The organism is Actinokineospora diospyrosa, from assembly GCF_024171925.1.
GTDB classification, from domain to species: domain Bacteria; phylum Actinomycetota; class Actinomycetes; order Mycobacteriales; family Pseudonocardiaceae; genus Actinokineospora; species Actinokineospora diospyrosa.
Genome location: NZ_JAMTCO010000021.1, coordinates 1 through 57,671 on the forward strand (window position 1 = coordinate 1; position 57,671 = coordinate 57,671).

Sequence of the window (57,671 nt, forward strand, 5' to 3'; positions counted from 1 at the left end):
TGGGTTTCGACGCGGGCGATCATCAGGTCGACCATGGTGATGATCTGTTGTTCGTTGAGTTGGTGGAAGACGATGATGTCGTCGATGCGGTTGAGGAACTCGGGGCGGAAGTGTTTCTTCAGCTCGTCGTTGACCTTGTTCTTCATCCGCTCATAGTTCGACCCGGTGTCGGTGCCGGAGGTGAAGCCGAGGCCGACGGCTTTGGAGATGTCCTGGGTGCCGAGGTTGGAGGTGAAGATGATGACGGTGTTCTTGAAGTCCACCGTCCGCCCCTGCCCATCGGTCAGCCGGCCGTCTTCGAGGACTTGCAGGAGGGTGTTGTAGACCTCCTGGTGGGCCTTCTCGATCTCGTCGAACAACACCACACTGAACGGCTTGCGGCGGACCTTCTCCGTCAGCTGCCCGCCCTCTTCGTAGCCGACGTAGCCGGGGGGTGCGCCGAAGAGGCGGGAGGCGGTGTAGCGGTCGTGGAACTCGCCCATGTCGATCTGGATCAGGGCGTCGTCCTCGCCGAACAGGAAGTTCGCCAGCGCCTTCGACAACTCCGTCTTACCCACACCCGAGGGCCCCGCGAAAATGAACGACCCCGACGGGCGCTTCGGGTCCTTCAACCCCGCCCGGGTGCGGCGGATGGCCTGGGAGACGGCCTTGACGGCGTCCTCCTGGCCGATGATCCGCTTGTGGAGCTCGTCCTCCATGCGCAGCAGCCGGGAGGTCTCCTCTTCGGTCAGCTTGAAGACGGGGATCCCGGTCCAGTTGGCGAGGACCTCGGCGATCTGCTCGTCGTCGACCTCGGCGACCACATCGAGGTCGCCGTCCTTCCACTGCTTCTCCCGCTCCGCCTTCTGGCTGAGGAGTTGCTTTTCGTTGTCGCGCAGCTTCGCGGCGCGTTCGAAGTCCTGGGCGTCGATCGCCGATTCCTTCTCCCGACGCACATCGGCGATCTTCTCGTCGAACTCCCGCAGATCCGGCGGCGCCGTCATCCGGCGGATCCGCATCCGCGCGCCGGCCTCGTCGATCAGGTCGATCGCCTTGTCCGGCAGGAACCGGTCGTTGATGTAACGATCCGCCAGGGTGGCGGCCGCGACCAGGGCGGCGTCGGTGATCGTCACCCGGTGATGCGCCTCGTAGCGGTCGCGCAGACCCTTGAGGATCTCGATCGTGTGCTCCAGCGACGGCTCACCCACCTGGATCGGCTGGAACCGGCGCTCCAGGGCGGGGTCCTTCTCCACGTACTTGCGGTACTCGTCCAACGTGGTCGCGCCGATGGTCTGCAACTCACCCCGCGCCAACATCGGCTTCAGAATGGAGGCGGCGTCGATCGCGCCCTCCGCCGCACCCGCACCCACCAACGTGTGGATCTCGTCGATGAACAGGATGATGTCACCGCGGGTCTTGATCTCCTTGAGGACCTTCTTCAACCGCTCCTCAAAGTCACCGCGGTAGCGGGACCCGGCGACCAGGGACCCGAGGTCGAGGGTGTAGAGCTGCTTGTCCTTCAGCGTCTCCGGCACCTCCCCCTTGACCACCATCTGCGCCAGACCCTCGACCACCGCGGTCTTGCCCACACCGGGCTCGCCGATCAACACGGGATTGTTCTTGGTGCGCCGCGACAGCACCTGCATCACCCGCTCGATCTCCTTCGTCCGCCCGATCACCGGATCCAGCTTGCCCTCACGCGCCGACGCGGTCAGGTTCCGACCGAACTGGTCCAACACCAACGACGACGACGGCGTCCCCTCACCCCGCCCACCCGTCTCCGTGGACTCCTTACCACCCTGCGAATACCCCGACAGCAGCTGCAGGACCTGCTGACGCACACGATTCAAATCAGCCCCGAGCTTCACCAGGACCTGGGCGGCGACCCCCTCGCCCTCACGAATCAACCCCAACAGGATGTGCTCGGTCCCGATGTAGTTGTGCCCCAACTGCAACGCCTCACGCAGCGACAACTCCAAAACCTTCTTCGCCCGCGGCGTGAACGGAATATGCCCCGACGGCGCGTGCTGACCCTGACCGATGATCTCCTCGACCTGCTGACGCACACCCTCCAACGCGATGCCCAGCGACTCGAGAGCCTTCGCCGCGACACCCTCACCCTCGTGGATCAACCCAAGCAAAATGTGCTCAGTGCCGATGTAATTGTGGTTAAGCATCCTGGCCTCTTCCTGAGCCAGAACGACCACCCGCCTCGCGCGGTCGGTGAACCTCTCGAACATTCGCCACTCCCTGCGGGCAGCGGGGCCTGGGGCAGGCACCTCCACCCATGACTATATAAACATGAAGTGACCTTGGGAAGGCTCAGTCCAGGCCGAGCATCCGGATGCACCGCCCGGCGGCCGCCAGGTCCCCCGAGACGCGCACCGCGCCGGTGGCGATCATCTCCGCCGGGCTGGTCAACCGGGCCCCCACCCGGATGAAGGTGTCCGCGTCGCAGGCCACCGTCATGTCCGGCTCGGCCGAGGCGCCGCGGGCGAAGCGCACCTCGCCGTCGCGGACCTCGATGACGAAGTCCTGCCCGCCCACCCGGAACTGGTAGGTGTCGTCGACCTGCGGCACCGCCTCGCGCACCACCATCGACTGCACCGCCAGGAAACCCCACTCGGCCCTGGTCGTGCCGCCCCGGTCGTCGTCGCGCAGGAACCCCAGGCCCCAGCGGGCCAGCGCCAGCAGCGGCTGGCGCAACTGCTCACCCGACTCGGTGAGCTGGTAGCGCAGCGCCCGGCCCTCGCCGGGGATGGCGATCTGCTCGACCACCCGGTGCTCGGTCAGCGTGCGCAGCCGCTCGGAGAGCAGGTTCGGGCCGATGCCGGGCATGTTCTCCAGCAGCGCGGTGAACCGGGCTGGCCCGATCAGCAGTTCGCGCACGATCAGCATCGTCCAGCGCTCGCCGAGGACGCCCAGCCCCACCGCAAGCCCACAGCCCCGCCCGTAGTCCTGCTTGATGGCCATGTAGCCCCTCGTTCTGGATCCGTTGTGGTACAAGGGTGCGGTTCCGGTGCAGCCTATAAGCCACGGGGCGCCCCGTCGAGCAGACGCGCGCCGTTTCGCCCGGTACAGCACCGGATCTCCCCCGATGACACCCTGATGGAGGACGCGGATGAGCGTGACAACGCTGCGAGCGGACAAACACGAGGAATGGCGGCTCTCCGCGGTGGGTTGGGTGCGCCACCGGGCGAACTTCGCCGACGCCGCGGTCCCCAGTGCCCGCCGCATGGTCGAGTTGGCGCAGGCCGGGCCCGGTCAGCGCGCGCTCGACCTGGCGTGCGGGGTCGGTGTTCCCGCGCACCAACTGGCCGAGGCGGTCGGTCCCACCGGGTACGTGCTCGGCCTCGACATCGTCGCGGAGATGGTCGACGGCGCCCGCGCCTGGGCCGCGGCGCGCGGACTGACCACAGTGGACTTCAAGACCATCCCGGACGAGTGCGATCTGGGCGTTGAGCCGGGCAGTTTCGATCTTGGCACGTGCCGGGCGGGATTGCAGTACATGGTCGAACCCGGCGCGGCGCTGCGGTCCATGCACACCGCGCTGCGGCCGGGCGCGCGCATGGTGTCGATGACCGTCGGCTCGCCGCAGCGCTGCACCTCGCTGCGGATCCTGGAGGAGGTGGTGGCCAGGCACATCCAGATGCCCGCCCTGATCCCGGAACCGGACAAGGGCGTCCCCGGCACCGTCGCGCTGTCGGACCCGGCCGACCTGGAAGCCCTCTACCGCGAGGCCGGGTTCACCGACGTGCGCACCGAGGTCGCCGACCACCCGATCGTCGGCGCGGCCTCCGCCGAGGAGTACTGGGACGTCTGCGAGCGCAGCGCGGGCCCGTTCATCCTGCTGCTGCGCTCCGTCGACGACCGGCTGCGCGCGGCGATCCGCGCCGACGCCATTGCCACCCTGCAAACCCAGTTCCCGGCCGGACCGGTCGTGATGACCGGGGAAACGCTGATCACCACCGGTACCCGCTGACCGTCCCAGGTGGACCCACCGCCGCGGTGGGTCCACCTGGGAGCGCGGCGCTCAGTCCAGGTCCCCGACCATGAGGTTGCCGACCGCGTTCGGGTCGTCGCTGAGGTAGAACTCGCGGATCGCCGCGGCGTACTCGTCGCGCTGCACCGAACCGTCGTGGTCGGCGTCGAGCGCGTCGAACATCCGCCTGGTCTCCTCCTCGCTGATCCCCGAGCGGGTCTGCGCGGCGATCATCTCCTCCACGCTGAGCTGGCCGCTGTTGTCCTTGTCCGCCAGGTCGAACACGGCCAGCGCGAACGGCAGCGCCACCTTGTCGACGAACTCGGGCTGCTCCATCGCCGCGTTCCACTCGGTCTTGCTGACCGTGCCGTCGGCGTCGGCGTCGGTCGCCGCGGTGATGTCGGACCACAGCTGCTCGGCGAGGCCGTTGATCCGGTTGGCCTCCTCGGTCTGCGGGCTCACGTCGAAGGTCTGCCGCCAGATCTCGGCCATCGCGGTGATGTCGTTGCGCTGCAGCACGCCGTCGCGGTCCACGTCGAAGCGCTCGAACGCCTTCTCGTACTTGCGCAGCTGAAGTTGGGTCGCCATCGCACACCTCTCCTGTCTCTCCCGCCCGACGCCTCGGTTCGGGCTGGGATGTCCTCTCGTGTCACACGGTCTGTCCCACGGGCCCGGCCTGCTCGCCGTCCGGGCCCACGCCTATCCCTGGTCTGTGCTGTCTCTCCGGTCCCGCATCACCGCTCCGGACTGGCTGGATCGGTGGTCCGGCTGGGCTGTGTCGTTGGTCCGGACGCGCAGTGTCTTGAATCCGGGCGGGCTGTCATTGGTTCGGGCGGGCTGTGTCATTGGTCCGGGCGGACGCCGAAGAACCACGCCCCCGGCGAGTCCGGGTCGTTGGAGGTGAAGGCGTCGCGCACGACCGCGACGAACTCGCCGCGGTCGATCCGGCCGTCGCCGTTGGTGTCGATCTTGGCGAACGCGTCCACGGCGATGTCCCTGCTCAGCCCGGACGCCAGGTACACCGCCACGTACTCCTCGGTGCTGATGGAGTCGTCTCCGTCGGCGTCGAGGACCCGGAACACGGTGTCGGCGATCGGGCCGACCGTCGCGGCGAAGAACACCTCGTCGTCGACCAGCTTGTTCTCCATCACCGTCACGCAGTCCACGGTCGGGATGGCCGGGCCGGTGGCCACCGCGGTGGTGCCGTCGCTGTGCCGCAGCAGGTGTTCCCACCAGGCGTCGAGCGCGGCGTGGATCGTCGTCCAGTGCGGCGACCCCGCGGGCAGCCGCAGCGCGCCGCAGGTGCTCTCGGCGTGCGCGGCGAAGTCGGCGGCGGAGAGGTACCCGTCCCCGCCGACGTCGAAGATCTCGAACATCGCCTCGAGGTTGCGCTGCTTCTGGCTGGTCACGTGGGGACCTCCGCGTCCTGGATGTGCGGCCTGGCCGTGGACAGGTGGGTGGGGGTGGTGCCGCAGCAGCCGCCGAGGACCTCGACCCGGTGCTCGGCGCGCCAGCGGCCGAGCAGGGTGGCGAAGTCCGTGGCGGTCAGCGCGGCGGGCAGGTGCCGGTCGACCGGGCCGTCGGTCCCGGCGCGGTCCTCGATGTTGGGGTAGGCGCCGACCGGTCCCGCGCAGGCCGCGCGCAGCACCGGCAGGCAGGCCTCGGTGTCGGCCGGGGTGGTGCAGTTGACCAGGACGGCGCCCGCGCCCGCCCGCTCGACCGCGCGGGCGGCGGTGGCCAGGTCCTCGCCGGAGAGCAGCCGGGCGCCGCCGCGGCAGACGAACGACACCCAGGCGCGGGCGCCCGCGGCCAGCGCCGCCTCGAGCGCGATCACGGCTTCGCGCAGGGTGTTCATGGTCTCCACGAGCACCAGGTCGACCCGGGCGCGCACCAGGGCGGTGGCCAGCCTGCGGTGCTCGGCGCGCAGCACCTCGTCGGGCGGGACCAGGTCGGGCCGGTAGCAGTCGGCGACCGGGGCCAGCGACCCGGCGACCAAGGCGGCGCGGCCGGTGTCGGCGCGGGCCGCCCTGGCGAGGCCGACGGCGGTGTCGACGACGGTGGCCTGGTCGGTGCCCAGCCCGCGCAGGGTGCGGTCGTGGCAGCGGAAGGTGTTGGCGGTGATGACGTCGGCGCCCGCGCGCAGGTGTGCGGCGTGGATGCCGCGCAGCACCCGTTGGTGGCCGGGGTCCAGCAGCGCGCGGGTGGTCCACCACGGCGCGCGCACCGCGATGCCCGCCCGCTGCAACTCGGTGGCGACCGCCCCGTCCAGCAGGACCGGGGGCGCGGGCGCGGCGTGGGCGCTCATGTCAGCTCGGCGTCGCCGCGCGGATGACCAGGGTGCGGCTGGGCAGCCGGATCACGCCGTCGGGGTCGCGGAACCCGGCGACCGAGGCGGCGATCGCGGCCCAGGTGTCCGGGTCGTCGGCGCTGCCGTAGCGCTTCTCGATCATGGTGAGCAGGCCCGGTGGTGAGCAGGTGCGGTAGAACTCGACGTACTCGGCGGTGTCGGTGAGCCAGAACGGGGCGATCTCGTCGGTGATCTCGATGTCGGTGAACCCGGCCGCGCGCAGTTCCAGCTCGGTCTGCTCGGCGTCGGACATGCTGTACGGGTTGGGTTCGCCCGGGGGTGGGGTGGGCAGCTCCAGCCGTTCGGCGAGCACCCGGAAGCCGCGGGAGATCATCGGCGCCTCGGCCGGTTCGCCCCACACCGAGGCGGCGAGGGTGCCGCCCGGTCGCAGGACGGCGGCGATCGCGCGGAACGCGGCGATGTGGTCGACGGCGAACATCAGCCCCCAGCGGCTGAGCACGGCGTCGTGGCCCGCGGCGGGCAGGTCCAGCGATTCCACGTCGCCCTGGCGGACCTCGACCGGCGCGTCGTCGGGCCCGAGCTCGTCGGCGGCGCGCGCGGTGGCGATGGCGACCATCTCCTCGGCGAGGTCGATCGCGGTGACCCGGCCGGTGGGGCCGACGACGCGGGCGGCGCGCAGCGCGGGTTCGCCGATGCCGGTGCCGATGTCGAGCACCCGGTGCCCCGGCCGCAGGGCCGCCTGCTCGATGAGCCGTTCACTGATCGTGGCGCCGCCGCGTTCGAACTTGTCCTGCCAGGTGAGCCAGCCACCGCTCATCGCGTTCCAGTTGGCGCGCTGGGTGGCCTTGAACCGGCCGGGTTCGAACTCGGTGGTGGTCACCAGGATGCTCCCGCTCCTCGTTCTTCGATCACGGACCCGGCCGTCGACCCGGTGGTCGATCCGGTGCCGTTAGTGGGCCACCGCGACCGAAATCCGCCGTCCGGCCACGAATTCGAGTGCGGTGGTTTCGCCCGGGTTACGCCCGCGCGCTGAGAAAGCCGGTCCCCGACCTGCCGGAAATGATGTTACTCCGACCGCAACCGCCCGCAAGTCACCAGATCCAGCGCGTTATCCACCCGATCAGCCGAATGTGGGCTACCCACCGTGGGTACGGCGTTCGGGTGCTCTGGACCATCGTCAGTGCGATTCCGCCAGCCACAGGTTGGCCAGGTCGAACCAGCGGTCCACGGTGGGCATGGCGATGGCGTTGCGCACCCGGGTGCCGCGCAGGTGCGGGATGGTCGGGGCGTGCACCAGCACCGGGACGATCGCGGCGTCGCGCATGATCGCGGCGTCGACCTCGTGCCAGGCCGCGCTGGCGGCGTCGGGGTCGGTGATGGACAGCGCGTGGTCGATCATCCGGTCGACCTCGGGGTTGCTGTAGCAGCCGTAGTTGCCCGTGCCGTGCACGGCGTTGGTCTGGAACATCGGTTGCAGGAAGGCGCGGCCGTTGTCGCCGAACCAGTCCGGGGTCCACGCGGCGACGGCGATGTCCCAGGTCCCGGCGCGGGCGTTGGCCGGGTTCTGCAGGTGCGGGTAGTGCTCGGCGTGGCCGAGGCCGACCAGCCGCAGGTTGATGCCGATCTTGCCGAGGTCGGTGGCCAGTTGCTGGGCGACCTCGGGGTTGGCGTCCATGTCGCGGTGCACCACGGTGAGCTCGAGGCCCTCGCCGTAGCCCGCCTCGACGAGCAGGGCGCGGGCGCGCTCGGGGTCGCCGGAGTCGCCGGGGGTGGGGTAGGGGTCGTAGTCGCGGTAGCCGTAGTTGCCCGGTGGGATGGCGGTGTGCGCGGTCCACATGACGGTGCCCGCGGCGAGGTCGTCGAAGATCTTGATCATCGCGGTCTTGTTGACCGCGTAGGCGATGGCCTGGCGCACCCCGAGCTTGGTGACCGCGCCGCCTGCGTTGGGGCTGACCATGTTGAACGCCAGGTACGGGTTGACCGCGTAGCCGAGGTTGTCCGCCGGGTCGTCGGGGTTGATGTCGTAGGGCTCGGTGACCGGGGACGCCCACGACAGGTCGGCCTCCCCGGAGCGGATCTTGCGGCCCACGTCGGCGGGGGTGGCGGCGCGGTCCATGGTGACGTGCACGCCGTCGAGGTGCTGGTGGCGGACCGGGTCGGCGTCCTGGCGCCACGCCGGGTTGGGTTCCATGTGCAGCATCTCGCCGTGCACGTACTCGGTGAGCCGGTAGGGGCCGCAGGAGCGGACGCCGCGGCGGAAATCGTCGCTGTCGGGCAGGAAGGTGTCGTACTCGACTGGCGCCGGCGAGGTGAACGCGGTCGCGAGGATGTGGATGAAGTCGGTCGCCGGGCGCAGTAGTCGAAATCGCAAGGTGGTGTCGTCGAGCGCGGTGATCCCGGTGATCTCGTGCGTGTTCTGGAATTGGGCGAGATCCGCGGGCGTCGGGTTGTTCGGTATCGCGGCGGTGTACGCGTCGCAGAATTCCTGCATTCCAACCAGGGTGCTGGTGAAATAGTGGATCGCGCCGCTGCGCAGCACCGGGTTGGCCATCCGCTTGAAGCCGCGGACGAAGTCGGTCGCGGTCACCTCGCGTTCCGGGGTGGTGTCCCAGCGGACCCCGGGGCGCAGCCGCACGGTGTAGGTGAGCCGGTCGGCGCTGACGCCGCCGTTGTCAGTTGTGGGGATCTCGGTGGCGACGTCGGCGACGGGGTTGAGGTCGCGCCAGTCGCGCAGGCCCTTGATCGGCGGGTAGGCGAACAGCTGCCGGGTGAACAGCCGGATGATCTGCCCGGAGAGCATGAAGAACGAGCTCGCCGGGTCGACGTGGTCCATGCTGCCCGGGCCGTAGAGCCGCAGCACACCGCCGCGGCGGGGGTGGTCGGTCATCGGTGCACCTCGTTGACTGTCCCTGTGACTGGGGCCGGGCTCGTGGGGCTGACTGCGCTCTCGAGGCGAGGAGACGGGAGCGGTGCGGCGGCCGGGGCGAGATCGGGCAGCCCGCCGAGCGCGGCCAGCACCGGGACACCGGGTGGCGCCGGGGGGCGGCAGTACCGCAGGGGGATCACCGTCGCGGCCGTGAGGGCGTGCTGCTGGACCGCGATCAGCGCGGGCACCGAGCGCGCCGGGTCGTCCTGGACGGCGAGCGCGGCGTGCGCCAACGCGGTGCCCTCGGGGTCGCCGAGCAGCAGCGGGAGCAGGAAGACGCGGGCGTTGTCGTGCGCCCAGTCGGGGAACCAGGTGGTGAGCAGCAGGTCCCAGCCCGCGCGATCACCGGTCATGGCCCGCTGGTGCTGCTCGTGGGTCATCGGTCGCGAGTGGATGGTCATCCCCACCGCGGCCAGGCCCGCGGTGACCCGCGCCGCGCAGGGCGCGTCGGTGTCGCGGTGCGCCAGGGTCAGCGACAGCGGCGCGGGCAGGGCGCCGCGGGCGGTGGCGGTGACGCGGTGGTGTCCGTCGTTGCCGGGCGGGATGACCGTGTCCGCGATGCGGTCGAGGGTGTCGGCGATGGCGAGCCGGGCGGTGTGCTCGCCGAGCGGGCCACCGGTGTTGAGGGTCAGGTACTGCACCCCGTGCAGGGGGGCGCGTGCTTCGCCCTCGGCCGTGAGGTCGACGTCGGCTGCGGTTTCGTCGGGGGTCGCGGTGATCACCTCGGCGTGCCTGCCGCGGACCGGGTCGGCGGCGGGGCTCCACGCCGGGTTCGGCTCGAACCGCAGGACGCCGTCGGCGATCCCGACCGGCCGGTACGGGCCCGTGGACCGCAGGGCCGCGCGGACCTCGGGGCTGTCGGGCAGGAACGCCTCGTACTCGACCGGCACCGGCGCGGCGCACGGCAGGGCGAGGATGTCGATGATGTCGGGCGCCGGGTGCTCGAGCTCCACCACGAGCGTGTGCTCGTCGAGGGCCAGGACCCCGGCGATGTCGTGGGTGTTGGCGTGCTCGGCGAGGTCCGCCGCGGTGCGCAGCGACGCCGGGTGCCCGTCGCGGTAGTCGGCCATGCCGCGGATCGTGCTCAGGAAGTACGGCAGCGCGGTCGAGGTGTGGAACGGGCCGCACAGCCGCTTGAGGCCGCGCACCACGTCGTGCGCGGTGACCGGCCTGCCGGTGTCCCAGCGGGCGTCGCGGCGCAGGTGGATCACGTAGGAGGTGCCGCGCGCGCCGAGCCCGGCGTTGTAGATCGACGGGATGGCGGTGGCCAGGTCCGGCACCGGCGCGACCGACTGCCAGCTGCCCGGTGCCGCGTCGGAGCGGTAGGTGAACAGCTGGCGGGTGTGCAGCCGGGTCAGCGCGGCCAGCGGGTGGCGGTGCGCGGCGACCGGCTCGGGCAGGTCCGTGCCCGCTTTCACGCGCAGGCGCATCGGGGGCCTCACGACATCCGCTCGGCGAGCCGACCCATGACCTCGACGGCCCGGTCGATCTCGGTGTGGTCGTTGAACAGGTGCGTGCACAGCCGTGCCGCGTAGTGCTGGTGCGGGGAGCCCTCGACGTCGAACTCGGTCCACCGGGTCCAGATCCGGTGCTCGGACTCCAACCGGGACACGAACTCGGCGATCTTCTTGACGTTCCACGCGTCGGCGGGGTCGCGCAGCGGGTGGAAGGCGATCAGCGGGGAGCGCAGCCGCTCGTCGGCGCCGGGGGAGTACATCGCGGCGGTGCCGAACCGCTCGGTCAGCAGGGCCCTGGCGTGCTCGGCGAGTTCGAACACCCGCCGCTCGATGCGGTCGCGGCCGATCTCGTCCCACAGCTCGCACGCCCGGGCCAGTGCCGCGCCCCTGGCGATGCTGGCGCTGCCCGCGCTCTGCAGGAAGTCGCCGATGTTGCAGCTCTCCACGGAGGTGGTGGTGCGCGGCGGCGGGGTGCCCTGCATCGGGTACCAGGTGGAGATGATCGGCCAGAACGTGGGCAGCGGCAGCGGGTTGTGCTCGGGGTGGACCTTGTTGCGCACGTAGAGCAGCCCGGTCCCCAGCGGTCCGCACTGGAACTTCGAGCCGGAGCAGGAGATGAAGTCCGCGCCCAGCGCCCGGAAGTCGCAGTCGAGCATCCCGGCCATCAGCGCGCCGTCGATCACCGTGGTCAGCCCGTGCCGGTGCGCCAGTTCGCACAGCGCCCTGATCGGCAGCATCGTGCCGGTGAACAGGGTGATCCCGGCGAAGGCGAGCACCTTGGTGCGCGGGGTGATCGCGGCCTCGAAGCGGGCGAGGATGTCCTCGGCGCGCACGTCGTGGCCGACCGGCAGGGTGATGGTGGTGACGACGACGCCGTGCCGGTGGCGGAGCAGGTTGAGGTTCGACAGCACCGAGTAGCACTCGTGGCTGGTGGTGACGACCTCGTCGCCCGCGCGCAGGTCGAGCCCGTGGATCACCCGGGCCATGCCCTCGGTGGCGTTGTGCGAGATGACCATCTCGTCCTGGTCGACCCCGTAGGCCTTGGCGATCGTGGCCCGGTGCTCGGGGTAGAGGCCGGGCGGGTAGACGTCGAGCAGACCGCCGGTCCACTCCCGGGTCACCCGGTCCACCACGTCCAGGACCTCGTGCGGCATCGCCCCCACGGTGCCGGTGTTGAGGTGCACCGAGTCGGGGTCGAGCGCGAACAGGGAGCGGATCTCGTCCCACGAGCGGGCGCGCAGGCCCGCCTCCATCACGTCCACTGGGTTGTGTCCCCTTCTTGGCCGATCAACCGACGATGTCGCGCAAGTCGAGCGCGTTGGCCCGCTTGCCGGGGAAGTCGCAGTACCACAGCAGGTCCCCGTCCCAGGTCATCCCGGTCGGGTTCCCTTCCACCACAACGGAACCGAGCTCGGCGCCGGTGTTCGGATCGGTCGCGCGGATGCGGCGCTCGACGTAGTCGCCGTGCACGACGACCCCGTCGGCGTAGGTCAGGCCGGACGGTTCGCCGCCGCCGGTGGGGTGTTCGACGAGCACGGCCATGGTGGTGTAGTCGCGCAGTTGCAGCACTGTCGGGCCGCGCAGCGCCATCCAGATGCCCTCGGGGGCGTGTTCGATCCCGGTGAGCCTGCCGCTGGCCGGTGGGACCTCCCGCCGCTCGACCTGCTCGCCGGTGTCGCGGTCGAGCAGGATGAGCCGCTTGGGCCGGAAACCCACCTGGCACAACAGGTTCCCGTCGAAGGCGAGGTCGGCGCGCACCGACCGGCAGCGCAGGGTCCGCGCGACGGAACCATCAGCGGGGTCGAGCGCGTAGACCTCACCGGCGGGTTGGTCGGAGTGCCACAGGTGGGTGCCGTCCCAGGTGAGCCCGCACGGGTAGTCGCCCGGCAACGGGAGCCAACGGCGGACCACCGCTGTCGCCACTGCCGACCTCCCGCGCCACCAGACACGATTGCTTCAGGAACATAGCACGGTATGCGGTTCCTTGGTCATGTCTGGCGGAACTGCTATACAAGCCAGTAGTAATGGGCGATCCGAGGGGTGAGTGGCATGTCGGAACAGGTCATCGATCAGGTCGGCGAGTACTACGACGACATCGGCGAACTGGTCGAGCTCGTCGGCGGCAACCTGCACGTCGGCTACTGGGAGTCCGATGAGGACCGCGCGCCGTTCCTGGAAGCCATGCAGCGCCTCACCTTCGAGGTCGGCGCCCGCCTGGGGCTCGAGCGCGGCCAGCACCTGCTCGACGTCGGCTGCGGCGTCGGCGAACCGGCCGTGCGCCTGGCGCAGCGCTACGCGGTCGCCATCACCGGGATCACCGTCAGCCACTGGCAGGTCGCCGAGTCCGCCCGCCGGGTCATCGCCGCCGGGCTGCGCGGGCGCGTCATCACCCGCTACGCCGACGCCGCCGACCAGCCGTTCCCGGACGCCTCCTTCGACGCCGCGCTGGCCTTCGACTCACTGCCCAGCGCCCAGGACAAGTCCCGGTGGCTGCGCGAGGTCCACCGGGTGCTGCGTCCCGGCGGCCGGTTCGTCTTCACCGAGTACCCGCGCACCGCCGAGCTGACCGACGGGGAGCGCGCGATCCTCGCCGCCAACACCATCCACACCCCGCCCGCCACCCTCGCCGAGTCCACGGCGCTGGCCGAGACCGCCGGGTTCGACGTGGTGGCCGCCGAGGACTGGAGCGAGCGCGTCCGGCGCACCTACGACGAGTTCTTCGCCGCCCTCACCGCGCAGGGCCCCGCCCTCGCCGAGGAGTACGGGGCCGAGCGCATCGCGATGTTCACCACCGGCATCACCACGATGTTCTCCCTGTGCCGGGCGAAGATCGGCTACCACGTCCTCACCTGCGTCAAGCCCGCCTAGGCGCTGCCGGGGTCAGGCGCGGGTCAGGCGCGGGTCAGGCGGGGAAGCGGCGGCGCGGCACCATCGGCAGGGCGTCGACCGGCATGGTCAACGCCACCTTGGGCTTCGGGGTGTGCCCCGGCACCGGCTCCAGCCGCCACCGGGCCGCGATCGAGGCCAGCGTCAGCGCCATCTCGGTGAGCGCGAACGGCTCCCCGATGCAGGTGTGCGTGCCGGTCCCGAACGGGATGTAGGCCCCGCGCGGCAGCGCCTTGGCGTTGTCCGGCGACCAGCGGTCCGGGTCGAACGCGCCGGGGTCGCGGTGCAGCGCCGGGTTGTGGTTGAGCGCGTGCGGGCTGTACATGATCGCCGCGCCCGCCGGGATGAGGTACCCGCCGATGGTGGTCTCCCGGGTGGTGGTGCGGCTCAGCGCCCAGCCCTGGGTGCGCAGCCGCAGGGTCTCGCTGATCACCTGCTTGGTGTAGGCCAGGCTCGCCAGGTCGACGTACTGCGCGGTGCGCCCCGCCAGCACCCGGTCGGCCTCGGCGAACAGCCTGGCCTCCACCTCCGGGTGCGCCGCGACCTCGTGGCACGCCCAGGCCAGCGTGTTGGCGATGCTCTCCGCGCCCGCGATGAAGATCGTCATGACCTCGTCGTGCAGTTGCCGGTCGGACATGGCGGCCTCGCCGTCGTGCGCGAGCATCAGGATCGACAGCAGGTCGCCGCGGTCGAGCGGGGCCGCCCGGTAGGCCGCGATCACGCTGTCGATGACCTCGCGCAGGTACCGCTCGGCCGCCCGGTAGCGGCGGTTGGCCGGGACCGGCAGCCGCGCGAGCAGCCCGGTGGGGTCCATGATCCGCAGGTACAGGCCGTTGAGCACGGTCGCGGTGGCCTCGCGGAACCGCTCGGCGTCCACACCGGTGTCGGCGGAGAACATCGCCCTGGTCAGGTTCGTCAGCGCCAGGTCGGCCATCTCCCGGTGCACCTCGACCCGCTCGCCGTCGCGCCAACCGCCGAAGCGCCGCCCGGCCTCCTCGGTGATCAGCGCCGCGTAGCCCACGATGCGGGTGTGGCTGAACGCGGGCTGCATCAGCGCGCGCTGCCTGCGGTGCAGCTCCCCGTCGGAGATGCCCAGGCCGTTGCCGAACATCGCCCGGAACCGCTCGGTGATCGGGCCGCCCTTGCCGAAGGTGTCCGGGTCGCGCAGCGCGGTCCTGATCAGCGCCGGGTCGTTGATCACGTACACCGTCTGCCCGCCGAGCCGGATCCCGATCACCGGGTCGGTGCCCTGCAGCGAGAGCAGGAACTCGCGCGGGGCGCGCCGCATCAGCAGCGCGTGGCCGAGCACCGGGACCGCGCCGGGGGCGGTGGCCGGGGTCAGCACGTCCGTCACGGTCACGCGGCACCTCCGGGGAAGGGGATTAACTCCTATAATGTATAGCGCCAAGGTCAATCCCGGTCGGGTCCGGGTGCGGTCGTTCTCCGCGGTGTCCCGTCCTTCCAATGGGGCAGCTGTTACTACCATCGGGTGGTTTTCGGTGTTACTATCTGGATCAAGTTGCCGGTCGCGACCGGCTCGGTGAGCCAGGGGAACGAGATGGCGGGCAAGCGTGACTACGGGCAGTTCTGCGGCTTGGCCGCCGGGCTGAACATCATCGGCGAGCGGTGGACCCTGTTGCTGGTCCGCGAGCTGCTGGTGAGCGCGCTGCGCTTCAACGAGCTGCTGGACAACCTGCCCGGCATCGGCCCCAACCTGCTCGCCGAGCGGCTGCGCACGCTGGCCGAGCACGGCCTGGTCGAGCAGCTCGCGGTGGTGGGCGACGGCCGCGCCAAGCGCTACCGGCTCACCGAGCGCGGCCAGCAGCTGCGCGGCCCGGTGCTCGGCCTGGCCCGCTGGGGCATGCAGTTCCTCTCCCTGGACGACCGCGACGGCGGCGAGGTGCGCGCCGAGTGGGGGATCATCGCGGTGCAGGCCATGGTGGACACCGGTCGGGTGCCCGAGGTGGACGAGGCCTACGAGTTCCGCGTCGGCGAGGAGACCTTCGGCGTGTTCGTCGACGCGGGCGCGGTGCGGTTCGTGCCGGGCCCGCCGGTGCGCGCCGAGGTCGTGGTCTCCAGCGACCCCGACACGTTCATCCAGATCGGCGCGGGCATGGTGAGCCCGTTCGACGCGCTGGCCGCCGGGCAGATCAAGCTGGAGGGGCCCGCCGAGGCCATCCGCCGGTGCACCAGGATGCTCGGGCTCACCTAGGCGTGATCATCTAGGTGCGGATCTCCTCGGTATCTCCTCGATGTGATCACCGGGGCCCGATCGCCGGGGTCTGATCACTTCGGAAAGTGATAGCCTGGCCGTGTGGTCGATCTGCGGGCAGTGGCCGAGGACTACCTGAGCCACCGGTTCCCGCGCGCCGACCCGACCTACCGCCGCCCGACCCCGCGCCTGGACGCGCGGTTCTGCCGCCGGGTCGCCCGCCTGCACGACCGGGCGCCGCTGCTCGGCGCGGGCACCGAGGACGCGTACCTGGCGCTGCGGCAGGAGGATCTCCGCCAGTACCGGGCGATCCGCGACGCGGGCGTGCGCGTGCGGCCGTGGCGCGGCGCGGGCCAGCCGTACCCGGACTCGCCGACGTTGATCGACGAGGTCACCCGCACCGGTGTGCTGTGGCTGTACCTCACCCGCTCCGGGCACGGCCCCGGCAGCACCGACGGGCACCCGATGCGCCACCCCTCCGGGGTGGTCGAGGACGGGGAGCCGCTGTGCCACAACGACATCCTCCGGGTGGTGCACGACCTGTTCGGCCACGTCGCGCTGCGCGCCGGGTTCGGTCCGCGCGGTGAGTTCGCCGCGACCGGCGGGCACCTGCTGCTCTACCCGGCCCGCGCCTGGCCCGCGCTGTTCACCGAGCAGATCGGGCAGATCTGTTGGTACTTCTACGGCGACCACCTCGCGACCGGGCCGCGGCGGTACCCGGAGCAGAAGGTCTTCCTTTACCCACCAGCGTTTCTCGACGAGTTCCGCGGACTCCTCCAGCCCGCGCGGTGACGGCCGTGCCGCTACACTGCCCGGCGAGTCCGCCAGCACAGGGGAGAACAAGGTGAGCGACACCGAGAACTCGGTCTCCATGTGGCCCAAGGGGGCGAGCGAGGACTACATCGCCGCCCGCGTCGAGTTGGACCGCGCCGAGCACGCCCTGCACGCCGAGGTCCACCGGCTGGCCGCGCTGCGCCGCGACCTGCCGCCGGGCCCGGTCCTCGACGACTACGCGTTCGAGGAGGGACCGCTCGACCTCGGCCTCACCGGCCCGGTCACCGAGACCGGGCTGCGCGAGGTGTTCGGCGACCGCGACACCCTCGTGGTGTACCACCTGATGTTCCACCCGGGCGAGGACGAGGTCTGCCCGATGTGCTCGCTGTGGGTGGACGGCCTGCACGGGGTGTCGCGCCACATCCTGCAGCACGCCGCGTTCGCGGTGATCGCCAAGGCGCCGCTCGCCGAGGTCCGCCGCTGGGCGCAGCGCCGCGGCTGGGACGGCCTGCGGTTCCTGTCGAGCTTCCACAACTCCTTCAACCTCGACGTCGGCTCGGAGACCGAGACCGGCGACCAGTTGCCCATGGTCAGCGTGTTCCGCCGCGAAGGCGACCAGGTCCGCCACTTCTACACCCAGCGCGCCAACTTCATGGACAACGCCGAGGGCGGCTTCGACCTGCTCAACCCGATCTGGCACCTGCTGGACCTGACCCCCACCGGCCGCGGCGACTGGTACGCGGGCAACTCCTACGCGGGCAGGCTGCGCGGCAACCTCGCCCCCTGAGCCGTCCTGGGGCGGTACCGGCACCGGGGTCAGGCGTAGTCGGCGAGGGCGGCGCGCAGGTCTTCTGGCGGGTGCACCGGTTCCATCCCGCCGTCGCGGCGGCGCATGCAGGCGATGGTCTGGGTGCCGGTGGCGATGACGGAGTTGTCGCGGGTGAAGTCGAAGTCCATGGTGATCCGGTTGCCGCCGCGGGCGGCCAGGCGCATGGCCACCTCGATGGTGTCGAAGGCGAAGCACTCGGTGTAGAAGTTCATCGCGCAGGACACGGTGACCAGGGCGAGCTCACCCGAGCGCAGGGCGTCGAGGACGCCGGGGGCGTGGTCGGCCAGGAAGTGCTCGCGGCAGTGGCCTTGCCAGTGCAGGTAGTTGGTGAAGTAGACGTTGCCGACGAGGTTGGTCTCGTCGAAGGTGACCCGGTGCCGATAGAGGTACGCCCGGGTCACCCCGCCCCTCCCGGCACCGCGACGGCGATGGCGTGGCCGTCCACCAGGAAGCTGCCGACCCGGGCAGCGCTGCCCGCTCGTGCGGGGTCGCCGCCGAGGGACACGCAGGTGCCGTCGACGGCGAGGATGGTGGGGTTGCCAGCGATACCGACCCGGCGGATGGCTTTAGCGCGGGCGCTGGACTCTTGCGGGCTCTCGCCTGTCTTGTCCCGCAACGCGTCGGCCAGCGGGTCGGGTTCCGCCGCTGGGCCTGCCACGGCGAGCCACGCCGTGTCGGTGGTGTCGAGGCGCAGCTGACCGGCGACGAGCTCGGAGCGGATCTCGATGTGTTCGGCGATCCCGCACTCGATGAGTCTGCGACTCAGGAACGGGCCGATCAGTGGCGCCGGTATCGGGGTCGTCCACGGGCGTGGACCGACGGCGCGTAGGCGAAGGTTGTCCCACCGGGCGATGTAGTCGCCACCGGGGGAGATGACGTCCACGGTGTAGGCGAACTCGTCGGCGGTGTGTCGCAGTTCCCGTGCGCGGACATAGGCCGGGCCGCGGTGGTCTTGCCACACGGTGACAGTCCCCGCGCCGATCGGCAGGACCGCCCGGTGCGGCAGACAGGCGAGCAACACGTGGATGCTGGCATCCAGCAAACCGGGATCCCCCAGGAGAAGCCGCTGCGCGTGCACCCCGGCGAACCAGTCAGAGCCGGAGGTGTCTATCCACGCGCCGACCTCGAACGCCGACAGGTAGTCGTACCTGAGCAGCCGGGCGAAGCGTCCTGAGTGGAAGAACAGCGGTCCGTAGTAGGAGTGCGGTCCGTCGACCGCCGGTGGCAGACCGGGCGACTCGGGTGCGGGTGCCTCAGTGGCGGGGGCGATCGTCACGGTGAGCCGGGCGAGGTCGAACCGGTCGCTGTCGTCGGTGAGCCGGGCGCGAACCCGATCGCCGTCGACCAGGGTCGCGATGCGGATCTTGCGGACGTCGTCGCCGGTGATGGGCGCGGAGAGGTCGAGGTCGTGGAAGGCCCATCCGGTGCGCGAGCCGGTGGTGGCCAGCGCGGTCTGCGCGACGGCCTCCAGCCCAACTACGGCCGGGAGGACCGCGACGCCGTCGATGCGGTGTTCGGTCAGGTAGGGGTCGTCGCGCGGGGTCAGCGTCGTGTCGGCGACGACCTCCACGCCGGGGGTGACGGTCCTGGTCTCCTCCAGGAACCGCAGCAACGGCACCTCCGGTCGGGTCAATGCCAAGGTGCCCGGGTCGGGGAACCGGCCGCTGATCATCACCGTGGTGGGTGTGTCCGGGCGGGCCAGGGCGTCGAGCAGGGCGGCGGAGCCCGCGGTGGGGGAGAGGGGGACGACCCCGCGCGCGGCGAGCCCGTCCACGACGCCCATGCGCGCGCCCATCCCGACCGCTGACCACAGTGACCACTCGACGCAGTGCGCGCGGCGGTCGGGGTGGGTGGCGGCCCAGTCGGTGAGGGTGTGCCGCAGCCAATCGTTGGCCACGCAGTACTCGGACTGCCCGGCCAACCCGACCCGCCCGATGATCGACCCGTACGCGACCACCAGCCGCAGGTCGTCCTCGCCCGCGGCGAGCAGGTTGCGCAGCCCGTCGACCTTCGGGGACAGCACCCGCCGCAGGGTGGTGCCGTCGACCGCCGACATCAGCCGGGGTTCGTTGACCGCGGCGCCGTGCAGGACCCCGCAGACCGGGCCGAGTTCGCGGGCGGCGGCCAGGATGCCCCGGGCGGCGCGCGGGTCGGTGATGTCGGCGCGGTGGTAGTGGGCTTGGACCTGGCGGCGGGCCGCGGCGAGCCCGTCGACCACGCCCGGGTCGGTCGCGTGGCGGCGTCCGGTGAACAGCAGGACGCAGCCGCTGCGATGGGCGAGTGCGATCGCCGTATGCGCGGTGATCCCCGTGACGCCGCCGGTCACCACACACACCTCGCCCGCGCCTATAGGCAACGGACCAGAGGCACTGTGAGGGTGCAGCGTGGTCTCGAGATGCTCGACCGACCCGCCAGCGCGTACCCACAACTCCTGATGGCCACTACCGGCGATCAACGCCGGATCGACGTCGGTAGCGTCAACGGGTACCTGGACGACCGTCGTCGCCACCTCTGTCAGCTCTGACTGCGCGCTACGACCTACCGCCGCCGCGGCGGGGTGACCGTGGTGGACCACGACCACCACAGCTGGTTGCCGTTTCCCGATCTCGTTGAGCAGCGCCGCAACCTCATCGGGTCCGGCATCCGGCGGCAGGTACGCCGCCAAGCCGGTACGGCCGGGCGAGCTCACCAGGGCTGCCCGCAGCCAGTGGTCCTCGGGAGCCCACCACGTCCAGTCGACCGCCCCGGCCGCGCGCCGCGGCACCCCGGGGACCCAGTGGTGGGTGAATGCCCGCACCCAGTCTTCGACCCCGCGCAGCCCGGTCTCGGAGTGCGCGTCGGCGTACTCCAACTCCGCGAGCACCTCCGCGGCCTCCCCGACGGTCGCGTCGGCGAAGGCGGGGAACGTCTGCGGTGTCTTGCGGCCCAGGTCGGCGGCGACCCGGGTGACCAGGGTGACGATCCGCAGCGAGCTCAGGTGCAGGTCGCGCGAGAGCGAGGTGCCGTCGGTGATCCCGGCCAGGTCCAGTTCGCACTCGTCGGCCAGCCGGGTCCGCAGGGCCAGCAGCGGGTCCGCACCGGTGGCGGGCGCGGCGACGGGGGCCGGTTCCCGCCGTGCGGCGGTCGGGGTGATGTCGTCGTCGGCCTCGCACGGGTTGCGCAGGAAGGACATCGGCGTGCCGGGCGGCAGGAACCGGTTCGAGCGGCGGGCGAACCACGGCCCCGCGGACACCGCGCCGGAGGCGATGAGCGTGGCGGTGGCGATGGCGTGCGTGCGGGCCGAGCCGCCGCAGTCGAGCGTCACCACCGCGACACCGGGGGCGCAGTCGGCGGCCAGACCGCTCAGCGTGCGACCGGGGCCGACCTCGACGAGCAGGCCCACCCGGGCCGCGAGGTCGGTGACGGCCGCGCGGAAGCGGACCGGCTCGGTGAGTTGCGTGAGCAGCACCTCGGCCAAGTTGGCGTCCGCCAGCGGGCCGCCGGTGACCGTAGACGTCACGGCCCCACGCGGGCGCGCGAACTCGACCCCGGCCAGGACGGCCCGCATGGGCTCGCGCGCGGGCACCATCGCGGGACTGTGGAAGGCGTGTGACACCGCCAAAGCAGTGGCGCCGACCCCGGCGGCGGTGGCCCGGTCGATGACCGCGGCGACCTCGTCGGCCGGTCCGCCCACCGAGGTCCGGCGAGGGCTGTTGTCGCAGGCCAGCACCACCGAGGTGCCCGCGGTGAGGGCGGCGACATCCTCAGCGGGGACGTCGAGCGCGGCCATGGTCGTCGCCGGGAGGCCGTGCTCGGCCATTACCCGGCCGCGGGCGGCGGCCAGTCCCAGCGCGGCGGCGGGGTCGAGCGCGCCCGCCCAGACCAGCGCGCTGATCTCCCCGAGGCTGTGCCCGACCGCGCCGACCGCCTCGCACCCCAGGTGCGCTAGCCAGGCCAGGCCCGCCAGCGACTGCCGCACGATGGCAGGCTGCGCCGCCGCGGTGTCGGTGTCACCGGCCCGGATCGCCGCGGTCGCCGCCGGGACGTCGAGCCCCGCGGCCCACGCGGACAGGTCGGGGCGCACCGGGGCCGCCTGGCCGGGGAAGATCAGGCCGACGGCGGGAGCGGGACCTTGGGCCAGGGTGAACCCGGCCTTGGCGGCCACCGTCAACGACCCGTCCCAGGTGTCCAACCGGGTCGCGGCCGCCACCGCCGCCGAGGCGAGCTCGGCGGGCCTGGACGCGACCAACGCGCACCGCACCGGTGCGTCGGTGCCGCTGCTGGCGGCCACATCGTGCAGTTCCGCCGCGCTCAGGCCCGCGAACCAGTCCGATAGAGACCGCAGCCGCTCCGCCAGCCCGGTAGCGCTATCGGCCCCGAGCACCACGATGTCGTACCGAGGTGCTGGCCACGCGACCGGTTCCACCGCTGCCATCGCCGGTGAGTCGCTACCGACCACGATGTGGGAGTTGATGCCGCCGAACCCGAGCGCCGACACCGACGCCATGCGGATCTTGGCCTCCCACGGCTCCGGCGCGGTCAGCGTCCGCAGCGGGGTGCCGGGGGAGCGCAACAGGGGGTGCGGGTCGACGCACCCCGTCGTGGGCGGCAGCACTCCCGAGTGGACGGCCAGGATCGCCTTGATCAACCCGGCCACGCCCGCGGCCGCCTTGGTGTGACCGATGTTCGCCTTCACCGAACCCAGCGCCGCCCGGGGGCTCCCCATCCCGCGCAGCCCGGACAGCGCCGTCAACTCCGCCTCGTCGCCGACCGAGGTCCCGGTGCCGTGCCCCTCTATAAAGTCCACAGTGGAGGGATCAACGCCCGCCATCCGGTACGCCAGGTCCATCGCCCGCCGCTGCCCGGCCGCCGACGGCCGGGTCAACCCACCCGCGCCGTCGGCGGAGATGCCCCAGCCCACCAGTTCGGCGCGCACCGGCATGCCCCGGCGACGCGCCTCGTCCACAGTGGTCAGCAGCAGCACACCGCAGCCCTCGCCGGGCAGGAACCCGGTCGGGTCGGCGTCGTAGACCCGCATCTCGTCCACGCCGAGCACCCCGACCCGGGCGAACCCGACCAGCTCCAGCGGATCGATGCTCAGGTCGACCCCGCCCGCCAACGCGAACCGCAACTCACCCGCAGCGACCGCGCGGGCCGCGTGGATCACCGCGAGCAGGCTCGATGAGCACGCCCCGTCCACGGTGTACCCGCCGCCGCGCAGGTCGAAGTGGTTGCCGACCCGGCCTGCGATGGTGTTGGCCAACGCGCCCGCCAGGGTCTCGTCGGTCGGCTCGGGGAAGCGGCCCTTGACCTCGGACTCCAACTCGGCGAGCACCACGGCGGCGAGGTCGTCGGGCACCGCGCCCTTGCGCAGCGCGGCCGCCGCGGCCCGCGCCACGAACGGCCACCGGGTGCGCAACTGCGCGGCGCGGCTGAACTCCCCGCCCAGCGAGTTGCCCAGCACCACACCGACCTGCTCGCGCGGCAGCGTGTCGGCGTCGGGCACGCCCGCGTCGGCCAGCGCCTCGGCCGCGGTCTGCAGCGCCAGCCAGTGCGTGTGGTCGACCGCGCGGTGCACCCCGACCGGGACTCGGAACGCGCCCCGGTCGAACTCCCAGTCCCGCAACACCCCGGCGTGGGTCACGTAGGTGCGGTCCGGGTCGGCGCGTTCGCCCAGGTAGGCCGGGGACAGCCGGGCCGGGGGGATTCGGCGGAACGCCCGCCGACCGGTCAGCACGGCCTGCCACAGCTCGCTCGGGGCGTGCGCGTCGGGGTAGTGGCAGGCCATGCCGACGACGGCGATCCCCGGTCCGCTCACGCCGGTACCCGACCCCGGGCGCGGGCGACGAGCAGGACGCCGCCGCGCAGCAGGCAGGTGATCACCAGGGCGAAGAACAGGCCGAAGACGATCCCGGAGCACACCAGGACCCCGTAGACCGCCGCGGTGGTGAGGCCGAACAGGACTTGACCGCGCTTGCTGGTCGGGGTGGACCCGGGGTCGGTGATCATGTAGTTGGTGAACAGGATGAACGCCACCCCCGTCATCGGCAGCAGGGCACCGACCAGGGCGTGGTCGAACAGCAGCCACCGCACCAGCGCCTGCAGGACGAACCCGCCGACCCAGGCCGTGATCAGCGGGATCTTCTTGGTCAGCCCGGCGTTGAGCATCGTGCCCAGCATCAGGATGCCCACCGGGATCAGCCAGGACAGGGTGCCGTGCAACCAGTTGGTGAAGTGGTAGGGCGGGGCGATGCCGACCCAGTCGAACAGCACCAATGTGACCGCGATGCCGGTGTTCGACGGGTTGAGGACGTGCCGGAGCTTGCCCTTGATCCGCAGCCGCACCACGTACTTGCTGGCGTTGCTCACCACTACCGCGAACAGGTAGGGCCAGAGCGTGGAGTTCCCGTAGAGCAGCATCGCGCACGCCAACGCCCCGATGTGGGCCGGCAGCAGGAACACCCCCAGCGCGCGCGGGCTCCCGGCGTAGTCGGGTCGCCGGTCGTGCGCCCACGCGTCGAGGGTCTCCATGCCCAGCGCGCTGGCGTAGCCGACCAGCAGGCAGACGATCGGGGTGATCGGCGCCTGCTCGAACCCGAACAGGGTGTGGCCCAGGATGGTGAACGCCGTGATCGACATGGCGAACCGCTGCAGCGCCAACACCCTCGGGTCGCGCTTGGGCTTGTCCGCGACCGCGGTGGGCTCGGCGGTCCCGGTGTCGACCGGGTGCGCGCCGTTGGGGTGGACCAGGGTCGGCTTGGTGATGTCGGTGGTCATCGGGTCGCCACCTCTCCGTTGGGCTGCAGCACGATCCGGTGGTGGCCGCGGGTGAGTTCAACTGGGGCCCGGTGCAGGCCCGCGGCGTCGCGCCAGGTCACCTCCGCGGTGACCGGGCCGGTGCGCGGCAGCGCGACGTGCAGCTGCGCCCCGGAGGCACCCGCGTGCCCGTTGGCCGGGTACAGCTGCGACTTCTGCGCGGGCACCCCGGCGGTGGCGGGCACCTCGACCTGGACGCCGATCGCCGCCCGGCCACCGGGGAAGACGAACTCGACGTCGGCAGCCGGTGGCGCGCCCGTCGCGGTGTTGAGCAGCAGCGTCGAGTCGGCGAACTGGTTGGCCACCACCATGTCGAGCAGCCCGTCGCCGTTGACGTCACCGAGGGCGAAACCGCGCGAGGGCGCGGGTTGGGTCATCGCCAGCCGCCCGGCGAGGTCGACGTAGCGGTCGTCCGGTCCGTCCACCCAGAACCGGTTCGCGTCGCGCGCGCCGGACAGGTCGTCGCCCGGCCCGAAGTTCGGCCAGGACCCCGGGTACTTCAGCAGTTCGGCGTTGCCCATGGCCAGTTCCTGCAGCAGCACCCACCGGTCCCGGTCGGGCTCGCCCAGGACGAACCCGGTGGCCTGGGTGAGCTCGTCGGTGCCGTCGTTGTCGAAGTCGCCCGCCTTGATGTCCCACGACCAGCCGCTGCGCGCGATGCCGCGGCGCTGGCTGTGCTCGGTGTAGGGGGCGGTCCCGGCGCGCAGGTCCTCGACCGTCCCGTTCGGGACGAACAGCAGGTTGCTCTCGTGCAGGCCGTAGTTCTCGGTGATGTTGCTGACCGCGATGTCGGGCAGGCCGCCGCCGCCGGGGTAGCTGAAGGTGACGCCCATGCCCTTGAACGAGTCGTGGCCCAGCACCTGCGACTTGGGGGTGAGCAGGTCACGCGAGCCGTCGGCTACCGTGAACCGGACCTTGCCCGGGGTGGACCGGTTGACCAGCAACGTGTCCGGACCGAAGTCGTTGGCCAGGTACATCGACGGCAGCCCGTCACCGGTGAGGTCCTGCAGGCCCACCGCGAGCACCCAACCGCCCATCGCGTCGGCGGGCAGGTCCGCGCTGACGTCGGTGATCCGCGGCTTCTCCCCGGGCACACCGGTCGGCTTGGTCAGCAGCACCCGGCTCGGGCCCGCGTTCCCCGCGTCGCCCATGCCGTCCTGCATCGCCATGCGCTCGTCGTCGGCCGCGTCCGGGTCGAGGACCTTGGCGCCGTCGGGGAAGTAGTTGCCCACCACGATGTCCAGGTCGCCGGACCCGTCGAGGTCGCCGACGTTGAGCGCGGTCGTGTTCCACACCTGCATCGGCTCGACCAGTTCCGCGCCGCGGAAGTGCGCGGCGGCGGGCCGCTGCCCGGGGACGGCCTGGTTGAGGAACAGCACGGGGGAGCGGCCCCAGTAGTAGACGATGATGTCGGTGGCGCCGTCGGCGTTGATGTCGGCCGGGACGCAGCCCATCGGCGCCATCGTCGAGTCGTAGCGGTCCGGGCGCAGTTCGAACGCCGGGTACTGCTCGCCGCCGGACTCGGGCACCGGCGACACCCGCACCGAGTCGTCGCGCGGGTCGACCAGGCACAGGTCACCGGGGCGGCCCAGGCCGCGCAGGTCGGTCAGCGCCACCGCGGCGCCCACCGCCGAGATCCAGGACTGGATGCCGACCAGGCCGGGCTGCACCCGGCGCACGTACCGGGCCTCGGCGGGGGCGGAGTTGACGGTGATCTGGCGGAACCCGAAGCGGCCTGCCAGGGTGTCTTGCTCGGCCTGGCTGGTCTCGGGCAGCGCCGTGACCAGCCCCGCGGCCGCGCACAGGGCGACCGCGACGACGGCGCTCGAGGAGCGCCGGATAGTTCCGGACGGCATGGCAACCTCTCGGGATCGGTCGCGCTCGGATCGGCGACCGGGTGGCGGGTGGTGGTCCGGCTGGATCGGGGTCCGCCCGGATCAGGCCTGGGTGCTCAGGACCCTGGTCCGGTCGCGCCAGTCGAGGTAGGCGGAGATGTCGGTGCGCTCGCCGAGGTCCTCGGCGGCCCGCTCGGCCCAGCCGCTCGCCTCGGCGGGGGTGGTGCCGACCAGGCGTTCGCAGGCCAGGGTGGAGTGGGCGGGCACGATCCCGGAGCGGACCCGCGCGGTCGCGCCGAACACGACGCCCTGCCGCAGGTGTCCCAGGTGGCCGCCCGCGTGCTCGCGCAGTGTGTCCAGTTCGGCCGCGGGCACGCCGCCCGCGTAGGTGGCGGCCAGGCCGACGCCGCTCCACAGCGCCGCCCTCGCCGTGGCGGGCGCCTCGGCGATGACCTCCCGGATGTCGTCGGGGTCGCCCGCGGTCATGAACCACAGCGCCCGACCGGAACCGGCGAGCCGGATCAGCCGCACCGGGTCGGTCCCCGCGCGCTCGGCCCGGCGGCGCAGCGCGCGGCGGCCGCCGAAGAACACCTCGGCGAACCCCGCGCCGTCGTAGGCGAGCCAGCGCAGCAGCGGCGTGTCGGTCAGCCGCACCGGCAACGGCAACCTGCTCACCGCCAACGCCCACCCGGCGCCGACGTGGATCAGGTGCGGGTAGTCCGCTCCGGACTCGGCCAGCAGCGCGGCGACCGAGCGGCCGCGGGTGAGCACGTCGCGCTGCCCGGCCCACATCGCGGCGCCCTCGTGGGCGAAGCCGCGCTCCTCGGCGGGCAGCGTGTCGACCGCGGCGCGCACGTGCGGCCAGTGCGCGGCGGCGAGGTTGTAGCCGGTGAGGAACGAGCGGGCGTGGCGCTCCAGTCGTTCGCGCGGACCCGGGCGGTCCACCCGGAACCCCCGGCGGCCGAAGTCGGCCATGCCCAGCGGTAACCGGGGGGCCAGCCCCCGGCCCCGGCTCGGTGCGTCGACGACGCCCGGTCGGTCCGCGGAACCGTGCTGAGTGCTCATGGAGTTCTCATCTCTGGTTCGCCGAGCGCGGCGGGGACGAAGTGGCTGGGGACGAACTCGAACTGCGGAGAACAAGCTTCGGGAATAGGTAGTGACCAGGCCCGATCTTGCCCCCGCCGAGCTGTCCCGTGTCAAGGGGAGCGATGCGGTGTTCGCCCGTTCGTATCAGATGTCCGGGGCTTCCTTTCCCGAATCCGGCTCGGGTACTGACGACTATGTCACTCCTGGGTTCGGTGGTAAGCTCGCCGACGGCAACCGGGTGGTTGCCATCTCCTTTGGTGCACGGCGGGCTGGTGGTCACGGGACCGGTCCGGTGATCCCGGCATGCCTGAACCGGCCGGGCGAGGCGAAACGGGAGTGTGCATGGTCGACCTGGTGGACACCGCGCCGCGCAACCTGGTGGCACCCGGGGAGTCGGTCCGGCCCGATTTCCCGATCCTGGCCACCCGGGTGGGGCCGCGGCCGTTGGTGTACCTGGACAACGCGGCCACCGCGCAGAAACCGCGGCGGGTGCTCGACGCGATCACCGACCACTACACCGGCGCCAACGCCAACGTCGGCCGCGGCTACTACCAGCTCAGCCACCTCGCCACCGACGTGTACGAACAGGCGCGCGCCACCGTCCAACACGCCATCAACGCCGAGCACGCCGACGAGGTCGTGTTCGTCCCCGGCACCACCGCCGCGGTGAACCTGCTGGTCGATACCTTCGGCAGGGACCGGCTGCGGGCGGGCGACCAGGTCGTGGTCACCGGCATGGAGCACAACTCGAACCTGTTGCCCTGGCGGCGGTTGTGCGAGTCGGTCGGCGCGGAACTGGTGCTCGTCGCCGCCGACGACCGCGGCCGGGTGACCGGCGAGGCGTTCGACGCCGCGCTCGGCCCCAAGACCCGGCTGGCCGCCGTCACGCACGTGTCCAACGTGCTCGGCACGGTCAACCCGGTGCGGGACATGGTCGCCAGCGCCCACCGCCGCGACATCCCGGTCGTGGTCGACGGCGCGCAGGCCGTCCCGCACCGGCAGGTCGACGTGCGCGAACTCGACGCGGACTTCTACGTGTTCTCCGGGCACAAGGTGTATGGGCCCATGGGGATCGGCGTCCTCTATGGGCGCCGCGAACTGCTGCACGCGCTGCAGCCGTACCAGGTCGGCGGCGGCACGGTGAAGGGCGTCAGTCTCACCGAGCCGGTCCGCTACGTCCCCGTCCCCGCCCGGTTGGAGGCGGGGACACCGCACATCCCCGGCGCGGTCGGGCTGGCCGCGGCGTTCGAGTACCTCGCCGACATCGGCTGGGACGCCATCCGCGCGCACGACGACACACTGGTGCGAGCCGCGGTCGCCGCGGTGCTGGACACCCCGGACGCCCGGGTCGTCGGCGACCCGGCGGCCGACCCGAGCGGCATCGTGTCCTTTGTGGTCGACGGCATCCACCCCTACGACGTCGGCGGGCACCTGGACGCGCACGGGATCGCGGTGCGCAGCGGCGTGCACTGCGCGAACACCTTCGTCGACACCTTCGGGGTGGTCGGCACCGTGCGGCTGTCCTTCGGCGTCTACAACACCGAGGCCGAGGTCGCGGTCGTGCGGGAGGCGCTGTCCACGGTCAAACCCGGGTTCTGGACCGCCGAGCACCCGACCGAGCGGTTCCTCTGATGCGGTTCGCCACCCGCGTGGTCCACAGTGGACATGAGACCACCGGGCCGTACGGCGGCATCGTGCCGCCGGTGCACCTGGCAACCACCTACGACCGCTTCGCCCAGGACCCGCCCCGCTACTTCTACTCCCGCGGCGAGAACCCGACCGTGGAGGCGCTGGAGACCTGCCTGGCCGCCGTCGAGGGCGCCCGGCACTGCACCGCCTACTCCTCCGGCCAGGCGGCGGCCACCACGGCGCTGTCGCTGCTCACCCCCGGCCAGCGCCTGGTGTGCTGCGACGACGTCTACGGCGGCACGCACGCGCTGATCACCGGGCTGCGCCGCTACGGGATCCTGGTCGAGCAGGTGGACCTGTCCGACCTGGACCGCGCCCGCGCCGCGCTCGCCGGGGACGTCGCCATGGTGTGGGTGGAGACCCCGACCAACCCGCTGCTCAAAGTCATCGACATCGCCGAGGTCTCCCGGCTCGCGCACGAACGCGGCGCGCTCGTCGTCGTGGACAACACCTTCGCCGGGCCCGCCCTGCAGCGGCCGCTGCGCTGGGGCGCGGACGTCAGCCTGCACAGCACCACCAAGTTCGTCGCGGGCCACTCCGACGTCCTCGGCGGCGCCCTCATCTGCGACGACCCCGCCCTGCACCACGCCTTCACCCAGCACCGCACCGTCGCGGGCACCATCCCCAGCGGCCTGGACTGCTTCCTCGTGCACCGCGGCGTCAAGACGTTGTCGGTGCGCGTCGAACGCCAGGTCCGCACCGCCCAGACGCTGGTCGACCTGCTGCTCGAGGCCCCCGGCGTCACCCACGTGCGCTACCCGGGCCTGCCGGAGCACCCCGGCCACGACATCGCCGCCCGCCAGCTCGCCGCGCCCGGGTCGATCATCGCGTTCCGCTACTCCGGCGTCGTGGAGAAGCTGCTCGCGGGCACGACCCTGTTCGCCTGCGCGGTGAGCCTGGGCGGGGTCCGCTCGCTCATCGAGTGCCCGGCCCTGATGACCCACCGCCCGATCCCCGCGGCCGACCGCGCCGCCGCGGGCATCACCGACGACCTGATCCGGCTCTCCGTCGGCATCGAGGACGCCGAGGACCTCGTCGAGGACCTCACGACCGCACTGGCCAGCGGCCGGTGACCCAACCCGAGAGGAACCAGTTGTCCATCCCGACCGAACCGATCGGCAGCATCCCCCGCCCCAAGAACGTCCTTGACGCGATCGCCGAGCACACCGCGGGCACCCTCGACGACGCGGGCCTGGCGACCGTCATCGACGACGCCGTCGCCGACACCATCCAGCAACTGCAAGCCGCTGGCTCCCCCGTCGTCACCGACGGCGAACAAGCCAAACCCAGCTTCGTCAGCTACCCCCTCCAGGGACTCTCCCTCGCCCCCGACGGCGCCGTCATCCCCTTCGCCGACGGCCACACCCGCACCCTGCCCCGCCTCACCGCTGGCCCCTTCCGCTACGGCGCCAACGCCGCGACCTACCTCGCCGCCGCCCGCAAGCACGCCTCGGTGCCGGTCAAGCAGGCTGTGATCGCCGCCTCCGCCCTGAGCCTGATCTACCCCTCCGCCGGGATCGACGGCTACTCGCAGTCCCAGTTCCTCGACGACCTGGTCGACGGCGCCGAGGCCGACATCCGCTCAAGCCTGGACGGCGGCGCGGACTCGGTGCAGCTGGACTTCACCGAGGGCCGTTTGTCGCTGAAGCTGGACCCGAGCGGCGGCCTGCTGGACACGTTCGTGGACCTGAACAACCGAGTCCTGGACCGGTTCACCGCCGAGGAACGCACCCGGATCGGCGTGCACACCTGCCCCGGCGGGGACCAGGACTCCGTACACAGCCTGGACGTCGACTACGTGGACCTCCTGCCCAAGCTGTTCCGCTTGAACGCCGGTCGGTTCTACCTGCAGCTGGCCAGCGAGACCGACCCAGAGCGAGTGCTTTCGGCGGTGTCAGAGCACTCCCGCGCCGACCAGCGGATCTTCGTAGGCGTGATCGACCCGATCGACCCGCGAGTGGAGACACCCGAAGAGGTCCGCGACCGCGTCCTGACCGCCGCCCGCTACATCCCACTGGAACGCCTCGGCACCTGCGACGACTGCGGCTTCTCCCCATTCGCCGACGACGTGTCCACTTCGCGCGAGGTGGCCTTCGCGAAGGTGGCCGCACGAGTCCGGGGCACCGCCTTGGCCGCATCAGCACTGGGCGCGTAGCCCCCCACAGGAGGCCCGCTGGGTCGGGACGTGGTGCGAGCGGCTTCCGGCAGGCTATGCCTCTGCTCGACCCGCTTTGATCATGCGGGCCTCCTGGTGCGTGAGTTGTCCACAACGCCGCAACCAATCCACAGCCCACCGTCCGATGCTCCAGTTATGTCGGAGCTCGCCGGTAAGCTGTGTATTCGGGGCCTCTTCACCTAGTTGATCTTGCTGATTGCGCTACACCCCAACACATCTACTCCGGCTCACGTTGCTAGCCAGTGGACATCCGGAAGTCAAGGTGTCAGTCCGGCTTCCAGCAGATCCGGGCCCCGCCCACTTGTCCAGCCCTGGACACTCGGACCCAACGGTGCCAACCGGCCTTCCGTCAGGTCCGCCCCAGCCCACCTACCCAGCCCGTGGACACTCGGAAGATGCGGTGCCATCTCAGCCCGCTCTCGGCTGCCCTGCCAGCCCAGCCCCGCGCAGTCGGACTCGCTGGTGCCAGGTGCTCGATGGGGTGGACCTGTTTTGTGTGGGGGGACGGCACCCGTAGCGTTTCCGCGCGGCAGGGCCAGTCTTTTGGGCCCCTGCTTTGCGGTTCTGCGTCGGGTGTCGTAGGGGCCCCGCGCAAAACAGGTCCACCGCATCGAGCAAAGCTCGAAAATCGCGGATCGGGCGCCGAGGTCGCCGCTAGGCGACGAGGCCGTCCACCGGAGCCGAAGGCGGAGGCCCCGAAGTTCTTGCCCCGCACTCCCAGCCCGGGCATGCGTCAAGATCAACCTGATCGAAAGCCCCCAAATACACAGCCTACCGCTCAGCACCGACACAACGGGAGCAGCGAACAGCACCCTGTGGACAAGCGATCCCGTTGTGGACAAACAACATCCACCACAAGCGTCACCACAAGATCATCCGCCACAAGAGCCCCCGAATACACAGCCTACCGAGACACACCGACAAACCAGCAGCAGCGATCGCGAGCTGTGGACAGCTACAAACGTTGTGGACAACCCCATCCGCTGGCACCAGAGACTCCAGCAGCCATCACCCTGTCCTCCAGAGCGGACACGCCAAAGCGCACCACGAGCTCAAGGTGTCGGCGCAGCCAACCCAAGGGTGGTCACCAACCGGTTGATGAAGGAGAACAGCGCGGCGCAGAAGACCGCCTCCAGAAGCTGCTCCTCCGTCCACACCTCAGCCGCCTCACTCCACTCCGCGTCCAGATCCGGCGAGCCGCTCGTAACCTTGCTAGTCAAGCGCAACAGCGCGACAGTCGGCTCATCCACCGGAAGATCGATCGGGTCAGTCGCGTGGCTGATGGTTTCGGCGAGTTCGGCTGAGCCGCCGAAGTGTTGGAGGAACCAGGTGTGGGTGGTGGCGCAGTAGTCGCAGTTGTTGAGGCGGGAGGTCCAGGTGGCGATGAGTTCCTTGGTCGCCCGGGTCAGGGCGCTGTCGGTGAAGACGCCGGTGTAGCCGGTGACCACTACGTCCAGCAGGTGTGGGGTGGTGGAGGTCAACCGGAACACGTCGGGGACGAAGGGGAGGTTGGTGGCGGCTCGGACGCGGTCGTACAGGTCGGCTGTCAGGCCGGTCGCTTCCGCCTCGGGCACCATCTTCACGCGTTCAGCCATGGTCGATTCCCTTCGCGGACTTGCGGTACTGCGTCGGGGACACGCCGACGCAGGTCTTGAAGCGGGCGCTGAAGGTGCCCGGGCTGTGGTAGCCGACGCGGGTGCTGATGTCGGAGATGTTGAGGCTCGTGGTGGCTAGCAGGCGGCGGGCTTCGGCGAAGCGCAGGCTGGACAGGAAGCGGGCCGGTGGGAGACCGGTGTGCCGGTGGAAGACCCGGCAGAAGTGGAACTTGCTGAACCGGGCCACCCGCGCCATCTCGTCGATCGTGATGGGCTGGGCGAGCCTGCCCCGCATGTCCTCGATGACTCGTTCGACCGCGCGCACGGCGAGTTCGTCCAAGACCGCCACCAAGAATCCGAAGTGGAATCAGCCGACCGCAGAACGCTAGCACCGCCGGGCCGTGGGTGACTTCGCCCTGAAAGGTGAATCTAGTGGCGCGACTCAGAACGTCGACCATGTCTCGACCCGCCCACGACGCGCCTGGCCGCGTTGCCGAAACGACCAAGTACACCCAGTACGAGGACGTTCCGGCGCCTTGCCAGCCACGCCGTGAACACGCCGATACACGGCCAACCTTCTGAGTCGAGCCACTAGCCGGGAGTTCCAATGGTGGCCACGGCCGCGGCGATGCCCAGGACGACGGCGGCGATGGCGACCTCGGCCACCAGCGCGGTCCGGACCCGCACGAGCGTCGTTCCGGTCGACCGGGCGTCCACGGCCCTGCGGCACCGGTCGGCGAGGGCGAGCAGGACCACGAACCCGGCCAGCTTTGCCAGCAGCAGCAACCCGTACGCGGTCGTGAACAGCGCCGACACCGACCCCACGTACGCCGCCGAGAGCAGTGCGCCGCTGATCACGATGATGGCGACGCAGATCTTGGCGACGGGGGAGAAGCGCGCCATGGCCTGCGGGAGGTCCTCGTGCCGGGCGCAGAGCGCGAGCTGGACGACACCGCCGAGCCAGAGCGCCATCGCGCCGTAGTGCGCCAAGTCGCCCACCAGCGACAGGAACATGATCTGCGTGGTGATCGCGTGTCCTGCCGCCGAGGAGGTGAGCAGGATCAGGAAGCCCGACACGATCGCGGTGTTCTGGTAGCCGAAGCTGGTCGCGGCCCGACGCGAGGCGTAGAGGAGCACGCCAGCGGCCACGATGCGCAAGATGAGGAGTTTTCCATAAGCGGTGTCGAGGGTGTTGGCCAGCAAGTCCGGTGCGAACACCCGTGACAACCCGGCGCCGGTGACGTACGCGCCTTCCATCCCCAGCGCGAAAACGGCCGACCCCGCGATGAGCACGCACCCGGCGCGCGCGACACCGTGGGCGCGCTTGTCGTCGGTGGGGCGGAAGTACAACAGGAAGAAGACTCCGCCTGCCAGCGCGACACCGGCATACCCCAACCACCTGACCACCCGGGTGAGGATGTCCACCGCGGTGTCGGTCCCGTCGGCCGAGGACACGGCGCCGCCCGCGTTCATCAGCGGTCCGTTCCCGACGACGAACGCGAAGCCGCCGCGCACGGGGTGGGAGTCGGCCGACACGAAGGCGTAGTGCACGAGGTAGGTGCCGTCCGGCAGGTCGGGCTTGAGCCGGATCGTCATCTGCTCGGCGGTTTCGCCCTGCGTCACCGGTCCCTCGCTGACCGGGTCGCCGTGCACGTCCACCACGCGCATGGCGTTCTTCTGGATGCCGATGTTCTCCGAGAGCCGGATGGTCACCGCGCTCGGCGGCTCGGTCAGCCGGGTCCCGTCGGTGGGGGTCGACCCGAGGACCTCGACGTGCGCGGCGGCCGGGGGAGCGGCGAGGATGGCCCAGACCGCCAGGACGGCCAGGATTGCCGCGAGCCTCACGCGGTCGCGGCTGCTCGGGCCCGCTGGTGCAGGACGACGGCGATCACCATCGGGATGGTGACGATCGTGTTGTAGAACAGGTGCAGCTCCACCCGCGGCACGATCAGCTGCACGATGCTGGTCGGCACCGCGGACCCGCCGATCCGCCACCCGGTCTGCGCCTGCAGGAACAGCAGCAGGTGTTCGATGTGGTGCCAGAACTGCAGTGCCAGCGCCAGGTTCCACCACTGCCGCGAGCGGCCCGCGAACCCGCGGCGCAGCACGAACAGCCCGATCAGCATGACCAGCGCGTAGCCGTAGTGCAGCCACTCGAACTTGATCAGGTCCGGGAACGGGATGCCGAGCACCCCGCGCGCCTCGGCCGAGGTCCACCCCAGCGCGTAGATCTGGAACGCTTGGACCAGGTGCTCGGCCCAGTGCGCCACCACGATGGCCATGAAGACCAGCAGCGCTTGGTGGTGCCTGCGGTCCGCCCGCGCGTCCGCACCCGTCGTCTCCGTGACGCTCATGAGCACCCCACTCAGCTCGCAGGTCAGTGCCTGCCGACAGTAGTGCTGGTGGGGACGGTGGGTCTTATTCGGTCTTGCTCACTTCACCAGATGCGCGTAAGTCCCCGGATTGGCGGTGAGGAACTCCGCGAAAGTCTGGGGTTGACGGCCGGTGAGGCGCGTGACGGTGTCGGAAACGACAGCGAGTTCACCGGCGGCGATCGCGGTGTACGAGGTCACCCAACCGGCCACTTCGTATTCCGGCGCGTTGTAATGCGCGCGCGAGGCGTAGGCCTCGTCCTCGGTCTCGGCGACGTAGGTGATCTCCCGGCCGGTGACCTCCGACAGCACGCGGGCCGCCTCGGCGAGGGTGATCGCCTCCGGTCCGGTGACGTCGAGGACCTGCCCGTCGTGGGCGGTGTCGGTGAGGGCCGCGACCGCGACCGCCGCGATGTCGTCGAGCGCGACCATGCTGACCGCGCCGTCGCCCGCCGGGCCGCGGATCGCGCCGTCGGCGCCGGTCATCGCGGGCGGGGCCGAGGCGTACATGTTGTCGCGCAGCGCGACGAACGGGACGCCGGTGGCCTTGAGGTGCTGCTCGGTGTGCCAGTGATCTTGGCCGAAGGTGAAGGTGCAGTCGGCGCCCGCCCCGAGGAAAGACGTGTAGACGATCCGGCTCACCCCGGCAGCGATGGCGGCGTCGATGGCGGTGGTGTGCTCGTGCACCCGGTTGGCCGATTCTCGCGCGGAGACCAGCAGCAGCGTGTCGGCACCGGAGAACGCCGCCCGCAGCGCCTCGGCGTCGGTGTACTCCGCGCCCTGGACGTTGGTCGCCCCGGGCAGGTCCGGCAGCGCGCTGGGGTTGCGCGAGAGCAGTCGCTGGGTGACGCCCCGGGCGCTGAGCAGCCGGGCCACCCGCCCCCCGATGTTCCCGGTAGCTCCGGTCACCGCGACGATCGGACTCATCAGACCTCCTGCGTGCTCGACGGCCCCAGCATCGCGGACCTGGGTCGATGATGCACGGCCAGCCGCCGGAAGGCGGCAGATGGTGGTCCACACCACCACCTGCCGCGGGTCAGCCCCCGTAGTACGGGGTCGAGCGCCAGTGCCGCACCGTCACCTGTGGACCGTCGTCGTTGTCGCCGATGTTGTCGTCGTTGATCAGGAACTCGAGGTCGCCGGGTTTGGCCAAGAACCCCGCCGGGCCACCCGGCTAGGGAATCGATGGCCTTGTCTGCGCCTGCGCGGTCACCGGCGCCACCACGGCGAGCCCGATCACCAATGCCGCCACCGCGCGCACGGGTGGCCTCTTGATCCACGACATCGCTGCCCCTCCGATCGTGTTGGGTGTCCCCATGATCGGGCGCGTTTCGGTCCGCTTTCCGCCAACGTGCGGAGAGGGTCGTTGCTCAACAAGGGAGGTATCTACATGCACGCACGCTGGGACTACTGTCCACTTGTCAATGAGGGGGTGGCCCCGCTCGCGTGCGCGAGCGGGGCCACGTCCTATCCGGCTACCTGCCTACCCGCGGTCGAGTCGGGCGCGTAGCCCGCGGGGCGGGTGGTGAAGGTCCCGCGGCCCTGGGTCCGGCCGCGCAGCCTCGTCGAATACCCGAACAGCTCGGCCAGCGGCACGGTCGCGGTCACCACGGCCGTGCCCGAGCGCATGGTCGAACCCGCGACCCGGCCGCGGCGGGCCGCGAGGTCACCGAGTACGCCACCGACGGCGGCCGCCGGAACCACCACGGTCACCTCGACCACGGGCTCCAGCAGCAGCATCCGGCTCGCGCGCAACGCCTCTCGCAGACCGAACCGGCCCGCCGCGCGGAACGCCATCTCCGAGGAGTCCTTCACGTGGGTCGCCCCGTCGGTCAGGGTCACCCGCAGACCGGTGACCGGGTGGCCACCCAGCGGCCCCTCGGCCAGGGCGTCGCGGCAGCCCGCCTCGACCGCGCGCACGTACTCGGCGGGCACCCGACCGCCGACCACGGTCGACCGGAACTCGAAGTGCTCGCCCGCCAGCGGTTCGACGTCGAGCACGACGTGGGCGAACTGACCCGCGCCGCCGTCCTGCTTGACGTGCCGGTAGACCAGTCCGCTCACCCCGCGCTCGACGGTCTCCCGGTAGGCCACCCTGGGCCTGCCGACGGTGACCGCCAGCCCGGTGGCACTACGCAGCTTCTCCACCGACACCTCCAGGTGCAGCTCGCCCAGGCCGGACAGGATCGTCTGGCCGGTCTCGGGGTCGGTCCGGGCCACCAGCGAGGGGTCCTCCTCGACCAGGTGGGCCAACGCGGAGACGAGCTTGCCCGACTCCGACGACCGGGCCGCCTCCACCGCGACGGAGACCACCGGATCCGCCGTGACCGGGGGCTCGAGCAGCAGCACGTCGTCGGCGACGCACAAGGTCGCCCCGACGCGAGCCGACTTGGGGCCGACGACCGCGACGATGTCACCGGCGACCGCGTTGTCCACCTCGTGCAGGCGGTCGGCCTGGACGCGCAGGATCCGCGCGATCCGCTCGTTCCGTCCGGCGCCCACGTCGCGCACCTCCATTCCCTTCCGCAGCGTTCCCGAGTAGACCCGCAGGTAGGTCAGCCTGCCGGTGGTGGTCGTGACCACCTTGAACACGAGCGCGGCCAGCGGCGCGGTCGGGTCCGCTGGCCGTTCGAGCTCCACGCCGTCGCGGGTGCCGCGCACCGGCGGGACGTCCAGCGGGGACGGCAGGTACGCGGTGATCGCGTCGAGCAGCGGTTCGACACCGCGGTCGCGGTAGGCCGAGCCGCACAGCACGACCAGGCCCTCGCCGGTCCGGGTCAGCTCGCGCAACGCGGTCCGCAGGGTCTCGGCCGAGATCGTCGCCTCGGCGCAGAACTCCTCCAGGGCGAGCGGGTGCAGCTCGGCCACCGCCTCCTCCAGCAGCCTGCGCCGTCGGCGGGCCTCGTCGACGAGGGCGTCGGGCACCGGTCCTTCCTCGACGGGACCGCCGTCGGACCAGGTCAGCGACCGCAGGCGGAGCAGGTCGACGACACCGGTGAACCCGTCTTCCCGGCCGATCGGCAGTTGCACCACCAGCGGGGTCGGGTGCAGCCGCCGCCGGATCGAGTCGACCGCGGCGTCCAGGTCGGCGCCGACCCGGTCGAGCTTGTTGACGAAGGCGATCCTCGGCACGCCGTGCCGGTCGGCCTGCCGCCAGACCGACTCGCTCTGCGGCTCGACCCCGGCGACGGCGTCGAACACCGCGATCGCGCCGTCGAGCACCCGCAGCGACCGCTCGACCTCGGCGGCGAAGTCGACGTGGCCGGGGGTGTCGATCAGGGTGATCCGGTGCCCGGCCCAGGCGCAGCTGACCGCGGCGGCGAAGATCGTGATGCCGCGGGCCCGTTCCTGGGCGTCGAAGTCGGTGACGGTGGTGCCGTCGTGGACCTCGCCGCGTTTGTGGGTGGTCCCGGTGGCGTAGAGGATCCGTTCGGTGACGGTGGTCTTGCCCGCGTCCACGTGGGCGAGGATGCCGAGGTTGCGGACAGCGGTGAGCGGGTTGACGCGCATGGCACAGCACACTTTCGGTGTGATCCGGTTCAGGGCGGCGCGATTCCCGCGACGGACCGACGGGTCAGGCGGTCGTCACGGCGTCCGGTGCTAGCCGCGCGGCAGGCACCGGAGGCGCGAGGACACCAGGATCACCTCGAAGCGCGACGCGGGAACGGCACTGTGAACACGCACAGCCATCCCCTCTCGTCGCGGTGGCGCGCCCCGTCCTGGGGTGCGCGTCGAGGGGGAGAGTAGCCGGCGCCGCGTTCGAGGGGAAGCGGGTTTCAGTGGATGCCGGTTATCACGGTTTATTCAGCGCTATTTGCTATGCCTCGAATAGCGGCTGTGGCGGGCCCAGTAAACGGTGATTATTAGGGCCCCTGCGAAGTTTCTTGAGGAGTCCGTCGTGAAGCGTGTGTATTCCGTGCTGGGCGCGTTGTCGTTACTTCTGCTGATTCCCGTTCCCGCATCCGCCGAACCGGTCGGGTGGCTCGGCGGCGCCACCTCACCGGGGTGGGTCGGCACTGCGGCGCCCGCGCCGGGGACTCGCGCGCCGGGCACGGCGAACGGGTACTACTACCCGAACGCGCCGATCTCGGTGAGCCTGACCGCGGGCAAGTACTCGTTGAGCGACCCCGGCGGCAGCGCGCTGTTCTGCGGCATCCAGGGCAACGGCCCGGTCACCAACACCACCGGCGTGTTCGGCTCCCGCTCGGGCACCGACCTGACCACCGCCTGCGCCGACGGGTACTACGCGGCGCAGCAGTTCTCCGGGATGCTGCGGGACTGGCTCGGCCGCGACGGGCTGGACGGCAAGGGCAAGTGGGCGCCGATGTTCGTCGGGCTCACCGCGGTGAACGCCTACTGGAACGGTCACACCGCCAACTTCGGCCGCACGAAGGACAACGCGCGCCAGCTGGTGAACCTGGAGATCATCGCCCACGAGTTCGGCCACGGCGTCTTCCAGCACACCCCGGGCGGCTTCGACGGCGGCGTGCAGACCTACCAGCTCAACGAGGCCAGCAGCGACATCATGGGCGCGCTGACCGAGCACTACGCCAACAACCCCAACGACCCGCCCGACTACCTCGTCGCCAACGAGACCAACCCCCTGGGGCGTGGGCCCGAGCGCGTCATGTACCAGCCGTCTCTAGGCCCCCGCGACGAACCCGACTGCTACAAGCCCAACATGAACAACATCGAGGTCCACGACGGCGCGGGTCCGGCCAATCACTTCTTTTACCTGATGGCGGAAGGCTCATCGCCGGTCGGTAAGCCTGCCAGTCCGATCTGCGCCGGGGGTCCGGCATCGGTGGAGGGCATGGGGATCCGCGACGCGGGCAGGGTGTGGATGCGCGCACTGATGCTCAAGAAGCCTTCGTGGACCTACACCGACGCCCGCGTGGCTGCTCTTACCGCCGTCAAGCAGGTCTTCCCGGGTGACTGCGCCAAGTTCACCACTGTCCGCAACGCGTGGAACGCCGTCTCCGTTCCTGCGGGCACGGGTGAGCCCACCACCTGCTGAGGGCGATGGTCCTCAAGTGAGTCCACTGTAGATCTGCCGAGAGGGCTTGACCCTGACCCGTGGGTGAGGGGTTAGCGTCCCTGCGCCCGCGTGACCGGCACGCGGGCGCAGGGCGCGAGGAGTCGTTGTGGTGGAGTCGAGGGAAGTGCGGCTGGCGGCGATCCCGGAGGGGGTGCCCGGGCAGGAGCACTTCGAGGTGGTGAGCGCGCCGGTCGCCGATCCGGGGCCGGGGGAGGTGCTGGTGCGCAACCGGTACTTCCAGGTCTCCGCGCGGCTGCGCACACTGCTCGCGGGCGACATCGAAGGCACGCCGCTGCCGCCGGTGCGGGTGGGGGAGGTGCCGCCGTCGATCACCGTCGGCGAGGTGGTCGCTGTCGGGGCAGGCGGTGGGGCGCGGGTCGGTGAGGTGGTGTCGCACTGGGCCGGGTGGCGCGAGTACGCGGTCCTGCCTGTCGCGGCCTGCACGCCGCTGGGGGACTCGTTGCCCGATCCGGTGGCGCACTTGGGCTCCGGGTGGACGTCCTACGCGGCGTTGACCGTGCACGCGCGGCTCCGCGCGGGGGAGACTGTGCTGGTGACCGCGGGTGGCGGCGGCGTCGGATCACTCGTCGGGCCGCTGGCGCGCGTGTTGGGGGCGGGCAGGGTCGTGGCCACTGCCCGAACTCGCGAGAAGGCGGACCGGGTGGTCGCCGAGCTCGGCTACGACGCCGCCTACGTGGTTGGCACGGACGCGATCGAAGACGTTGACGTGGTGGTGGACAACGTCGGCGGGGCTGACCTGCGCGCCGCTCTCGCCGCGGCCCGACCGGGTGCGCGGGTGGCGTTGGTCGGGGCGTTGTCCGGCCAGGCGGGGGCGGCACCGGTGGAATTGGACACGTTCGGCCTGATCCTGCGCGGCATCAGCCTGCACGGCGTCAACACCCGCCCCGACCCGGACGAACGCGACGAATGGCTGGCCCGCTTCGGCGGCTGGCTGCGCAGCGGCGCACTGACCTTCCCGCATGTCCGCGTCTCGGGCATCGACTCGGCGCCGCGCGCGTTGCAGGAGGTGATCGAGGGACGCCACGTGGGCACCGTGGCGGTGTACCTATAGGAGGCCAGATGAGAATCGGCGACGCGGCGGCCGCCGCAGGCACCACACCCCGTGCGATGCGGCTCTACGAGGAACGCGGCCTACTGCCCCCACCCGAACGCACCCTCACCGGTCAACGCCTCTACAACGACCGCGACGTCGCCCGTGTCCGCATCATCCGCCAACTCCTAGCCCTCGGCCTCACGATCGAAGACGTCCGCGCAAGCGCCGACCGCCTGCACCTCATCGAAGGCGACACCTTGCCCGAGTACGGCGAAGGCGTCTGCACCAAGGCAGGCGGCATCGTCCGCCGCAGACTCGCCGCCCTCGACGCCGAGATAGACCGCCTCACCGAGCAACGCGACCAACTGGCCAACCGAACCGAACCCAGAGCCCGCCGCTGACACCTCGGCAGGCGTACAAACCCGCCGAAGCGACTATCGGGCTTGCGCGACCGACTCGTGCCGGTGGCTGCGAGAGGTGGCTGGCGCTGTCCTGCTAGTCCGGTACTCGATCGCTTGAGCCGTGCCAGCGAAGATGCTGGGAGTGACTGCGTCGCCGAGCGCGGGCACCTGGTCGGTGCCGGGATCGGCTGCGAGTGGAGCCCCGGCAGGCTTTCAGCCCGCCGGGGCAGCTCGTCAGAACGCCGTGATCGTGCTCGGGGCGCGTTCGGCGCGGCTGAGGGCGCGGATCAGGGCGACTGGCCCGTGTCGGCGGGCCGCCAAGGCTGCCAGCAGGTCGACGACCTCGGCGGTGGCGTCCTCGGTGAACTCCGGTGTCGGGATACCGGCGCTCACAGCGAGGTCGTCGGCGTGCACGACCAGTTCCATCGTGCGTGTGGTGAGCAGGTCGTCGAGGGTGAGTGACCATGAGCCCCACAGCCGCATCCGCACGTTCCTCGCCTGCAGCCCGGGCAACGTCGCGCTGAGCTCGTCGAGCGCGGCCTCCACTCGGTCGGCGAGTGCAACCGAGCCGTCGGCGGCCAGGCTGGCGCCGCCGTCGCGGATGCGGATGTTGATCTCGCCGTCGAGGCCCGCGTCGATCCAGGCCGCGCGGGCGTAGTGGTCGAGCAGGGTGATGCGGGGTTCCTCCGGCGGCGGGTCCGCGAGGACCTCGGGAACCACCAGGATCTGGTACGCCAAGTGCCCGGCCAACCCGGCGACCCCGAACTCGGGAAGGGCGCTCGGCTTGTCCCACGCCGCTGCTACGGCCGGATCGCGCAGGAGCGCCAGGGCCGCGCGCGCGGCGGACAGGAACGCGTCGGTGCTCATTCCTCGATCGCCCCGCCCACGGTGCGCAGGTGGTCGCGGAAGCTCAGCGACGGGGTGACCGCCCTGGCCTTGAGGTAGGCGTCGAACCGGACTTGGGCGCGCAGGCTCGTCCCGGACCGGATCCGCTCCGCCTGCCCCCGCTCGGTCTGCTGGATGCCGTACGCCAGCTCGGCCAGCTCCTCGGCGCGGTCGGCGGGCAGGAACACGGCGCCGTCGTCGTCGGCGAACACCACGTCGGCGGTCGTCACCGTCCACGGGCCGACCTGGGCCGAGTCGAGCGCGTCGGGGCGGCGGACCTCCGGCACCAGCGGCCCGGTCGGGATCGCGCCTGCGCTGAACACCGGCAGCCCGATCGCGGCGATGTCCGCGGTGTCGCGGTGCAGGCCCCAGATCACCACCCCGGCGAGCCCGGCGGCGGCCGCCTCCAGCACGACGAGGTCGCCGACGCACGCGTGGTCGAGCCTGCCGCCGTTGTCGACGACCAGCACGTCCCCCGGCTCGGCCGACTCGAACGCCTCCAGGAACACGTCCACGCTGCCCGCGTGCCTGGCCGGGAGCACACGACCGAACACCCGCCCACCCGGCACGACCGACCGCACCGACACGGCCCGCACCTCGACCCCGGCGCGCACGCACGCGTCGGTCACGTGCGCGGTGGTGACCTCCGGCCTCACGCGGTCACCTCCAGCGCGTGCCCGGTGGTGACGTCGACGTGCCCGGGGACCTCGTCGTGGTCGTCGCCGACCGACAGGGTCCCGGTGGGCTCGACCAGCAGGACCTGGGCGCCGTTGCGCGAGGACGGCTTGTGGTAGGTGCCGCGGGGCACCACGAACAGCGAGCCCGCGGGCAGGGTGACCGTGCGCTCACCGGCCGGTTCGCGCAGGGCGATCTCGATCTCGCCGTCGACGACCAGGAAGAACTCGTCGGTGTCGGTGTGCACGTGCCAGACGTGCTCACCGGCGAACTTGGCCAGTCGGATGTCGTAGTCGTTGACCTCGGCCGCCAGGCGCGGGCTCCAGGTCTGGTCGAACGCGGCGAAGGCGGTCGCGAGGTCCAGAGGGGTGTTCACGCCGTCCATGGTGCTGGTGCGCGCGGGGGTCGGCGAGTGCTAGGAATCGCACATGTCGAAAGAATCCTCGCACCGGGTGGTGGCGATCGTCGACGAGGGGTCGAACCCGTTCGAGCTGGGCGTGGCGACCGAACTGTTCGGTCTGCGCAGGCCGGAGCTGCCGCGGACCTGGTACGACTTCGGGCTGTGCGCGGCGGCGCCGACGGTCCGGATGCACCTGGGGATGTTCACCGTCACCGGGGTCGCCGGGCTGGCGGCGGTCGACGGGGCGGACACGGTGGTGGTGCCGAATCGACCCGATCCGGTGGCGCCCGCCCGCCCGGAGGTCCTCGCCGCGATCCGCCGCGCCGCCGACCGCGGCGCCCGGCTGGTGAGCTTCTGCACCGGCGCGTTCACCCTGGCCGACGCCGGGGTTCTGGATGGGCGCCGGGTCACCACGCACTGGCGCTGGGTGGCCGAGTTCGCCCGCCGCCACCCCCGGGTCCACCTCGAACCCGACGTCCTGTTCGTCGACGACGGCAACGTGCTCACCGCGGCGGGCAGTGCCGCGGCGCTGGACCTGGGCCTGCACATCATCCGCCGCGACCACGGCGCCGAGATCGCCAACACCGTCAGCCGCCGCCTCATCTTCTCCGGCCACCGCGACGGCGGCCAACGCCAGTTCGTCGACCGCCCCCTACCCCCACGCCCCGACACGTCGCTGGCCCCGGTCCTCGACTGGGCCCGCACCCACCTGGACCACCCACTCACCGTCGCCACCCTGGCCACCCGGGCCGCCACCAGCCCAGCCACCCTGCACCGGCGGTTCCAGGCCGAACTCGGGACGACCCCGTTGGCCTGGCTGATCACCGAACGCGTCACCCTCGCCTGCCGCCTCCTGGAAACCAGCGCGCTGTCGCTGGACCACATCGCCACCACCTCCGGCTTCGGCACCGCGACCAACCTCCGCACCCAACTCCGCCGCCACACCGGCCTCACCCCCACCGCCTACCGCCGCCGCTTCAGCGTCCACAGTGGAAGGTCCTGACCGTCGACTTCGCAGCGGTGTACACGAGGCGGTGACAAGCTCCTCGACCCGGTAACAACGGCGCGCGGGCAGACGATCCACCCGGTTGACCGTGGATCTTCGAAGAAGGGCTCTACCGGGTGGATGCTGTGGCGTGGTGGCGCAACCGCAAGCGCAAATGGCTTTGGGTCGTCGGTGCGTCCCTGTTGGGCCTGTTCGTGATCGCGGCCATCGCCGGTGATCCGAACCGGGGCCAACGGCAAGCCGCCGCCGCTCCGACCACCACGATCGTCGCGCAGGACCTGATCACGTTGCCCACCGACCTCGTCGGGAAGAACGCGGCGCAGGCGAAAACAACGTTGCAGGAACTCGGTTTCACCGCCGTCGACTACCAGTCTGTCGACGGCCGCACCGTCATGGTCGCCGAGAACTGGACCGTGGTCGCGGTCGAATCCGCGGCGGCCGCCGTAGCGCGGACCGACCGGATCATCTTGCGAGTCGACAAGCCGCAACCGGTGACGACCCAGCCGACCACCACGACTGCCACGACTGCCACGACCACGACCGAAGCCCCGCCCGTGACCGCCGCCCCGGCACCCCCGCCGGTCGCGGATCCCCCACCCGCCGAGCCCGAGGCCACCGAGCAGGCGCCTGCCAACGTCTACTACAAGAACTGTGACGCGGCTCGGGCCGCGGGTGCTGCTCCGATCCACGTCGGCGAACCGGGCTACCGGATCGCTCTAGACAGGAACAAGGACGGCGTGGCCTGCGAGAACTAGCTGAGCGGTTGTCGCGGTGGGCTGCCTTTCGAGGGGGAAGGCAGCCCACCGGTCTGTCTCTTGTGGACTTTACTCAGGCGGGGTGGGGGAGGCAGGAGGCTGGGCTGGCGAGGAAGGTGATGCCTTGCCAGCCGGTGCCTACTTGTTGGGGGACGCCGTTGTAGGTCCAGGTGACGTAGTGGCGGTACCAGAGGAGGGTGCCGGTGGGGGTTGTTGTGTAGAGGACGCCGGAGCCTGCGGTGGCGGTGTTGGTGAAGTTGGTCCAGCCGTGGCCTATAGGGAGGGCTTGGATGTCCCATCGCTGGTAGTAGCGGGCGTATTGGTAGAGGTAGGCGGTTCCGTCGTTGCCGAAGGCGTAGAACTCGCCTGAGTTGCCCGCGATGACGCGCGTGAAGGTGTGCCAGCCGACTCCGATGAGTTCGGCTTGCCACTGGCCGTCGGTCTGGGTCCATGACCGGAGTTCGCCTGAGTCGTCTATGCCGTAGAACGTGTCGTCGCCGGTGGCGGACAGGGTTCTGCCTGGTCCGACGTAGCGGTCGAAGCCGTGGCCGACGATCTCGTACTGGGTGTCGCCGAAGTTGTCCCAGTAGGTGCCGTCCCAGTGGTAGCGCCGCAGCTCGCCAGTGCCTATAGGGATGAAGAAGAACGTGCCGTGGCCCGCCGCGCGGACGGTGCCGTGCCATCCCTCGCCGATGTAGCGCTTAGCGCCCCAGTTGCCGCTGCCCGTGGCGGCCCCGAAGTGTCGGTACGCGAAGAGGCTGCCGTCTTGCTCCACGCCGAATACGTCGGTCCCATTCGGGCCGCCATCGCAGAGCGGTGGTGGGTGGACTTGGGCGCTCGCGCTCGGCGCGCTCACGGTCATGACGGCGAGGGCAAGTGCGGCTGCGTGGACCAGCACGGCTCTCCAGCTCATGCGAACCTCCCTGGTGGCACCTCGATGGTGCCACCAACCTTGCTGCGTCCGCAGTCTCTACCTGCGGTTATGTCGTCCAGGTGCCATCGCGTGCCACATCTGGCGGCAATCTGAGCCAGAAGTAGTTGTGATGGTGCCACTCGTGTGCCATAGTTGTGCCATGGACCTGACCACGTACGTGAACAAGCTCGGACAGGAGTTCGCCACCCTTGCCGAGGCGGGCGGCGACGAGGCGCGGGCGCTGGTCGAGCGGCTGACCGGGCCGCTGGAGTCGGCCATCCGGATGACGCTGCTGGAGGCGCTCTCGGCGGCCGCGGACGAGATCACCAGCGATCTGGCCCCGGGGTCGGTCGAGTTGCGCCTGCGCGGCCGTGAACCGGACTTCGTCGTGAACGCGCGGTCGGACGAGACCCCGCAGGACACGGCCGAGGTGAGCGCGGAGGCGCTCTTCGCCGAAGAGGGGCCTAGCGCCCGCATCAACGTTCGACTGCCGGAGCAGCTCAAGACCGCTGTTGAGGAGGCCGCTGCCGCTGAGGGGCGTTCGGTGAACGCCTGGCTGATCCGGGCGGCGTCGGCCGCGCTGCGACAGCCCACGCAGCGTCCCGAATCGGGCGGCAAACGGACCAAACAGCGCCTCACCGGCTGGGTCCACTAACCACCCCACGCTCTTTCCACCACACGTCCTCCACCTGCGAGGACGCTCACCAGATACAGGACGAGGGAACACCCATGCCTACTTTCGCCACCCCCGAACCCATTTCCGTCACCCTTGAGCTCGGCGTCGTCGGCGAGGTGCTGATCGTCGCCACCGACCGCACCGACACCGTCGTCCAGGTGCGGCCCAGCGACGATTCCGACGAGTCGGACGTGAAAGCCGTGAGCCAGGTCCGCGTCGAGTACGCGAACGGCACGCTGCTCGTCAAAGGCCCCAAGGCACGCGCTTTCGACTTCTCCCGCAAGACCAGGTCGGTCGAGGTGACCATCGAACTGCCCAGCGGCTCCCGGATCTCCGGCGAGGTGCAGGTGGGCGGACTACGCGGCGAGGGCCTGCTCGGCGAGACCCGGTTCAAGTCCTCCACGGGCAACGTCCGGCTGGAGCGGACCGGCCTGCTGCGCCTGGACACCGCCGCCGGGCACATCACCGTGGGCCGGGCCGCGGGCAACGCCGAGATCCACACCGGGTCCGGCAAGATCGCGGTCGGCGAGGTCGACGGCACCGCGATCGTCAAGAACTCCAACGGTGGCACCGAGATCGACGTGGTCACCGGCGACGTGCGGGTGCGCTCGGCCAACGGCGACATCTCCATCGAGCGGGCTGGCGCGGGCGTCGACGCCAAGTCGGCCAATGGCGGCGTCCGCGTCGGCGAGGTGGTCCGCGGGACGATCGCCCTCGCGACCTCCATCGGTGACCTCGAGGTCGGCATCGCCGAGGGCACCGCGGCCTGGCTCGAGGCCGACACCGGTTTCGGCCAGGTGCGCAACCTGCTCAACAACGCCGACCGCAAGCCGGAGAGCGCGGGCGAGACCGTCGAGGTGCGCGCCAGGACCTCCCACGGCGACATCACCATCCGCCGCTCCTGATCCCCATTTGCCGCCCTGAAAGGGAAAATCATGACCACCCACTCGGCGATCTCGGCGACCGGGCTGCGCAAGTCCTTCGGCGACCACGTCGTGCTCGACGGCCTCGACCTGGATGTGGCACCCGGCACGGTCTTCTCACTGCTCGGCGCGAACGGCGCGGGCAAGACGACCACCGTGAAGCTACTGTCCACTTTGATCAGTGCGGACGGCGGTAGCGCCCGGGTCGCCGGGCACGACGTGGCGACCGAGCCGGACGCGGTCCGCGCCTCGATCGGCGTCACCGGCCAGTTCTCCGCCGTGGACAACCTGCTCACCGGCGCGGAGAACCTGCGCCTGATGGCCGACCTCCACCACCTCGGCCGCGCCGACGGCCGCCACCGCGTCGCCGACCTGCTCGACCGGTTCGACCTGACCGAGGCAGCGGGCAAACCGGCCTCGACCTACTCCGGTGGCATGCGCAGGCGGCTCGACCTCGCGATGACCCTGGTCGGCAGCCCCCGGGTGATCTTCCTCGACGAGCCGACCACCGGCCTGGACCCGCGCAGCCGCCGCGGCATGTGGCAGATCGTGCGCGAGCTGGTCGCCGAAGGGGTCACGATCTTCCTCACCACCCAGTACCTCGAGGAGGCCGACGAGCTCGCCGACCGGATCGCGCTCATCGACCACGGGCGCCTCGTCGCCGAGGGCACCGCGGCCGAGCTGAAGCGCCGCGTCCCCGGCGGCCACGTCCTGCTGCGCTTCCCCGACGCGCCCAGCCTCGAGGCCGCCGCGCGCGACCTCGGCCAGGTCACCCGCGACAACGACGCGCTCGCCCTGCGCGTGCCCAGCGACGGCAGCGTCCGGGCGCTGCGCGACCTGCTCACCCGGCTCGCCGACCGGGCCATCGAGGTCGACGAGCTGTCCGTGCACACCCCCGACCTCGACGACGTCTTCCTCGCCCTCACCGGCAACCCCAAGGACGAAAAGGTGGCTTCCTGATGAGCACCGCGACCCAACCCCTGCGGTTCTACCCACTGCGCGACTCGGCGACCATGCTTCGCCGCAACCTCAAGCACATGCTGCGCTACCCGTCGATGACCGTGATGCTCGTCGGGATGCCGATCGTCTTCCTCCTCCTGTTCGTCTACGTGTTCGGCGGCACCATGGGCGCGGGCCTCGGCGGCGAGTCCGCGGGACGCGCGCAGTATGCGAACTACGTGGCGCCTGCGATCATCCTGATGACTATCACTGCGACCATCCAGGGCACCGCGATCTCGGTGGCCATGGACATGGCGGAGGGGGTCATCGCCCGGTTCCGCACTATGCACATCGCGCGTGTGTCGGTGTTGACCGGGCATGTGATCGGCAGCATGGTGCAGGCGTTGATCAGCCTTGCGGTGGTCATCGGGGTTGCTCTGCTGGTCGGGTTCCGGCCGAGCGCGGGGGTGGGGGAGTGGTTGGCGGCCACTGGGTTCTTGCTGATCGTTACCTTTGCGTTGGTCTGGCTTGCTGTTGCGCTGGGGCAGGTCAGCAAGAGCGTTGAGACTGCGAGCAACCTGCCGATGCCGTTGGTGCTGCTGCCGTTCCTGGGGAGTGGGTTCGCGCCGACGGACTCCATGCCTGCTGGGCTGCGGTGGTTCGCTGAGTACCAGCCGTTCACGCCGATCATCGAGACTCTGCGGGGTTTGTTGATGGGGCAGGCCATTGGTGCGAACGCGTGGCTGGCGCTGGGGTGGTGTGCGGTGATCGCGCTTGGCGGGTACTTGTGGTCGAAGAAGCTGTTCAACCGGGAGTTCTCCGGGTGACGTCTTGTGAGGCGGGCCCTTTTCCTCCACGAGCAACCGCTTGTGGGGGAAAGGTCGTGTGTGTGGCTTCCGTGTTCGGCTGGGGGGCGGCCTCGTCGCCTGGCGGCGAGCTCGGTGGCCCGGGCGGACGGCCTCGTTGCCTGGCGGCAACCTCGGCCACCGGGATCGGACGCCTCGTTGCCTGGCGGCAACATCGGGCCCGATCCGCGATTTTCGAGCTTTGCTCGATGCGGTGGACCTGTTTTGCGCGGGGCCCCTACGACACCCGTGGCAGAACCGCAAAGCAGGGGCCCAAAAGCAGGCCCTGCCGCGCAAAAACGCTACGGCTGCCGTCCCCCCACACAAAACAGGTCCACCCCATCGAGCACTTGGCACCAGCGAGTCCGACTGTCCAGGCGCTGGGTTGGCAGGGCAGCCGAGGGCGGGCTGGATTGGCATCGGCCGTTCCGAGTGTCCAGGCGCTGGGAAGGTGGGCTGGGGCGGACCTGACGGCAGCCGGGTTGGCACCGACGGGTCCGAGTGTCCAGGGGCTGATCAGGTCGGGTCTCCCGCGCGAGGGCGCGCTCTGCACACCGAGGCCCTGCGGATGGCCCAGGAGATCTCGGTCCAGCAGGAGGAGGCGGACGAGGGGATCGCTGCGTCCTGCTGGCTCGAAGGCAACACCCGTCGTGCCCGGGGCTGCTTATGGAATGCCTTGGATCTGTACGAGTCACTGGGGTCTGCGGCGGACGCCGCTCGGGTTCGGGCAGCCCTGGGCGAGCTACCCGAACCCGAGCGAAGCTGATCAGATCCTTTGTGGACTATCTTCGGCTGATCAGCCCGGGTGTGGCGCGCAGGCGCCTACGTTGAGCAGGATGGTTGTGTCGTTCCAGCCTTCACCGATCTGGCGGGGGATGCCGTCGTTCGCCCAGCCGGCGTAGTAGTGGTACCAGAGCAGCAGCCCGTCGGTGGTCGTCGCGTAGAAGACGCCCGAGCCCGCGGTGGCGATGTTGGTGAAGTCGCCCCAGCCGGAATCGATCCGCAGGCCCTGGGTGTCCCACCGCTTGGTGTAGCTGTTGTATTCGTAGAGGTAGGCATCGCCGTTGCTGTCGAAGGCGTAGAAGGCCTCATCGCTGCTAGGGACAACACGGTCGAAGACGTCCCAGCCGGTGCCGATTACTTCGCCGTCCGCGTTGTCCCACTCGCCGTTGATTTGCTTGTAGACCCGCAGATCGCCCGTGTCGTCGATGCCGTAGAGCCTGTCGCGGACGGCTGCCAGGGTCTTGCCCTCACCGATGTAGCGATCGAACCCTTGGCCGATGACCTCGTACTGCTCGCCCTCGAAGGTCGCCCACTCCTCGCCCTTCCACTGGTAACGCCGCAGTTCGCCGGTGCCTTCCGGTACGAAGTAGAACGTCTTCCCGTAACCGGCCAGGACGGTACCGTTCCAGCCCGCGCCGATATAGCGCTTCGTTCCCCAGTTGTGGTCGCCCGTCTCGGGAGCCAGGTGTCGGTACTCAAAGAGGTTCCCGTTCTGCTCCACTCCCCACACGGTGACGGAGTTGCCGCAAGACGGTCGCGGGACCGTCTGCGCGGTCGCGGTCGTGGCGGTGAACGTGGCAGCGGCGATGGCCAACCCGGCCGCCAGGGCGCCCCACCGTTTGCTCGATCTCATGTGCACTTCCCCAGGTGTCACGTGGATGTTGCCACCCCGAACACGCCCGAGGTCCGGGACCGGTTGCCTCGACTTCCGGAGATCTGCCGGACGAGGGGATCAGGACTGCACGGTCGCCGACGCGTACTTGCTCAACGCGATCCGGTTCGGTTCCCCGGTCTTGGCGATCAGGCTGGAGACGTGCTTCTCCACCGTGCGCGGGGACAGGTGCAGCGCGTCGGCGATCTCCCGGTTGCACAGCCGGTCCACCAGCAGCCGCAGGACCTCGTACTCCCGGACCGTCACCCCCGCCGACCGCAGCGCGGCCGGGATCTCCTCGGTTCCCTCCCGCCGCTGGCTCACGGTCGCGCCGCCCTTGCGCAGCAACGTCCGGCAGGCCCCGGCCACGGCGGGGACACCGGTGCGGTGGAAGTGCTCCTCGGCCGCCCGCAGCCACTCGATCGGCGACCCCCACTGACCCGCCAAAGCCAACGGCGCGACCAAGCGCAACCCCAGGTGCCGTGCCATCGCGTAGGGCGCCCCGGACGCCACAGCGCGGGCCACGGCGGCGCACGCGTCCTCCGCCCGACCCGCGCGCGACGCGAGCACGGCCGCGGCGAAGTCGGAGAACATCCGGTCCCAGCGCAGGCGGCTGGCGGGGGAGGAGGTCATGGCGGCGAACTCGGCGGGGGAGATGTCGTCGGCGAGGGAGCGCAGCAGCAGGTTGAGCCCGTAGCGGCCGGAGAGGTGGAACGTGGTCGGGTTCTGGTCCTCCGCGGCCACCGCGGCGGCGCACTCGGCGTGGGCCAGGTCCTGGTTCTCCTCCATCAACGCGCAGAACGCGCCCGCGAGGCCGTGGATGCGGGGCGCGTGCTGGGCGTGTTCACCACCCCAGTGCCGCAGTTCCTCCAGGGCCGCCGCCATGTCGGCGCGGCGGCCGCGGTGGCCTGCGAGGACCGTGCGGTGCAGCAACATGTACTGCGTCGTCTCCACCAGGCGCAACCGGGTGGTGGCGGTCAGCACCTGCGCGGTCAGCCGGTCCGCCTCGGCGAAGTCGCCGCGCAGGATCAGCTGCATGGCGATGTTGACCTCCGCCTGGTACCGCGCGGTGACCGCGCCGATGCGCGAGGCCGAGTCCCGGGCCATCTCCAGCCGGTCGATGCCGCCGTCGCGCAGGGCGTCGTCGTGGCCGAGGCGGACCAGGGCGTGCACCTCCCAGATCGGCAGGTTGTTCTCCACCGCGATCACCCGACTGCGCTCCAGCAGGGCGGTGGCCTCCGCCGGGTCCCGCTGCCGGGTCAGCGCCCCGAGCAGTTGCCACGCCTGGCAGGCGACCGCGGGCAGGTCCGCGCCCTCGGCGACCACCGCGGCGCGCCGGGCCATCTCCTCGGCCTTGGCCAGCTGGTTCGGGCCGGGCACGTCGATCTCCAGGTGCGCGGCGACCACGTCGATCGCGGCCGTGTCCGCCGCCGACGCCCCCGGGCCCAGCAACGCCCGGGCGGCCGCGACGGACTGCAAGCCCACCTCGGCGCGGCCCGCGTGCACGGCCACCCACGCCAACCGGGTGTGCAGGCGGGCGCGCCGGTCCGGGGCGAGCCCGGTGACCTCGTCGAGCAGGTACACCATCGCCAGCGCCCGGTCGACCTCCCCGGCCTCGGCCAACGCGTGCAGTTGGGCCTCCAGCGCGGCGGCACGCTCGCCGGTGTCCGGTGCCAACAGGTCACAAGCACGCGCCAACAAGGCCACCGCTGACTGCGCCGCGCCCTGCCCCAAAGCCCGGTTGCCCGCCATGGCCCACAACCGCCCGGCGGCCAAAGGTTGACCCGAGTCGAGCCTTAACGCTGCCGTGAGCTGACACCACTCACCGGGCAACCCCGGATACATGGCCTCGACGGCGTCGGCGACCTTGCCGCACAACGCCGCCCTTTCCGTGGGCGGAATAAGAGTCAGCAACGCGTCGACGATCAACGCATGTTGAAATGCGTACCAATCGGGGGTTTGCTCATCCGGCGCGACCAGGTGTGCCGCATTGTCCCCGTGAAGATGGCTGAGCAGATCCCGGTAAGTCAGACCGGTCGCCTCTTGCACCACCGTCAGCGGGAAACGCTTCCCCAGCACGGCACAGGTCAGCAGCACTTCCCGCGCGGTCGGCTCCACCGCGTCCAACCGGGCACCGACGCTGCGCAGCAACGTGGCAGGCGGGTTCGGGCGCCCGGACTCGGTGACCCGCCACCCGTCCGCGGCCCGCGTGAGCAGGCCGTTGTCGACCATGCCGTCCAGCATCTCCTCGGTGCGGAACGGGTTGCCGCCACCGCCCGCCCACAGCAGGTCCGCCACCGGCTCGGGCACCTGCGCGGGCTCGACCCCCAGTCGCGCCGCGGCCAGCCGCCGCATGTCGGCGCGGCCGAGCCTGCCCAGTTCGAGCACGGTGCACGCCCCGCGCACCCCGGCGGCCCTGGCGAAGCTGAGCGCCTGGCCCTGGTCGGCGCGGATGGTGCCCACCAGCACGGTCCGCTGACCGGCGAGGTTGTCGGTCAGGTAGTCCACGACCGCGAGCGTCTCCAGGTCGGCGTCCTGCAGGTCGTCGAGGATGACCAGGCAGCCGCGGTCCTCACCGGCCAGCGCGGTCAACCGCAGCACGGCCTCGGCCAGGATCACCAGCGACCCGGCCTCCTGGTTGCCCGGCGCCGGGCCGAGGTCGGGCACCAGCCCGGCCAGGATCGGCCGGTACGGACCGAGTGCGTCGAGGTCGATCGGCCCACCGGCGCGCACCAGTGACAGCAGCGCTTCGGTGAGTGATCGGTAGGGCACAGCGGGACCCAGCACACTGCCCCGGCCGCGCAGCAACCGCATCCCGGTGCTGTAGCCGATGTCGGCCGCCGCGGCGGCGAGCCGGGTTTTGCCGATGCCGCTCTCACCGACCAGGAACACCGCGCCGCCGCGCCCCCCGCGGGCGTCGGCCAAAGCGTTCTCGATCGCCTTCAGCTCATCGTCGCGACCCACGACCTGCGACGATCGATTCACCACGAGCCGTGACAGTAGCGGGGGTCCGATTTGCGGTCTAGCCACCAAATGGCAGTCCGAATGGGCGCATCGGCCCCCGATATTCGCGTGGCGCGGTCACCGGCTGTCCGCACCGCTCGCCGGTGGGGATCAACCGGGCGCGCCACGCGAGTGATCGGCACTCCTCAGCCGGTGATCGAATCCGGCCGGTTCCCGCAGCAGGTCGTGCTACCCGGCCAATTGGTGGTGATCGCGGTCGGGTCGTCGAACGCCCCGAAAGCCACCGCGGTCGCGGCGCCAGCGGTGATCACCAAACCGGCCAGCGCGGCCGCCCGCACCCCGAAGGTCACCGCGGGTGTCGCCAGCCAGGCGCTTGTCCGCACCCGGTCGACGAAATCGCCGTCACCCATATCCGTCCACTCCCCTTCATCGGTCATCGCTTGCCCGCCGCCGCCGGTTCCAGCGACAGCGCCGAGGGCACCCGGTCGGCGAACGCCGACCGCAGCAGCCCGTACCCCACACCGGCGACCCCACGCAGTAGGCCGGGTGTGGTGATCCCGCCCGGCGTGGCGCACACCGGCCCGTGCCGCTCGAGCGCGTCGAGCAGCAGGGCGGTGCGGGCCCGCAGGACGGGTCGCGGACACAACCCGGCCGAGGTGAGCACCAGCAGCGCCTCGACCACGCCGGACTCGCCGTGGCACAGACCGAGGTCGCGCGGCACCGGTCGGGCCGTGTCCGTCAGCGCGCCAAGCACATCACACCCCGCTCCGGCCGCCGCGACCCCCACCGCGATACCGGCCGCGCCGTGGCACCAGCCGAGCGCGCCGGGGGCCGCCGCGACGGCCGTGGTCAGCACCTGACGTGCCGCCTCGGCCGCCGCGTCGGCCGTTTCCCCTGGTGGGACCCAGTTCGCGAACCGGGTCAACGCCAACGCCATGCCCGCCGCACCATCGGCGAACCCCACGCCCTGGGGTTCGTCGACCACCGCCAGGTACCGCTGGAGCGTCGCGGCACGGGTTGCCCCTACCCGTGCCGCCTCCGGCAGTCCCAGTTCGGTGTGCACGGCGAGCATGGCGGCCAGGCAACCCGCGGTGCCGGCATCCCAGCCGTGCGGGTCGCCCGGGGTGGCGGCGTGCGCGGTCAACCCGACCGCGTGCGCCGCCCAGTCTCGGACGTCGTTGTCCTCCAGCAGGCGCGCCAACCGCGCCAGCGCGTAGGCGATGCCGCCCAGTCCCTGCTGCGCGCCGCCGCCGATGGCGGTGACCAGCCCGGGAGCGTCGGCGAGGGTGTCGAACAGGCGCGGGACCCCGGTGATCGCCTCCGCGGCGACCTCCCGGTAGCGCGAGATCCCGCTGGTCTCGGCCAACTGCGCCAGGAACAGCGCGACACCCAGGTAGCCGCTGCCCAGCGACGCGCCCATCGGCAGCACCAGCCACTGCCGGTCGTCGACGAGTTCGAGGCCCAGCCAGTTGACCCGGCCCCGGCCCGCCTGGCTCGACGCGATCAGCTGGTCGCCGAGCCCGCAGGCGGCGGCCAGCAGGCGCTCCGGGTCGGCCGCCGTGCCCGACAGCGCCCCCGAGGACGGCGCCTGCCGGTGCCCGTCGGCGTCGCCGCGGCGGGTGGCCAGGGTCGCGGAGATGATCCACGCCTGGTCGCGCCGGTCGGTCTCGCTCATCGCGGCGACCTTGTCCAGCGCGCTGTCCAGGCCGGTCCTGGCGACGACCCCGCTGATCACGGTGCCGTCGCCCGCCTCGAGCTCGCCCCCGCCCGCCCGGCAGGTGAACAGCGGCACGTCCCCGGCGATGAGCTCCGCGCGCTCGGCGGGGTTGAGGCCGGGCGCGGTGAACGCCCAGTCGCGCGAGCGGCGCAGCGCGGCCGGGTCGGTGGACTCGGCGAGCAGTGCGGCGTAGGCCTGGGTGGGGCGCGGCACGACCCGCACGGGCAGGTCGGCGCAGGCGGTGAGCAGCCGGACGTAGTCGGCGCGGTGGCGCAGGACGGCGTCGTAGGCGAGCCGGAACCCGGCCACCAGGGCCGGTTCGTGCTCCACCGGGTCCAGGTCGCGCCCGGCCAGCCGTGGCCGGTTGTCGCCACCGGTGAACTCGGCGCGGACCCGGACCGGGCGCATCGCGTCGGTGCCCGGGTCAGCCCAGTCGACGACCGTGCCCGGCCAGAACCCGCCGCGCCCGGCACCGATCCCGGAGATGTCGATCGCGCCGTCCGCGCCGACCGCCACCGTGGGCAGCAGAGCGGTCCGCTGCACCGAGTCCGCCAGCGTCGCCGCGGCCGGGCACCCGGTGTCGGGCTGGGCCAGGGACGGGTGCAGCAGCGTCTCGACGTCGACCAGGACCGGCTGGTCACCGCAGGCGATCACGTTCTGGTGGTGCATGTCGGTCGCGTGCAGCAGGTGCAGCAACGCCAACTGGGCGCCCTGCCTGCGGTAGAAGAGGTCCGCGGCGTCGAGGTCGGCCAGGGGGGTGGCGCTGACGTGCTCCACCCAGCCGCAGTCGGCGCGCGCGACCGTGGCCAGCGCGCGCAACCCGAGGTCGGGCACGTGGTCGTTGAGCAGGTCGGTGAACTGGCCGAGGACGACCTGCGCCCGCACCCCGCGCGGCCGGTAGATCACGGCGCGGCCATCGGCGAAGTCGAGCCGCGCGACCGCGCGACCGCCGCCGTGCGGGTCGCCCAGCCGCGGCCGCAGCCCGGTGACCGGGCCGGGATCGGTGCCGCCGAGCAGGTCGCGCACGATGTCGGCGCGGTCGCGGGTGAAGCGGGTGAGCATCTCGACCGTGGCGTCCTCGACGGCGCCGGAGGTCTGCGCGAGGAGCCGGGCCAGGCCCGGGTAGGTGCCGAAGAACGCGGCGAGCCCGCTCGGTGTGCACAGTCCGCGCACGAAGTCGGCGAACCGCTCGGTACCGGTCCCGCCGACGAGCCGGTCGCGCTGGTCGCGCAGCGCCTCGACCATGGCCCGCGCCGCCAACCGCGTCAGGTGGTTGGCCAGCCAGTCCGCGAACGCGACCCCCACCGCGTCCGTGTCGACGTCCTGCTCGCGCAGCGCGTCCGTGACGGCACAGCGGGTCGTGGCGACCAGGGGGAGCAGTGGCAGCGCGAGCGCGCGCCGCCAGTCGTCGGGAACCGGCGCGGGGGCCACGGCCTCGGTAGCCGCCTCCACAACGACCACCCACAGTGGTCGGTCCACCTGTCCCGGTGCTGCCTCGTGCCACCAGTCCGGCGCGAACAAGTCGGCCGACCGGCGGGTGCTCGGTTCGGCCGCCTGTCTCATCACCCCTGCACCCTGACACGGTCAAGGGGAGGGGTTATAGGTAGAACCTACCTAATTTCTCGCTCCCAGCCCGTGGGCGCCCGACCCGCCGGTGACCACCCCCGGCGGCCGTTCTTGATCACCTCGGGTAGTCGCGCCCGCCGATTTCTCGCGGTCGACCAGCCAATTCTAGGTAAGTCCGGCAGGCGCACGGCTGGTTTCGCCGCGCTTCACCCGATCGGCAGGCGACCGGGGCGGCGGTCCTAGGCGGCCAGCGGGAGCTCGGCGGTGCTGTAGAGGAGGGCGACGCCCTGGTCGGTGAGCAGGACGGGGGTGTAGCGGGCGTGGTCGTGGGCCGAGTCGACGGCGATGAGGCCGCGGCG

The 57,671-nt window shown here is 71.2% G+C and carries 48 protein-coding genes (1 of these 48 running past the window's edge); 17 read left to right on the forward strand and 31 right to left on the reverse strand.

All coding sequences use genetic code 11. From position 1 onward, the window contains the following. Both LV75_RS32820 and LV75_RS32825 read right to left on the reverse strand, forming a co-directional pair. Positions 1-2,219 (reverse strand): ATP-dependent Clp protease ATP-binding subunit (locus LV75_RS32820; RefSeq protein WP_253887705.1); only part of this gene is annotated, 2,219 nt, incomplete at its 3' end. An 82-nt stretch (positions 2,220-2,301) separates the two neighbouring features. Then, positions 2,302-2,952, reverse strand: a complete 651-nt coding sequence (locus tag LV75_RS32825) for a winged helix-turn-helix transcriptional regulator (RefSeq protein ID WP_253891317.1) — start codon at positions 2,950-2,952, stop codon at positions 2,302-2,304. Positions 2,953-3,100: 148 nt separating this feature from the next. Between LV75_RS32825 and LV75_RS32830 the strand changes: the two genes are divergently transcribed. Further along, the gene (locus LV75_RS32830) at positions 3,101-3,961 is read left to right on the forward strand and encodes a class I SAM-dependent methyltransferase (protein ID WP_253891318.1); all 861 of its coding nucleotides are present in this window, start codon (positions 3,101-3,103) and stop codon (positions 3,959-3,961) included. Between the two features lie 51 nt (positions 3,962-4,012). Here the strand turns inward: LV75_RS32830 and LV75_RS32835 are convergent, their stop codons facing one another. The 8 genes from LV75_RS32835 to LV75_RS32870 form a co-directional block, all read right to left on the reverse strand. Next, a complete protein-coding gene (locus LV75_RS32835; RefSeq protein WP_253891320.1) occupies positions 4,013-4,549 on the reverse strand; it encodes an EF-hand domain-containing protein in 537 nt (178 codons plus the stop codon). Between the two features lie 254 nt (positions 4,550-4,803). Continuing rightward, on the reverse strand, positions 4,804-5,370 hold the full coding sequence (locus LV75_RS35720) for an EF-hand domain-containing protein (RefSeq protein ID WP_253891321.1): 567 nt from the start codon (positions 5,368-5,370) through the stop codon (positions 4,804-4,806). Next, positions 5,367-6,266 (reverse strand): homocysteine S-methyltransferase family protein, encoded by a 900-nt coding sequence (locus LV75_RS32845; protein WP_253891323.1) that lies wholly within the window; start codon positions 6,264-6,266, stop codon positions 5,367-5,369. Before LV75_RS32845 ends, LV75_RS35720 begins: the two co-directional genes overlap by 4 nt. Before the next feature lies 1 nt (position 6,267). Beyond that, entirely contained in the window at positions 6,268-7,149 is an 882-nt protein-coding gene (locus LV75_RS32850; RefSeq protein ID WP_253891325.1) for a class I SAM-dependent methyltransferase, read from the reverse strand. A 297-nt stretch (positions 7,150-7,446) separates the two neighbouring features. Then, on the reverse strand, positions 7,447-9,156 hold the full coding sequence (locus LV75_RS32855; RefSeq protein WP_253891327.1) for an ABC transporter substrate-binding protein: 1,710 nt from the start codon (positions 9,154-9,156) through the stop codon (positions 7,447-7,449). Next, complete coding sequence (locus LV75_RS32860) at positions 9,153-10,625, reverse strand: ABC transporter substrate-binding protein (protein ID WP_253891329.1); 1,473 nt, start codon at positions 10,623-10,625, stop codon at positions 9,153-9,155. The genes LV75_RS32855 and LV75_RS32860 overlap by 4 nt, the downstream gene beginning before the upstream one ends. Before the next feature lie 8 nt (positions 10,626-10,633). Further along, positions 10,634-11,905 (reverse strand): aminotransferase class V-fold PLP-dependent enzyme, encoded by a 1,272-nt coding sequence (locus LV75_RS32865; RefSeq protein WP_253891504.1) that lies wholly within the window; start codon positions 11,903-11,905, stop codon positions 10,634-10,636. A gap of 34 nt (positions 11,906-11,939) precedes the next feature. Further along, positions 11,940-12,575 (reverse strand): NHL repeat-containing protein, encoded by a 636-nt coding sequence (locus LV75_RS32870; RefSeq protein ID WP_253891330.1) that lies wholly within the window; start codon positions 12,573-12,575, stop codon positions 11,940-11,942. A gap of 126 nt (positions 12,576-12,701) precedes the next feature. Here LV75_RS32870 and LV75_RS32875 point away from each other — a divergent pair, with 126 nt between their 5' ends. After that, on the forward strand, positions 12,702-13,520 hold the full coding sequence (locus LV75_RS32875; RefSeq protein ID WP_253891332.1) for an SAM-dependent methyltransferase: 819 nt from the start codon (positions 12,702-12,704) through the stop codon (positions 13,518-13,520). Positions 13,521-13,554: 34 nt separating this feature from the next. On the opposite strand, the gene LV75_RS32880 is transcribed toward LV75_RS32875, so the two are convergent. Then, the gene (locus tag LV75_RS32880; RefSeq protein ID WP_253891334.1) at positions 13,555-14,898 is read right to left on the reverse strand and encodes a cytochrome P450; all 1,344 of its coding nucleotides are present in this window, start codon (positions 14,896-14,898) and stop codon (positions 13,555-13,557) included. Between the two features lie 159 nt (positions 14,899-15,057). On the opposite strand from LV75_RS32880, the gene LV75_RS32885 reads away from it, so the two are divergent. From LV75_RS32885 to LV75_RS32895, 3 genes are all read left to right on the forward strand, one after another. Beyond that, complete coding sequence (locus tag LV75_RS32885; protein WP_253891335.1) at positions 15,058-15,750, forward strand: winged helix-turn-helix transcriptional regulator; 693 nt, start codon at positions 15,058-15,060, stop codon at positions 15,748-15,750. 102 nt (positions 15,751-15,852) lie between these two features. After that, a complete protein-coding gene (locus tag LV75_RS32890) occupies positions 15,853-16,542 on the forward strand; it encodes a crotonobetainyl-CoA--carnitine CoA-transferase (protein WP_253891337.1) in 690 nt (229 codons plus the stop codon). Positions 16,543-16,594: 52 nt separating this feature from the next. Beyond that, complete coding sequence (locus LV75_RS32895) at positions 16,595-17,311, forward strand: DUF899 family protein (protein ID WP_253891339.1); 717 nt, start codon at positions 16,595-16,597, stop codon at positions 17,309-17,311. A gap of 29 nt (positions 17,312-17,340) precedes the next feature. Here LV75_RS32895 and LV75_RS32900 read toward each other — a convergent pair whose 3' ends face one another. From LV75_RS32900 to LV75_RS32920, 5 genes are all read right to left on the reverse strand, one after another. Beyond that, on the reverse strand, positions 17,341-17,754 hold the full coding sequence (locus LV75_RS32900; RefSeq protein ID WP_253891341.1) for an acyl-CoA thioesterase: 414 nt from the start codon (positions 17,752-17,754) through the stop codon (positions 17,341-17,343). After that, a complete protein-coding gene (locus LV75_RS32905) occupies positions 17,751-23,150 on the reverse strand; it encodes a type I polyketide synthase (RefSeq protein WP_253891343.1) in 5,400 nt (1,799 codons plus the stop codon). Before LV75_RS32905 ends, LV75_RS32900 begins: the two co-directional genes overlap by 4 nt. After that, on the reverse strand, positions 23,147-24,109 hold the full coding sequence (locus LV75_RS32910) for an RnfABCDGE type electron transport complex subunit D (protein WP_253891344.1): 963 nt from the start codon (positions 24,107-24,109) through the stop codon (positions 23,147-23,149). Before LV75_RS32910 ends, LV75_RS32905 begins: the two co-directional genes overlap by 4 nt. After that, complete coding sequence (locus LV75_RS32915) at positions 24,106-26,004, reverse strand: FG-GAP repeat domain-containing protein (RefSeq protein WP_253891346.1); 1,899 nt, start codon at positions 26,002-26,004, stop codon at positions 24,106-24,108. Before LV75_RS32915 ends, LV75_RS32910 begins: the two co-directional genes overlap by 4 nt. An 81-nt stretch (positions 26,005-26,085) precedes the next feature. After that, positions 26,086-27,048, reverse strand: coding sequence for a DUF1702 family protein (locus LV75_RS32920; RefSeq protein ID WP_253891347.1), 963 nt, complete (start codon positions 27,046-27,048; stop codon positions 26,086-26,088). A gap of 363 nt (positions 27,049-27,411) precedes the next feature. Here LV75_RS32920 and LV75_RS32925 point away from each other — a divergent pair, with 363 nt between their 5' ends. From LV75_RS32925 to LV75_RS32935, 3 genes are read left to right on the forward strand one after another with little or no spacing between them, the layout of a single operon-like run. Next, positions 27,412-28,701, forward strand: a complete 1,290-nt coding sequence (locus LV75_RS32925) for an aminotransferase class V-fold PLP-dependent enzyme (RefSeq protein WP_253891349.1) — start codon at positions 27,412-27,414, stop codon at positions 28,699-28,701. Next, a complete protein-coding gene (locus LV75_RS32930) occupies positions 28,701-29,831 on the forward strand; it encodes a trans-sulfuration enzyme family protein (protein WP_253891351.1) in 1,131 nt (376 codons plus the stop codon). The genes LV75_RS32925 and LV75_RS32930 overlap by 1 nt, the downstream gene beginning before the upstream one ends. Before the next feature lie 20 nt (positions 29,832-29,851). After that, positions 29,852-30,913: a cobalamin-independent methionine synthase II family protein gene (locus LV75_RS32935; protein WP_253891353.1), complete on the forward strand. Its 1,062-nt coding sequence runs from the start codon at positions 29,852-29,854 to the stop codon at positions 30,911-30,913. A 1,073-nt stretch (positions 30,914-31,986) separates the two neighbouring features. Here the strand turns inward: LV75_RS32935 and LV75_RS32940 are convergent. The 6 genes from LV75_RS32940 to fusA all read right to left on the reverse strand — a co-directional run bounded on the left by LV75_RS32940 (position 31,987) and on the right by fusA (position 38,411). Then, positions 31,987-32,529 (reverse strand): carboxymuconolactone decarboxylase family protein, encoded by a 543-nt coding sequence (locus LV75_RS32940; protein WP_253891355.1) that lies wholly within the window; start codon positions 32,527-32,529, stop codon positions 31,987-31,989. After that, complete coding sequence (locus LV75_RS32945; protein WP_253891356.1) at positions 32,522-32,878, reverse strand: helix-turn-helix domain-containing protein; 357 nt, start codon at positions 32,876-32,878, stop codon at positions 32,522-32,524. Before LV75_RS32945 ends, LV75_RS32940 begins: the two co-directional genes overlap by 8 nt. A gap of 242 nt (positions 32,879-33,120) precedes the next feature. After that, positions 33,121-34,374, reverse strand: coding sequence for a copper resistance CopC/CopD family protein (locus tag LV75_RS32950; RefSeq protein WP_253891358.1), 1,254 nt, complete (start codon positions 34,372-34,374; stop codon positions 33,121-33,123). After that, complete coding sequence (locus LV75_RS32955; protein ID WP_253891360.1) at positions 34,371-34,883, reverse strand: hypothetical protein; 513 nt, start codon at positions 34,881-34,883, stop codon at positions 34,371-34,373. The genes LV75_RS32950 and LV75_RS32955 overlap by 4 nt, the downstream gene beginning before the upstream one ends. 78 nt (positions 34,884-34,961) lie before the next feature. Further along, positions 34,962-35,828 carry an SDR family oxidoreductase gene (locus tag LV75_RS32960; RefSeq protein WP_253891362.1) on the reverse strand — a complete coding sequence of 289 codons (867 nt, stop codon included), beginning with the start codon at positions 35,826-35,828 and terminating at the stop codon, positions 34,962-34,964. 540 nt (positions 35,829-36,368) lie between these two features. Next, positions 36,369-38,411: an elongation factor G gene (fusA, locus tag LV75_RS32965; protein ID WP_253891364.1), complete on the reverse strand. Its 2,043-nt coding sequence runs from the start codon at positions 38,409-38,411 to the stop codon at positions 36,369-36,371. 388 nt (positions 38,412-38,799) lie between these two features. On the opposite strand from fusA, the gene LV75_RS32970 reads away from it, so the two are divergent. The 3 genes from LV75_RS32970 (at position 38,800) to LV75_RS32980 (ending at position 41,394) form a co-directional block, all read left to right on the forward strand. After that, a complete protein-coding gene (locus LV75_RS32970) occupies positions 38,800-39,918 on the forward strand; it encodes a M4 family metallopeptidase (protein ID WP_253891366.1) in 1,119 nt (372 codons plus the stop codon). Between the two features lie 130 nt (positions 39,919-40,048). Then, positions 40,049-41,011, forward strand: a complete 963-nt coding sequence (locus LV75_RS32975) for a zinc-binding dehydrogenase (protein ID WP_253891367.1) — start codon at positions 40,049-40,051, stop codon at positions 41,009-41,011. An 8-nt stretch (positions 41,012-41,019) separates the two neighbouring features. Further along, the gene (locus tag LV75_RS32980) at positions 41,020-41,394 is read left to right on the forward strand and encodes a MerR family transcriptional regulator (RefSeq protein ID WP_253891369.1); all 375 of its coding nucleotides are present in this window, start codon (positions 41,020-41,022) and stop codon (positions 41,392-41,394) included. Positions 41,395-41,628: 234 nt separating this feature from the next. On the opposite strand, the gene LV75_RS32985 is transcribed toward LV75_RS32980, so the two are convergent. Genes LV75_RS32985 through LV75_RS32995 form a run of 3 tightly spaced genes read right to left on the reverse strand, consistent with a single transcriptional unit; the run spans position 41,629 to position 43,339 of the window. Then, a complete protein-coding gene (locus LV75_RS32985) occupies positions 41,629-42,261 on the reverse strand; it encodes a maleylpyruvate isomerase N-terminal domain-containing protein (RefSeq protein WP_253891370.1) in 633 nt (210 codons plus the stop codon). Beyond that, a complete protein-coding gene (locus LV75_RS32990) occupies positions 42,258-42,935 on the reverse strand; it encodes an RraA family protein (protein ID WP_253891372.1) in 678 nt (225 codons plus the stop codon). Before LV75_RS32990 ends, LV75_RS32985 begins: the two co-directional genes overlap by 4 nt. After that, positions 42,932-43,339 (reverse strand): cupin domain-containing protein, encoded by a 408-nt coding sequence (locus LV75_RS32995; RefSeq protein ID WP_253891374.1) that lies wholly within the window; start codon positions 43,337-43,339, stop codon positions 42,932-42,934. Before LV75_RS32995 ends, LV75_RS32990 begins: the two co-directional genes overlap by 4 nt. Before the next feature lie 43 nt (positions 43,340-43,382). On the opposite strand from LV75_RS32995, the gene LV75_RS33000 reads away from it, so the two are divergent. Further along, entirely contained in the window at positions 43,383-44,357 is a 975-nt protein-coding gene (locus tag LV75_RS33000; protein WP_253891376.1) for a helix-turn-helix domain-containing protein, read from the forward strand. A gap of 119 nt (positions 44,358-44,476) precedes the next feature. Then, on the forward strand, positions 44,477-45,115 hold the full coding sequence (locus LV75_RS35725; protein ID WP_253891377.1) for an excalibur calcium-binding domain-containing protein: 639 nt from the start codon (positions 44,477-44,479) through the stop codon (positions 45,113-45,115). Between the two features lie 73 nt (positions 45,116-45,188). On the opposite strand, the gene LV75_RS33010 is transcribed toward LV75_RS35725, so the two are convergent. After that, positions 45,189-46,028 carry a tachylectin-related carbohydrate-binding protein gene (locus LV75_RS33010; RefSeq protein WP_253891378.1) on the reverse strand — a complete coding sequence of 280 codons (840 nt, stop codon included), beginning with the start codon at positions 46,026-46,028 and terminating at the stop codon, positions 45,189-45,191. A 160-nt stretch (positions 46,029-46,188) separates the two neighbouring features. Here LV75_RS33010 and LV75_RS33015 point away from each other — a divergent pair, with 160 nt between their 5' ends. From LV75_RS33015 to LV75_RS33030, 4 genes are all read left to right on the forward strand, one after another. Beyond that, a complete protein-coding gene (locus LV75_RS33015; protein ID WP_253891379.1) occupies positions 46,189-46,683 on the forward strand; it encodes an Arc family DNA-binding protein in 495 nt (164 codons plus the stop codon). A 74-nt stretch (positions 46,684-46,757) separates the two neighbouring features. After that, a complete protein-coding gene (locus tag LV75_RS33020; RefSeq protein WP_253891381.1) occupies positions 46,758-47,609 on the forward strand; it encodes a DUF4097 family beta strand repeat-containing protein in 852 nt (283 codons plus the stop codon). Positions 47,610-47,639: 30 nt separating this feature from the next. Next, complete coding sequence (locus tag LV75_RS33025) at positions 47,640-48,587, forward strand: ATP-binding cassette domain-containing protein (protein WP_253891383.1); 948 nt, start codon at positions 47,640-47,642, stop codon at positions 48,585-48,587. Beyond that, complete coding sequence (locus tag LV75_RS33030; RefSeq protein ID WP_253891385.1) at positions 48,587-49,393, forward strand: ABC transporter permease; 807 nt, start codon at positions 48,587-48,589, stop codon at positions 49,391-49,393. The genes LV75_RS33025 and LV75_RS33030 overlap by 1 nt, the downstream gene beginning before the upstream one ends. Before the next feature lie 814 nt (positions 49,394-50,207). On the opposite strand, the gene LV75_RS33035 is transcribed toward LV75_RS33030, so the two are convergent. The 5 genes from LV75_RS33035 to LV75_RS33055 all read right to left on the reverse strand — a co-directional run. Further along, complete coding sequence (locus LV75_RS33035; RefSeq protein ID WP_253891386.1) at positions 50,208-51,047, reverse strand: tachylectin-related carbohydrate-binding protein; 840 nt, start codon at positions 51,045-51,047, stop codon at positions 50,208-50,210. A gap of 99 nt (positions 51,048-51,146) precedes the next feature. Then, complete coding sequence (locus LV75_RS33040; protein ID WP_253891388.1) at positions 51,147-54,053, reverse strand: ATP-binding protein; 2,907 nt, start codon at positions 54,051-54,053, stop codon at positions 51,147-51,149. Between the two features lie 161 nt (positions 54,054-54,214). Then, positions 54,215-54,439 (reverse strand): hypothetical protein, encoded by a 225-nt coding sequence (locus LV75_RS33045; RefSeq protein WP_253891389.1) that lies wholly within the window; start codon positions 54,437-54,439, stop codon positions 54,215-54,217. A gap of 23 nt (positions 54,440-54,462) precedes the next feature. After that, positions 54,463-57,309, reverse strand: a complete 2,847-nt coding sequence (locus LV75_RS33050; protein ID WP_253891391.1) for a type 2 lanthipeptide synthetase LanM family protein — start codon at positions 57,307-57,309, stop codon at positions 54,463-54,465. A 242-nt stretch (positions 57,310-57,551) separates the two neighbouring features. Further along, a protein-coding gene (locus LV75_RS33055) for a hypothetical protein (protein ID WP_253891393.1) crosses the window boundary here: on the reverse strand, positions 57,552-57,671 show its 3' end. 165 nt of this gene lie beyond the right edge of the window; the window shows 120 of its 285 coding nt (coding positions 166-285); its start codon lies off the right edge, out of view — the gene reads right to left on this strand; its stop codon occupies positions 57,552-57,554.

What these genes read in the sequence shown, in the direction of transcription:
- LV75_RS32835 (WP_253891320.1), bottom strand. Translation starts at nt 4,549, where the DNA reads ATGGCGACCCAACTTCAGCTGCGCAAGTACGAGAAGGCGTTCGAGCGC.
- LV75_RS32940 (WP_253891355.1), bottom strand. Translation starts at nt 32,529, where the DNA reads ATGGCTGAACGCGTGAAGATGGTGCCCGAGGCGGAAGCGACCGGCCTG.
- LV75_RS32955 (WP_253891360.1), bottom strand. Translation starts at nt 34,883, where the DNA reads ATGAGCGTCACGGAGACGACGGGTGCGGACGCGCGGGCGGACCGCAGG.
- LV75_RS32830 (WP_253891318.1), top strand. Translation starts at nt 3,101, where the DNA reads ATGAGCGTGACAACGCTGCGAGCGGACAAACACGAGGAATGGCGGCTC.
- LV75_RS32865 (WP_253891504.1), bottom strand. Translation starts at nt 11,905, where the DNA reads ATGGAGGCGGGCCTGCGCGCCCGCTCGTGGGACGAGATCCGCTCCCTG.
- LV75_RS32910 (WP_253891344.1), bottom strand. Translation starts at nt 24,109, where the DNA reads ATGACCACCGACATCACCAAGCCGACCCTGGTCCACCCCAACGGCGCG.
- LV75_RS32920 (WP_253891347.1), bottom strand. Translation starts at nt 27,048, where the DNA reads ATGAGCACTCAGCACGGTTCCGCGGACCGACCGGGCGTCGTCGACGCA.
- LV75_RS32960 (WP_253891362.1), bottom strand. Translation starts at nt 35,828, where the DNA reads ATGAGTCCGATCGTCGCGGTGACCGGAGCTACCGGGAACATCGGGGGG.
- LV75_RS33020 (WP_253891381.1), top strand. Translation starts at nt 46,758, where the DNA reads ATGCCTACTTTCGCCACCCCCGAACCCATTTCCGTCACCCTTGAGCTC.
- LV75_RS33010 (WP_253891378.1), bottom strand. Translation starts at nt 46,028, where the DNA reads ATGAGCTGGAGAGCCGTGCTGGTCCACGCAGCCGCACTTGCCCTCGCC.
- LV75_RS32985 (WP_253891370.1), bottom strand. Translation starts at nt 42,261, where the DNA reads ATGAGCACCGACGCGTTCCTGTCCGCCGCGCGCGCGGCCCTGGCGCTC.
- LV75_RS33030 (WP_253891385.1), top strand. Translation starts at nt 48,587, where the DNA reads ATGAGCACCGCGACCCAACCCCTGCGGTTCTACCCACTGCGCGACTCG.
- LV75_RS32925 (WP_253891349.1), top strand. Translation starts at nt 27,412, where the DNA reads ATGGTCGACCTGGTGGACACCGCGCCGCGCAACCTGGTGGCACCCGGG.
- LV75_RS32875 (WP_253891332.1), top strand. Translation starts at nt 12,702, where the DNA reads ATGTCGGAACAGGTCATCGATCAGGTCGGCGAGTACTACGACGACATC.
- LV75_RS32995 (WP_253891374.1), bottom strand. Translation starts at nt 43,339, where the DNA reads ATGGACGGCGTGAACACCCCTCTGGACCTCGCGACCGCCTTCGCCGCG.
- LV75_RS32915 (WP_253891346.1), bottom strand. Translation starts at nt 26,004, where the DNA reads ATGCCGTCCGGAACTATCCGGCGCTCCTCGAGCGCCGTCGTCGCGGTC.
- LV75_RS32845 (WP_253891323.1), bottom strand. Translation starts at nt 6,266, where the DNA reads ATGAGCGCCCACGCCGCGCCCGCGCCCCCGGTCCTGCTGGACGGGGCG.
- LV75_RS33000 (WP_253891376.1), top strand. Translation starts at nt 43,383, where the DNA reads ATGTCGAAAGAATCCTCGCACCGGGTGGTGGCGATCGTCGACGAGGGG.
- LV75_RS33015 (WP_253891379.1), top strand. Translation starts at nt 46,189, where the DNA reads ATGGACCTGACCACGTACGTGAACAAGCTCGGACAGGAGTTCGCCACC.
- LV75_RS32825 (WP_253891317.1), bottom strand. Translation starts at nt 2,952, where the DNA reads ATGGCCATCAAGCAGGACTACGGGCGGGGCTGTGGGCTTGCGGTGGGG.
- LV75_RS33050 (WP_253891391.1), bottom strand. Translation starts at nt 57,309, where the DNA reads ATGAGACAGGCGGCCGAACCGAGCACCCGCCGGTCGGCCGACTTGTTC.
- fusA (WP_253891364.1), bottom strand. Translation starts at nt 38,411, where the DNA reads ATGCGCGTCAACCCGCTCACCGCTGTCCGCAACCTCGGCATCCTCGCC.
- LV75_RS33025 (WP_253891383.1), top strand. Translation starts at nt 47,640, where the DNA reads ATGACCACCCACTCGGCGATCTCGGCGACCGGGCTGCGCAAGTCCTTC.
- LV75_RS32980 (WP_253891369.1), top strand. Translation starts at nt 41,020, where the DNA reads ATGAGAATCGGCGACGCGGCGGCCGCCGCAGGCACCACACCCCGTGCG.
- LV75_RS32930 (WP_253891351.1), top strand. Translation starts at nt 28,701, where the DNA reads ATGCGGTTCGCCACCCGCGTGGTCCACAGTGGACATGAGACCACCGGG.
- LV75_RS33045 (WP_253891389.1), bottom strand. Translation starts at nt 54,439, where the DNA reads ATGGGTGACGGCGATTTCGTCGACCGGGTGCGGACAAGCGCCTGGCTG.
- LV75_RS32855 (WP_253891327.1), bottom strand. Translation starts at nt 9,156, where the DNA reads ATGACCGACCACCCCCGCCGCGGCGGTGTGCTGCGGCTCTACGGCCCG.
- LV75_RS32860 (WP_253891329.1), bottom strand. Translation starts at nt 10,625, where the DNA reads ATGCGCCTGCGCGTGAAAGCGGGCACGGACCTGCCCGAGCCGGTCGCC.
- LV75_RS33035 (WP_253891386.1), bottom strand. Translation starts at nt 51,047, where the DNA reads ATGAGATCGAGCAAACGGTGGGGCGCCCTGGCGGCCGGGTTGGCCATC.